Genomic DNA, 55998 nt, shown 5'->3' on the forward strand with positions numbered 1-55998 from the left:
GGAGAGCCCTTGTAGCGGAGCTACCAGGGCTTTTCGGCAACGCCGCGAGCGGGCGTGCCAGACGCCGCCGGGCAGACGGGAATGTGACGACAGGCCCTAAGGGAACCCTCAGCCTCCTCAGCCCATCTTCTCAGAATGCGCGCCTAGCGTCGGGCCGCATGAGTCTGCTGCGCAATCTGAACCGGGCGCTGACCGCCACCACCGGCCTCCAGGTCCGGCGGGTCGCCACCGCCGTGCCGCCCGTCGCACCCAGGACCCCGTCCGCCCCGGCCGTCAAACGCCCGTCGCCCGCGTACCGATGTCCCGACGACCTCACCCTGGACCGGCTGCTGCGCCGGCCGGTCTTCCTCATCTCACCGGTGCGCTCGGGCTCCACCCTGCTGCGCATGCTCCTCAACTCCCACTCGCGCCTGCACTCCCCCCACGAACTGCACATCCGCCGCCTGGAGGTCGGCTACGGAACACGTCTGTCCGAGCGCGCCATGGACGCACTCGATCTGTCGCGCGGCGACCTCGAGCATCTGCTGTGGGACCGGGTCATGCATCGCGAACTGACCGCGTCCGGCAAGGACTTCATCGTGGAGAAGACGCCGGGAAACGCGTTCGCGTACCGCAGGATCAGGGACTGCTGGCCGGACGCCCGGTTCGTGTTCCTGCTGCGGCACCCGGCGGCGATCGCCCGCTCCTGGCACGAGGCGGACCCCGAGAAGCGCACCGCGCAAGAGGCGGCGGTGGACGCGCTGCGCTACATGCGGGCCGTCGACAACGCCCGCAAGGGCCTCACCGGCGGACACACCGTGCGCTACGAGGAACTCACCGCGAACCCGGAGGGCACGCTGCGCGGCCTGTGCTCCTTCCTCGGCGTCGACTTCGAGCCGTCGATGCTGGAGTACGGCGAGCGCGACGGGACCCGGGTGACGCCCCAGGTACAGAAGGGACTCGGCGACTGGCGGGACAAGATCCGCTCGGGCAGCGTGCAGGCGGACCGGCCCCTGCCGACCGGCGACGAGATCCCCGAAGTCCTCCGTCCCATGTGCGCGGCCTGGGGGTACACCGCATGAAGCCGCACGCCGAGATCGAGCAGGTGTGGCCGCGCGACGGACGCATCCGCGTGATCGGTCGACTGCACGGCACGCACGGGCCTGCCGCCTCGGGTCCTTGGCGGCTGCTGCTCGTCCGCCGGGGGCGCCCCGACCATCAACTGCGGTACGAGGCGCACATGGACGGCGACCGGTTCGAGTGCGAGCTGCCGGTCGGTGATCTGACGGCGTACGAGGCCGGGAGCGCCGACCGCTGGGACCTGCACCTCACCGACGGCCGGCTGCGGCTGCGAGCGGGGCGCAGGCTCGACGACATCCGCGGCAAGAAGTCGGTCATGGTCTACCCCTGGCAGCCGGTGAGCGGCGCCTTCGGGGTGCGGCCCTACTTCACCGTCGAGGACAACCTCTCCCTGGAGTGCCGCGCATGAGCCGGCGCCCGAAGGTCCGCTACCTCCTGCTGCACGCGTACGGGCGCGGCGGCACGATCCGCACGGTCATGAACCAGGCCAACTCCCTGGTGGCGGCGGGCTGGGACGTCGAGCTGGTCAGCACTGTCCGCCGCCGCGACGGGGTGCAGTTCCCGCTCGATCCGCGCGTGCGCGTCACCACCCTGGTCGACCTGCGCGAGAGCGCCCACGAGGAGCCGCCGGCCGGTCCGCTCGCCCGGCTGCGCGACTGCCGCAGGCGCCGCCGGCTGGGGCGGCCCGCACGGGAGATACCGCGCGGCGAGTTCGGCTACCGCTACTTCAACCGGCACGTCGAGGACACCGTGGCGGCCTATCTGCGCACGCTGACCGACGGCGTCCTGGTGACCACCCGGCCCGCGCTCAACTTCCTCGCCTCCGCGCACGCCACCGGCGGCGTCGTCCGGGTCGCCCAGGAGCACATGAACCACGGCACGCACCGGCCCGACGTGCGCGCCCGCATCCTTCAGGCATATCCCCGGTTCGACGCGGTGGCCGTCCTGACGGAGCGCGACCGGGGCGAGTACGCGCGGCTGCTGCCCGGCACGCGGGTCGTGCGGATCCCGAACGCTGTGCACTCACTCGACCAGACACCCTCCGACCATCAGTCGCACATCGTGGCCGCGGCGGGCCGACTCTTCCCGCAAAAGGGCTTCGACCTGCTGATTCCGGCCTGGGCCAAGCTCGTCGAGTCCCACCCCGACTGGCAGTTGAGGATCTACGGCAGTGGTGAGAAGAAGGCCGAACTGCGGGCACTCATCGAGGAGCACCACCTCTACAACCACGTCCTCCTGATGGGGCACACCGAGCGCCTCGACGACGAACTGGCCAAGGCGTCCGTCTACGTGCTCAGTTCGCGCTTCGAGGGGCTGCCGATGGTGATGATCGAGGCGATGAGCCATGCGCTCCCAGTCGTCGCCTTCGACTGTCCTACCGGTCCGGCCGACGTGCTCACGCACGGCGTCGACGGGCTGCTCGTGGCGCCCGAGGACCCGGACGCCCTGGCGGACGCGCTCACCCGTCTCATCGGCGACCGGGCACTGCGCGCCGATATGGGCGCGGCGGCGCTGCTGACCGCCGCCGCGTACGGCCCCGACGCCGTCCACCCGCGCTGGGAAGCGCTGTTCACGGAACTTCACGAGGTACGGCGCTCCGGCGCCGCGGAAGGACAACACGCATGACCACGGCACGGACCGCACCGCACGGGTGCGGCGCCACCATCTGGCTGACCGGGCTGCCCAGCTCCGGCAAGACCACCGTCGCCCGCGCCCTCGCGGGCCGGCTGCGCTCGGCGGGACACCGGGTGGAGGTGCTCGACGGTGACGAGATCCGTCGCTTCCTCTCGGCGGGCCTCGGCTTCGGCCGAGCGGACCGCGACGCGAACGTGCGGCGCATCGGCATGGTCGCCGAGGTCCTCGCCCGCAACGGCGTCCTCACCGTCGTCCCCGTCATCGCGCCGTACGCGGACAGCCGCGTCGCGGTCCGCGAACGGCACGGCGCGAGCGGCACTCCGTACCTGGAGGTGCATGTGGCGACGCCGGTCGAAGTGTGCTCCGTACGCGATGTGAAGGGCCTGTACGCGCGGCAGGCGGCCGGTGCGCTCAAGGGGCTCACGGGCGTCGACGACCCGTACGAGGCGCCGCTCGACCCGGATCTCGTCCTGGAGACGCAGCATCAGACACCGGAGGAGTCCACGGATTCGGTGCACGCGGTGCTCGTGGCGAGGGGGCTGGCGTGAGCGCGTTCGCCCTGTCGCACCTGGACGCCCTCGAATCCGAGGCCGTGCACATCTTCCGTGAGGTCGCGGGCGAGTTCGAGCGGCCGGTGATCCTCTTCTCCGGCGGCAAGGACTCCATCGTGATGCTGCACCTGGCGCTCAAGGCGTTCGCGCCGGCGCCGGTGCCGTTCACGCTGCTGCACGTCGACACCGGGCACAACTTCCCCGAGGTCCTCGACTACCGCGACCGCGTCGTGGCCCAGCACGGACTGCGGCTGCACGTCGCGTCCGTGCAGGAGTACATCGACCGCGGCGCCCTCAAGGAACGCCCCGACGGGACGCGCAACCCGCTGCAGACGGTGCCCCTGACGGAGAAGATCCAGGCGGAGCGCTTCGACGCCGTCTTCGGCGGCGGACGCCGCGACGAGGAGAAGGCCCGCGCCAAGGAGCGCGTGTTCTCCCTGCGCGACGAATTCTCCCAGTGGGACCCCCGCCGCCAGCGCCCCGAGCTGTGGCAGCTCTACAACGGCCGCCACGCCCCCGGCGAGCACGTACGCATCTTCCCGCTGTCCAACTGGACCGAGCTCGACGTGTGGCAGTACATCGCCCGCGAGGGCATCGAGCTGCCGCAGATCTACTTCGCGCACCACCGCGAGGTGTTCGGCCGCGGCGGCATGTGGCTGACCGCCGGCGACTGGGGCGGGCCGCGCGACGACGAGCCGGTGGAGAAGCGCCAGGTCCGGTACCGCACCGTCGGCGACATGTCCTGCACCGGCGCCGTCGACTCCGACGCCACCACCCTCGGCCAGGTCATTGCCGAGATCACCGCGTCGCGGCTCACCGAGCGGGGCGCGACCCGCGCCGACGACAAGCTCTCCGAGGCCGCGATGGAAGACCGCAAGCGCGAAGGGTACTTCTAGACATGACCACCGGCGTAGTGCTGGACACGACCAGCGCCACCACCCCCGACCCCGTCGACACCCTTCGGTTCGCCACCGCCGGGTCCGTCGACGACGGCAAGTCCACCCTCGTGGGCCGCCTGCTGCACGACTCCAAGTCGGTCCTGGCCGACCAGCTGGAGGCCGTCGCACGGGCCTCGTCCGGCGACTCCCCCGACCTGGCGCTGCTCACCGACGGCCTGCGCGCCGAGCGCGAGCAGGGCATCACCATCGACGTCGCCTACCGCTACTTCGCCACGCCCCGGCGCCGGTTCATCCTGGCCGACACCCCGGGCCATGTGCAGTACACCCGCAACATGGTCACCGGCGCGTCCACCGCCGACCTCGCCGTCGTCCTCGTCGACGCCCGCAACGGCGTCATCGAGCAGACCCGCCGGCACGCCGCCGTCGCCGCGCTCCTGCGCGTCCCGCACGTCGTGCTCGCGGTGAACAAGATGGACCTCGTCGACTACGGCGAGGCTCACTTCGCCTGCATTGTCGAGGAGTTCGCGGGCCACGCCGCCGAGCTGGGGCTGCCCGGTTTCACGGCGATCCCGGTGTCGGCCCTGCGCGGCGACAACGTCGTCACCCGCTCCCCCGCCATGGGCTGGTACGAGGGCCCCTCGCTCCTGGAGCACCTGGAGTCCGTCCCGGTGACGCAGGACGCGGCCTCCGCCCCGCCCCGTTTCCCGGTCCAGTACGTCATCCGGCACGGCCCGTCCCGTCACTACGCGGGCCAGTTGGTGTCCGGCACGCTGAGCGTGGGCGACCCCGTGGTCGTACACCCTTCGGGACGCACCTCCACGATCGCGGCGATCGACATCCTGGGCCGCGAGGCCGCAACGGCGCACGCGGGGACCTCGCTCACCCTGCGGCTGACCGACCAGCTCGACGTCGCGCGCGGTGATCTGGTCACGAGCGGGGCGCTGCCGCCTGCGGTCACCCGAGACGTACAGGGTGCCGTCTGTCATCTCGCCGACCGGCCGCTGGCCGTGGGCCGGCGGGTGCTCGTGCGGCACACGACGCGGACCGTGCGGGCCGTGGTGCGGGACCTGACCGTGCGGGACCGGGCGGGGGCGGACTCACTTGCCGCCAACGACCTGGGCCGGATCACGCTGCGCACCGCCGAACCGCTCGCGCTCGACGACTATGCGGACGTGCGCCGCACCGGGGCGTTCCTGCTGATCGACCCGGAGGACGGCGCGACCCTGACGGCGGGGATGGCCGACCTGTCGGGACACTCATGACGTTTGCCGTCTCACTGTCCGGGGCCGGCCTGGCCGTCGACGGGCACAGCATTCTGCGGGACGTCGAACTGCACCTCGCGCCAGGCGAGTTCGTGTGTGTCGTCGGTGGTTCCGGATGCGGGAAGTCGTCGCTCCTGAATGTGGTGTCCGGCCTGGACGCGCCCACCGCGGGCCGTGTCCGGGTGCCGGGCGGACGGCCCGCCCTGATGTTCCAGGAACACGCCCTGTTCCCGTGGCTGACGGCGGGCGGGAACATCGAGTTCGCGCTCGGACTGCGCGGGGTTCCCAGGCCCGAGCGGCGAGCCGAGGCCGAGGAACTGCTACGGCTCGTGCGCCTCCCGGACGCGTACGGCCGCCGTGTCCACGAGATGTCCGGCGGCATGAGACAACGGGTCGCTCTCGCCCGGGCGCTGGCCCAGGGCAGTGACGTACTCCTGATGGACGAGCCGTTCGCCGCGCTCGACGCCATCACCCGGGATGTGCTCCACGAGGAGCTGACCCGGGTCTGGGGCGAGCGCAAACTGACCGTCCTGTTCGTCACGCACAACGTGCGCGAAGCGGTGCGGCTCGGGCAGCGCGTCGTTCTGATGGCCGGGAGCCCGGGCCGGATCGTCCGCGCCTGGGATGTCGGCATCCCCTACCCGCGCCCCGCCGACGACGCCGAGGTGTCGGCTCTCGCCGGCGAGATCACACGGCGGCTGCGCGAGGAGATAGGTGAGTGATGAGTTTCTGGAACACGCTCGGCGGGCTCTGGTCGGACGGCACCCTGCTGCCCGCGATCGGCCACAGCCTACTGCGCTGCCTGTACGGGTTCGGGGCGTCGGTCGCCTTGGGAGTGCCGCTCGGGGTGCTGCTCACACTCCGGACACCCCTGCGTCGCGTGGTGCGGCCGGCGCTCTCGGCCGTGCAGTCGCTGCCCGCCGCGGCGCTCGTGCCGGTCGCCGTCGTCGCGCTCGGCGAGAGCGAGTGGGCGGTGTACGCGGTGGTGCTGCTCGGCGCGGTGCCGTCGATCGCGCTGGGTGTGGCGAGCGCGCTCGACCAAGTGCCGCCGCTGCTCACACGCGCGGGGTGGTCGCTCGGCTCGGGCGTTCTGCACGGGATCCTCAAGGTGCGGGTGCCGGCCGCGATGCCGGGGCTCGTGGCGGCGGCCCGGCAGGGCTGGACGTTCGGATGGCGGGCCCTGATGACGGCCGAGCTGATCACGAGCGTGCCGCTGCCCGGCGTCGGCCGCATTTTGGACGAGGGCAGGAGGCACGACGACCTCGCCCTCGTCCTGGCCGCCGTGGCGGTCGTCCTCACCATCGGAGTGGCGGTCGAGTGGCTGCTGTTCGCGCCCGTCGAGCGGCGCGTCCTCGCGGCCCGCGGGCTGCTCAACTCAGCGTGAGACGTGGTTTCGGGGCGTCCAGCCGTCCGGTCTGGGGCGGTCGGCTGCCCGCCTCGTAGGGCTTCGGCCAGGCGACACCGGGACCCGCGTAGCCCTGTTCGGCCGCCGCGTGCAGGGTCCAGTGCGGGTCGTAGAGGTGGGGGCGGGCCAGGGCGCACAGGTCGGTGCGCCCGGCCAGGATCAGCGAGTTGACGTCGTCCCAGGAGGAGATCGCGCCGACCGAGATCACCGGGATGCCGGTCTCGTTGCGGATCCGGTCCGCGAACGGCGCCTGGTAGGAGCGCCCGTACGCGGGTTTCTCGTCGGCGACGACCTGTCCCGTCGACACGTCGATCGCGTCGGCGCCGTGCGCGGCGAACGCGCGGGCGATCTCCACGGCGTCGGTCGCGTCCGTGCCGCCGTCCGCCCAGTCGGTGGCGGAGATCCGGACGGTCATGGGCCGGTCGCCGGGCCACACGTCGCGTACGGCGTCGAAGACTTCGAGGGGGAAGCGCAGCCGGTTCGTGAGCGATCCGCCGTACGCGTCCGTCCGTCGGTTGGTCAGCGGCGAGAGGAAGCCGGACAGCAGATAGCCGTGGGCACAGTGCAGTTCGAGGAGGTCGAATCCGGCGTCGGCGGCGCGCCGGGCGGCGGACGTGAACTGCTCGCGCACATCGGCGAGTTCGCCGGCCGTCAGCTCGTGCGGAGTCTGGCTGCCGGGCCTGTACGGCAGGGGGGACGCGGCGACCAGCGGCCAGTTCCCGTCGGGGAGCGGTTCGTCGATGCCTTCCCACATCAGCTTCGTGGAGCCCTTGCGTCCGGAGTGCCCGAGCTGGACGCCGATCGCCGTGCCGGGGGCCTGGGTGTGCGCGAACTCGGTGACGCGGCGCCAGGCCGTGGCCTGTTCCGGCGTGTAGAGACCGGCGCAGCCCGGGGTGATGCGGCCCTCGGGGCTGACGCACACCATCTCGGTCATGACGAGTCCGGCGCCGCCCAGGGCCCGCGCGCCGAGGTGGACGAGGTGGAAGTCGCCGGGGACGCCGTCCTGGGCCGAGTACATGTCCATGGGTGAGACGACGACGCGGTTGCGCAGGGTCAGATCGCGCAGGCGCAGCGGCGTGAACATGGGGGGTGTGCGGGGCGGGCAGCCGAAGTCGCGTTCGACGGCCTCGGTGAAGTGGGGGTCGCGCAGGCGCAGGTTGTCGTGCGTGACACGGCGGCTGCGAGTGAGGAGGTTGAACGCGAACTGGCGGGCGGGCTGGTCGAGATAGAGGCCGAGGTTCTCGAACCACTCCAGGCTGGCGCGGGCCGCGCGCTGGGTGGAGGCGACGACGGGCCGCCGCTCCGCCTCGTACGCGGCGAGCGCCTCTGCCGTGGTGGGCTGCTCCTGGAGGCAGGCGGCGAGCGCGAGGGCGTCCTCGACGGCGAGCTTGGTGCCGGAGCCGATGGAGAAGTGCGCGGTGTGCGCGCTGTCGCCGACGAGGACGATGTTCCCGTACGACCACTGCTCGTTGACGACCGTGCGGAAGGCGGTCCAGGCGGAGTTGTTCGACCTGAGGCCACGGCCGCCCAGGGCGTCGGCGAAGATCTTGGCGCAGCGTTCGACGGACTCGCGCACGTCGAGCTCGTCGAACCCGGCCGCCCGCCAGACCTCCTCGCGCATCTCGACGATGACGGTGCTGGCGCCGGCCGGGAGGTGCGGCCCGGAGGGTCCCGCTGAGGGGCGGTCGTCGGGAGACGGGCGGGCGTACGGGTATCCGTGCAGCTGCATGACGCCGTGCTCGGTCTCGGCGGTCTCGAAGCGGAACGCGTCGAAGGCGAAGTCGGCGGCGAGCCAGATGTAGCGGCAGCGGTGCTCCTCGACGCGCGGCCGGAACGCGTCGGCGTGGGCCTCGCGGGTCGCGCTGTGCACTCCGTCGGCGGCCACGACCAGGTCGTGGTCGTGGGCGAGGTCCGCCGCCGGTGGCGCCTCGGAGCGGAAGCGGAGGTTCACACCGAGCTCCCGGCAGCGCTCGTGGAGGATTTCGAGGAGCCTGCGGCGGCCGAGCGCGGCGAAGCCGTGGCCTCCCGAGGTGTGGCGGGTGCCGCGGTGCACGACGTCGATGTCGTCCCAGCGCACGAACTCCGCCTGGAGCGCGGCGTGGACGACGGGGTCGGCGTGCTCGATGCCGCCGAGCGTCTCGTCGGAGAGGACGACGCCGAAGCCGAAGGTGTCGTCGGGGGCGTTGCGCTCCCAGACCGTGATGTCGCGGCGCGGGTCGAGCCGCTTGAGCAGGGCGGCGGCGTACAGGCCGCCGGGTCCGCCGCCGATGACCGCCACGCGCAGGGGTCCCATGGTCACCGCCCCTGCCACTTGGGCGCGCGTTTCTCCGTGAAGGCCGCGTGGAACTCGGCGTAGTCCTCGCCGTTCATGAGGAGGGCCTGGGTCGCTGCGTCCATTTCGACGGCGGCGGCCAGCGGCATGTCGAGTTCAGCGGTGAGCAGCGCCTTGGTCTGGGCGTACGCGAGGGCGGGCCCCTCGGCGAGCCGGCGGGCCAGGGCCTGCGCGGCCTCGTCGACCTGGCCTTCGTCGGTCATCTCACTGATCAGGCCGATGCGCTCGGCCTCGGGTGCGCGCACCGGCTCGCCCAGCATGAGCAGGCGCGTCGCGTGGCCGAGGCCGACGACACGGGGCAGCAGATACGCGGCGCCCATGTCACCGCCGGACAGGCCGACACGGGTGAACAGGAACGCGAAGCGGGCGCTCGGGTCGGCGACGCGGAAGTCGGCGGCGAGCGCGAGGACGGCGCCGGCGCCCGCGGCGACGCCGTGCACGGCGGCGATCACCGGGAAGGGGCACTCGCGCACGGCCCGTACGACCTGGCCGGTCATCCGGTTGAAGTCGAGGAGCTGGGCGGTGTCCATGGCGAGGGTGGCGCCGATGATCTCGTCCACGTCACCGCCGGAGCAGAATCCGCGGCCCTCTCCGGCCAGGACGAGGGCGCGTACGGAGCGCTCGCGGGACAGTTCGGCGAGCAGGTCGCGCAGGTCGGCATAGGCGCCGAAGGTGAGCGCGTTGAGCTTGTCGGGGCGGGCCAGGGTGACGGTGGCGACCCCGTCGTCGACGGCGTACCTCAGATGCCGCCAGTCGTCGGTGCGGGGCGCGGAGCCGGTGAAGGGACTCATGGCGGTGCGGCCTCCTCGGGCGGGGGCGGCGGACGGTTCGGCGCGCCTGCCTCGGCACGTCGCTCCATGAAGTTATCACCGCTTCGTGACTTCCGTCACGACTACGCGATACGCGATCCTGGGGGCAGGCTTTCGGCCCAGGTGGGGGACGCGTACGAGACAAGTGACGGACGTCCCGGAGAAAGAGCGCCGGGAGGCCCTGTCCAGCGACGCATTACCCTTCGTATGGTTGAAAGCAGGACAGCCCCTCAGCTGTCAGCCCCTGTCACCCCCTGTCAGGACACCTGCACCCTGAACGGACCCGCCGTGCCCACACCGCCCGCCCCCACCTCCTGGCGTATCGCGCTCCCGCACACCGCGGCCGCGGTGCCGGTCGCGCGTGCCCTGGTGCGCACGGCCCTGGCCGAGATCGAGTCACCCTCCCTCGACAGCGACACGGCGGAGCTGCTCACGGCCGAGCTGGTGGCGAACGCCGTCGAGCACACGGCGGGGGCGGGCCCCATCGAGCTGGTGGTGGAGCTGCTGGCGTCGGGCTGTCAGGTCGAGGTGCACGACGGGGACCCGGCGCCGCCCGGCGATCTGACCCTGCCCGGTCCGGCCGACGAGCCGGACCCGTGGCAGGAGCACGGGCGCGGGCTGCTGCTCATCCGCACCCTGAGCTCGTCCTGCGGACATCGCCCCACCGCGTCCGGCAAGGCGGTCTGGTTCACCCTTCCCGCGGTGCCGGCGCAGCGCAGGAGCCCGGAGTAGTACGCGCCTCCCCCGCCGGGGCGGGCGTCAGGCCAGCGTGGCGACCATGATCGCCTTGATGGTGTGCAGCCGGTTCTCGGCCTCGTCGAACACGACCGAGTGCGCCGACTCGAAGACCTCGTCCGTGACCTCCAGCGAGTCCAGGCCGTACGTCTCGTGGATCTCGCGCCCGACCTTGGTGCCCAGGTCGTGGAAGGCGGGCAGGCAGTGCAGGAACTTGACGTCCGCGTTCCCCGTGGCACGCAGGACGTCCATCGTCACGGCGTACGGCGCCAGAGCGGCTATGCGCTCGGCCCACACCTCCTTGGGCTCCCCCATCGAGACCCAGACGTCGGTGACCACGAAGTCGGCCCCGACGACACCCTCGGGGATGTCCTCGGTGAGCGTGATGCGGGCGCCGCTCGTCTCGGCGAGCTTGCGGGCCTGCGCGACGATCTCGTCGGCCGGCCAGTACTCGCGCGGCGCCACGATGCGGACGTCCATGCCGAGCAGGGCGCCGGTGACCAGGTACGAGTTGCCCATGTTGAAGCGGGCGTCACCGAGGTAGGCGAAGGCGATCCGGTCCAGCGGCTTGCTGCAGTGCTCGACCATCGTGAGCACGTCGGCCAGCATCTGCGTGGGGTGCCAGTCGTCGGTCAGGCCGTTGTAGACGGGCACGCCCGCGTACGCGGCGAGCTCCTCGACGCCGGACTGGCTGTCGCCGCGGTACTCGATGGCATCGAACATCCGGCCGAGGACGCGCGCGGTGTCCCGCACGGACTCCTTGTGGCCGATCTGCGAGCCGGACGGGTCCAGGTAGGTCGTGGAAGCGCCCTGGTCGGCCGCGGCGACCTCGAAGGCGCAGCGCGTACGGGTGGAGGTCTTCTCGAAGATCAGCGCGATGTTCCGGCCCGCGAGGTGCCGCGTCTCCGTCCCCGCCTTCTTGGCCGCCTTCAGCTCGGCGGCGAGGTCGATCAGGCCGCGGAACTCCTCGGCGGTGAAGTCCACCTCCTTGAGGAAGTGGCGGCCGGTGAGGTCGGGACGGACTGTCGCCATGGGGCGCTCCTGGGGTACGCGTTGAAGGGCTGGGGCATCAGAGACGCTGGAAGTCTATACGATGCTCCACATTTCTATACAGTGCCAGACATCGGAAGCCACGGCTCCATCTGTTGCGCGGACCGTTCCGCCGACCACCACGCTCCGCGGACCACCGCTCTCTACAGGGTCCCTCTATACGGAGTCCCTCTCGACCGGGCAGCTCATGCAGCGCGGGCCACCCCTCCCCCGCCCCAGCTCACTTCCCAGGATCTCTATGACCTCGATGCCCTGCTTGCGCAGATAGGTGTTCGTCGTCGCGTTGCGCTCGTAGGCGACGACCACGCCCGGCTCCACGGCCAGCACGTTGCACCCGTCGTCCCACTGCTCCCGCTCGGCCGCGTGCACGTCCTGCGTGGCGGTCAGCACCCGGATCTCACTGAGGCCGAGCGCGGCCGCGATGGCCCGGTGCATGTGCTCCGGCGGGTGGTCGGTGACCTTCAACTCCCGCTCCCCCACGCCCGGTTCGATGGTGTACGAGCGCAGCATGCCGAGCCCCGCATACTGCGTGAACGTGTCGCCGTCGACCATCGTCATCACGGTGTCCAGGTGCATGAACGCCCGCCGCTTCGGCATGTCGAGGGCCACGATCGTCTGCGCGGAACCCGCTGCGAACAGCTTGTGCGCCAGCATCTCGACGGCCTGCGGGGTCGTGCGCTCACTCATCCCGATGAGGACGGCCCCCTGCCCGATCACCAGGACGTCGCCGCCCTCGATCGTGGACGGATAGTCGGCCTGCCCCTCCGACCACAGATGGAATCCCGCGTCCCGGAACAGCGGATGGTGCCGGTAGATCGCCTCGAAGTGGACGGTCTCGCGCTGCCGGGCGGGCCAGCGCATCGCGTTGATGGAGACGCCGTCGTAGATCCACGCCGAGGTGTCGCGGGTGAACAGGTGGTTGGGCAGCGGGCCGAGCAGGAAGTCGTCGAGGTCCATCGCGTGGAAGCGCACCGACGTCGGCTCGGGGTGCCGGTCGAGGAACTCCCGCTTGGTCATGCCGCCGACCAGCGCCTCGGCCAGGTCCGTGGCCGGCATCGTGTCGAAGGCGGCCCTGAGGTGGTCGGTGGCGAGCGGCCCGTACTCCTTCTCGTCGAAGACCCGGTCGAGGACGAGGGACCTGGCGTCCCCGATGGCGAGCGCCTCGGTGAGCAGGTCTCCGAAGAGGTGCACCGTCACGCCGCGGTCGCGCAGGACGTCGGCGAACCCGTCGTGCTCCTGCCGCGCGCGGCGCACCCACAGCACGTCGTCGAAGAGCAACGCGTCCTTGTTGCTCGGTGTGAGCCGCTTGAGCTCCAGATCGGGGCGGTGCAGGATGACGCGGCGCAGGCGCCCGGCCTCGGAGTCGACGTGGAATCCCATGGATCCATCTTTCCCCGGCCGGACAGCCCGCGCCCGTGCAATCAGGGAGCTGGGTGGCGGCTCACACCGGTGCCCTCACAGCCTCGGGTCGACCGGCTCCGACTCGAGTGCGAGGACCGCGAACACCGCCTCGTGGACCCGCCACAGCGGCTCCCCGTCCGCGAGGCGGTCCAGCGCTTCGAGACCGAGCGCGTACTCGCGGATCGCGAGCGAGCGCTTGTGTCCGAGGGAACGGCCGCGCAGGCGTTCCAGGTGGTCGGGGCGCGTGTACTCGGGACCGTAGATGATCCGCAGGTACTCGCGGCCACGGCACTTGATGCCGGGCTGGACGAGCCGGCCCCTGCCGTCACGGGTCAGCGCCTCGACCGGCTTGACGACCATGCCCTCGCCGCCGCGCCCGGTCATCTCCAGCCACCAGTCGACACCGGCGCTCACGGACGCCTCGTCCCCGGTGTCCACGAAGAGCCGCCGGGTGGTCTGCAGGAGCCCCGAACCGTCGTTCTCGACCATCCGGTCGATGAGGGCGAGCTGCTCGTCGTGCGGCAGCGCGGCCAGCGACCTGCCCTGCACGGCCAGGATCTGGAACGGCGCGAGCCGCACCCCGTCGAGCCCGTCCGTCGTCCAGCAGTAGCGCCGGTAGGCGTCCGTGAACGCGGCCGCGTCGGCGGCCCGTTCACGCTGCCTGCCGAGCAGCTCGCCCACGTCGACACCGCGCGCCGCCGCCGCTTCCAGACCGGCGACGGCGTCCGGGAACACGGCACCGGACGCGGCGCCCACGGCCGCGTACTGCGAGCGCAGCAGGCCCGACGCCTTGAGCGACCAGGGCATCAGCTCCGTGTCGAGCAGCAGCCAGTCCGTGTCGAGCTCGTCCCACAGCCCCGCCTCCGTGACGGCGGCGCGCACCCGGCCGAGGATCTCCTCGGTGACCTGCTCGTCGGCGAAGAAGGGCCGTCCGGTACGGGTGTAGAGCGCGCCCGTGGGCCCCTGAGGGACGCCGAAGCGCTCGCGCGCCACACCCGCGTCCCGGCACACCAGGGCCACGGCCCGCGAGCCCATGTGCTTCTCCTCGCACACGACGCGCCCGACTCCGTCGGCGGCGTACTGGGCGAAGGCCTCGGCGGGGTGCTCCAGGAAGTGTTCAGCGGCGGCTCCGCCACGCGCTCCCGCGCCGGCGGTCGCCGTGGGCGCCATGGTCGGCGGCAGGTACGGGACCAGGCGCGGGTCGACGGCGAAGCGGCTCATGACTTCGAGGGCCGCCGCCGCGTTCTCCTCGCGCACGGCGACACGGCCGGCGTGCCGCGTCTCGACGGACCGTCGTCCGTGCACGTCGGCGAGGTCGAGCGGCCGCCCGTCCTGCCCGCCGGGCGCCTCGGTCCGCAGCGGCCTCGACGGCGCGTACCAGACCTTCTCGGCGGGTACGTCGACCAGTTCGCGCTCCGGCCAGCGCAGCGCGGTCAGCTTGCCGCCGAACACGGCGCCGGTGTCGAGGCAGATGGTGTTGTTGAGCCAGGTGGCCTGCGGGACCGGTGTGTGGCCGTAGACGACGGCCGCACTGCCGCGGTACTCCTCGGCCCACGGGTAGCGCACCGGCAGGCCGAACTCGTCGGTCTCGCCGGTCGTGTCCCCGTACAGCGCGTGCGAGCGCACCCGCCCGGACGTGCGCCCGTGGTACTTCTCGGGCAGGCCCGCGTGGCACACCACGAGCTTGCCCCCGTCGAGGACGTAGTGGCTGACGAGGCCGTCGACGAACGCGGCGACCTCCTGGGTGAACTCCTCGCTCTCGCCCGCGAACTGCTCGACGGTCTCGGCGAGACCGTGGGTGTGCTGGACCTGTCTGCCCTTGAGGTAACGGCCGAACTTGTTCTCGTGGTTCCCGGGCACGCACAGCGCGTGCCCCGACGAGACCATCCCCATGACGCGCCGCAGGACGCTCGGGGAGTCGGGCCCCCGGTCGACGAGGTCGCCGACGAAGACCGCAGTACGGCCTTCGGGGTGCACACCGTCGACGTAGCCGAGCCGGGTGAGCAGCGTCTCCAGCTCCGCGGCGCAGCCGTGGATGTCGCCGATGATGTCGAAGGGACCCGTGAGGTGCGTGAGGTCGTTGTAGCGCTTCTCGCGTACGACCTCGGCGCTGTCGGCCTCCTCGGCGCCGCGCAGGATGTGCACCTTGCGGAAGCCCTCGCGCTCCAAGTGGCGCAGGGAACGGCGCAGTTCGCGGGTGTGCCGGGAGATGACACGGCGCGCCATGCCGGCTCGGTCGGCGCGCTGCGCGTTGCGCGCGGCGCAGACCTCCTCGGGGATGTCGAGGACGATGGCGATGGGCAGCACGTCGTACTGCCGGGCCAGGTCGACCAGCTGCTTGCGGCTCTCCTGCTGGACGTTGGTCGCGTCGACGACGGTGAGCCGCCCGGCCGCGAGGCGCTTGCCCGCGATGTAGTGGAGCACGTCGAAGGCGTCGCGGCTGGCGCTCTGGTCGTTCTCGTCGTCGGCGACGAGGCCTCGGCAGAAGTCGCTGGAGATGATCTCGGTGGGCTTGAAGTGCCGCCGCGCGAATGTCGACTTGCCGGACCCCGAGGCGCCGACGAGGACGACGAGGGACAGGTCGGTGACGGGGAGCGTACGAGCGTGGGTGGTGGTCATGCGGCCTTCGCCTCCTTCGGGCTCGGGTCGGCCGGGGTCTGTTCGGTGAGGGTGAAGACGGCCATCTGCGTGGGCGGTCCGACCTCCGGGTCGTCGGGCCCCACGGGCTCGAACTCCACGCCGTAGCCGTGTCGTTCGGCGACCGCGCGCGACCAGGCGCGGAACTCCTCACGGGTCCACTCGAAGCGGTGGTCGCCGTGCCGGACGCGTCCGGCGGGCAGGGTCTCCCAGCGGACGTTGTACTCGACGTTCGGCGTCGTCACGAGAATTGTCCTCGGCCGCGCGGAGCCGAAGACCGCGTACTCCAGTGCGGGCAGCCGCGGCAGGTCGAGATGCTCGATGACCTCGCTGAGTACCGCCGCGTCGTACCCCTTGAGCCGCTTGTCGGTGTACGCGAGCGAGCCCTGGAGGAGGGTGACGCGGGAGGCCTGGCGCTCTCCCATCCGGTCGATCGCGAGACGACGGGCGGCGATCGTCAGGGCCCGCATCGACACGTCGACTCCGACGACCTCGGTGAACCGGGTGTCCTTGAGCAGCTCGCGCACCAACTGGCCCTGTCCGCAGCCCAGGTCGAGCACGCGCCCGGCCCCGGCGGCCCTGAGCGCGGCGGTGATCGCGTCGCGCCGCTGAACGGCCAGCGGTACGGGCCGCTCCTCGGTGTCCGTCGCCTCGTCGACCGCGTTGTCGATGTCCTCGACGTCGGCGTCGTCCGCGTCGGCGAGCCGCACCAGCTCCAGGCGCTCCATGGCGCTGCGGGTGAGCGCCCGGCGCCGCGAGAGGTAGCGGCTGGTGATCAGCGTCTGCTCGGGGTGGGTGGGCAGCCATCCCTCACCCGCCCGGAGCAGCTTGTCGACCTCGTCGGCCGAGACCCAGTAGTGCTTGGCGTCGTCGAGCACGGGCAGCAGCACATACAGATGCCGCAGCGCCTCGGCCAGACGCAGCTCGCCCTCCAGGACGAGACGCACATAGCGCGAGTCGCCCCACTCGGGGAACTGCTCGTCGAGCGCCACCGGGTCGGCCGTCACCGTGGCCCAGCCGAGCGGCTCGAAGAGCCGGCGCACCAGCGCCGCCCCGCCGCGCGCGGGTACCGCGGGCACCTCGACACGCAGCGGCATCGGCTGCTCGGCCCGCTCGGGCATGGCCTTGCACTGTCCGCGCAGGGCGCTGGAGAACACATGGCCGATCGCCACCGCGAGCAGCGACGAGGCGGCGTACGGCCGGTCGTTCACGTACTGCGCGAGCGCCGCGTCGGGGGCGCCGCCACGGCCCTTGCCCTTGCCGCGGCGCACGAGCGCGACCGGATCCACCTCCAGGAGCAGCGCCGCGGTGCAGCGCTCCGCCGACGCCTCCGGGTAGAAGACATGCGCGGTTCCGTGCGAGGTGGAGAACGCCTGCGCGTTGCCGGGATGCTTGTGGAGCAGAAATCCGAGGTCGGTCGCGGGGCGTTCAGGGGTGCCGGTCGTGCTGATCGTCAGGAACACGCGTCCGAGTATGGTCCGCCAGTACCGCCCCCGACCACGCATTTCTCCCCGGGGACGCTGCGGTTCTAAAAGGTCACCAGAAGTGACCGGTGCATGATGGCTGAATGGATCTTCGAGTATTCACAGAACCGCAGCAAGGCGCCACCTACGAGACGCTGCTCCGCGTGGCGAAGGCCGCTGAAGACCTCAATTATGGAGCGTTCTTCCGCTCCGACCATTACCTGCACATGGGCTCCGCCGACGGGCTCCCCGGCCCCACCGATGCCTGGATCACGCTGGCCGGTCTCGCCCGCGAGACCAAGCGGATCCGCCTGGGCACACTGATGACCGCCGGCACCTTCCGCCTCCCGGGCGTCCTCGCGATCCAGGTCGCGCAGGTCGACCAGATGTCGGGCGGACGCGTGGAATTGGGCCTCGGCTCCGGCTGGTACGGGGCCGAGCACGAGGCTTACGGCATCCCCTTCCCGAAGGAGAAGTTCGGCCGCCTCGAGGAGCAACTCGCCATCGTCACGGGCCTGTGGAACACGCCCGTCGGCGACCGCTTCAACTTCAACGGGACGTACTACCAGCTGAAGGACTCCCCCGCGCTGCCCAAGCCGGCGCAGAACAAGGTGCCGGTCCTGATCGGCGGGCACGGGGCCAAGCGGACCCCGGCGCTCGCCGCGCAGTACGCCGACGAGTTCAACATCCCGTTCGCGTCGCTCACCGACACCGAGCAGCAGTTCAAGCGGGTCCGTGCGGTGGCGGAGGAGCACGGCCGGAGCGCCGGCAGCCTCGTCTACTCCAACGCCCTGGTCGCGTGCGTCGGCAAGACCGACGCCGACGTCAGGCGCCGCGCGGCCACCATCGGCCGCGATGTGGACGAGCTGAAGGCGAACGGGCTCGCCGGCTCGCCCGCCGAGGTCGTACAGCGGATCGCCGCTTATCAGGCCGTCGGCTCGCAGCGCATGTACCTCCAGATGCTCGACCTGGACGACCTGGACCACTTGGAGCTGATCGCCACCGAGGTGATGCCCCAGCTCTCCTAGGCTCCTTGCTTCCTGAGCCGCCGAACGGCTTCATGGCTTCACGGCCGACCATCGGCTCCGCTGGTCCCACCGCTCCGGCCGCGCCCCTGTCGGGTGAATGTCCGTCAACCCGCCACGTGGCCGGGGCGCGCACCAGTGACCCGTCACGCGAGTGATCGTTGGCTCGGGCGGAGCCGGACCTCCCGGCACCCGTACCGGCGGCGGCTGCCGCTGCCGGGCGACGCTTGCGTCACCTGCTCTCCCCCGCGGGGAGGGTGAGGGCCGAGGAGGCCGTCATGTCCCAGGAAGCCGTGTCAGAGCAGGTCGTGCACGAACCGGCCGTGCCGGATCAGAAGGGCGCACCCAAGGGTCTGCTCCAGCAGATGGAAGAGCTGATGGCCGCCCTCAACGCGGATCTGTCGCAACTCGACGCCGACCTTCAGCAGTCCCCCGGACCCGGCGCCCCGTCCGCCCACAAGGGCCACCGCCCCTGACCCCGCCGGGGGCGCGTCGCACCGATGCCGGTGCGCCCCCGAAGCCCGCCGCTACAGCCGCAGCAACTGGTGGCCCTACGCCGCCGAGTCCGGCTCCGACATGGTGTCGCGGCGCAGCCCGAGCCGACGGATTATCTCGAGGACCCTGTCCCGTGATTCGTCGGCGGCGTCGATGGCGTCCATGCAGTGCCAGTACGCTCCCTCCTCCTCGGCTTCGCTGGCTATGCCCACCAGGGCGATCCCCACCTCGCCGAGCAGCGCGGCCAGACCGATCAGGGCCTTGTGCGCCTCCGGAAGTTCCGTGAGCTGCGCCGCCCGTATCCCGCCCGACCCGATGACCGGGATCGCCGAACCCGAGCAGCCTCTGCCGCCCGCCTCGCTCAGCCCGAGCGCCTCGCCCCTCAGCTCCGGCGGGCCCTCTCTCGCCAGCCTGTTCCCCATGGCCTGCGCGAGGGCCTGGGCCTGCCATGCCTCCCGCGTGATGGCCGGCGCGTCCTGGCTCTCCGCCAGGGCCCGTCGGCTCGCCCTGATGAGTCGCACCGCGTCCATGCGCAGCCCCCGTCCCGAACTCCCTTGTCCACTACCCAGAGTGAGGGCCAGAGAGACGAAAAGCCAGAGGACGACCGAAATCTGTGGACACGGAATCCAATGTTGATAATTTCGTGACTCCATAGAGTGACAAGAGCGGTCGTGGGGCGCTTCCGCAGCCGGTCTCAGCCCTCCCCAGGCACCGGAAACCGGTCCTCGTTGCGGTCGATCTTCGCCGACAGGGCCGCCAGCGCGTCGATCCCGAGCACCTCGCACAGTTGCAGCAGATACGCGAGGACGTCCGCGACCTCGTCGCGCACCCGGTGCGCCGTGTCCGGGTCCGTCATCACGCCGGCCGACTCCTCCGGGGTCAACCACTGGAAGATCTCGACCAGTTCGGACGCCTCCACGCTCAGCGCGGCCACCAGGTTCTTCGGCGTGTGGTACTGCTCCCAGTTCCTGGCCGCCGCGAATCGGGCCAGCCGGCGCTGCAGCCCCGCCACATCAAGTTCTGTCACGGTCCCAGGTCTACCACCGCGGCGCCGTGCTCCCGTGCCGCCCACGTCCCGTCGCCGACCGCCCCCGCGAGCCGGATGTGCCCGCGCCCGCACATCCGCACCGCGAGCGCCGTCAGCTCCCGAAGCTGCCGCGGGTCGAGGCTGCGGTCGAGGCCGTCGGCGAGGACGGTGAGCGTCTGGTACGCCTCGGGGACCTCCGCCGCGGGGTCGACCGCCAGCACCCGGGGGCCGGTGAGCAGGACCAGGGCGAGCGCCAGGTACCTCAACTCTCCGTCCCCCAGCCGGTCGACGGGGGTGCGCAGCCCGTCGCCCCGGTCGAGCACGGCCCGCACCGTGCCGTTGCCGAGGTCCTCCGACAGGACGTCGACGACGGGTCCCGCGCAGCCGGCGCGGGCCGCGGCGACGAGCAGCGCGTGCCGGGTGCCGCACTCGGAGCGTGTGCGCCACAGGACGGCGGCGAGGTTGTCGCAGCCGCTCAGCAGGCGGTCGGCGGCGGCCGGGGCGGGGCGGCGCATGCGGTCGGGCCGGGGGTCGCAGGAGAAGACGGAGCGCAGGGCGACCACGACCTGTTCGGCGGCGGCGATGACGAGCCGCTGGCCTTCCGTCCTGCCCGCGACGCGCAGCGGCAGGAGCGCCGTGCCGAGCAGGTCGTCCGGCAGGGGCGCGCGGGTCACGGGGGTTGCCCCCGCCGTGTGCCAGGCGGCCTGGACGACGCGGCGTCCGGGGTCGCGCAGGGCTGTCTCCAGGAGAGTGCGCCCGTCGTGGGTCAACCGCTCGCCGACGATGCGCAGTTCGGGCTCCGCCTGGATCGCGAGGTCGAGGCGGACCGGGCCGACGGGCCCGGTGACGGTGCAGCCCAGGCGGAAGCCGCGGCGTCCTTGCGCGTCGGGGCGGGACCGGTCCGGCACGCAGGCCGACGGGTCGGGGAACACCTCGTCGAGGGCCGCGCCGCCGCCGAGCCGGGCCAGACCCTCGTAGGCCTTCAGGGCGCAGGACTTGCCGCTGCCGCTCGGCCCGGCGAAGAGGGTCAGCGGGCCGAGAGGGAAGCCGGCGCCTCGGTGCGCGGCGAAGGCGGAGAGCCGCAGTTCGGTGAGGCTCGGCCGGTCCTGGGGGGCCGAGGGTGCGCCGCCGCCCCGCGCGAGCAAGGTCATGTCCCGGACGGTAGGCGGCGCTCCGCCCGGAGAACCGTTATTCCGGGTGGATCTTCCTACGATCGAGGGACCGCAGGGCCTGGGCCGGGTGACCAGGCCCTCCCGTTCGGTGCCGGGCTCGCGGGCCCCGGTCCGGCCCGAGGCGATCCGGCCGAAGGGCCCTAGGGCCTGTCGTCACATTCCCGTCGTCCGCCCGAGGGGCGGGCCCGGCGGCGTCCGGTGCGTGCGATCGCAAGGCGCCGGAGAGCCCTTGTAGCGGAGCTACCAGGGCTTTTCGGCAACGCCGCATGGGGGTCCCCCTTGCTCGAGCAAAGCCGAGAGCCAGGGGGAGTGCGTGCCAGACGCCGCCGGGCAGACGGGAATGTGACGACAGGCCCTAGGCCCGGGGTACGGCCCCCGCCACGAAGTCCTGCACCTCGGTGCCGGGAGGGGCGAGCAGGAAGACGTTGCGGTCCACGCGGTGCATGCCGCAGCCGAGGCCGAGGACCACGCCGCTGCTGAAGTCCAGGACGCGCTTCGCGACTTCGGACTCGGCGCCGCTCAGGTCGAGCAGCACGGGGATGCCCGTCATCACGGTCTCGGCGACCTCGCGGGCGTCCGCGAACACGTTGACCCGCAGCACGACGAACCGTCGCCGCGCCTCGGTCTCCGCTTCGGGAACGGCCCTGTGATCGACCGCCGACGGCCATGCGTTACGGCCGCGCAGAGGTACGACCTGGGCGAGCCCTTCCCACTGTTCGTCAGTGACGTCGTGGCTGTTCACTGCCCCCACCCCGTCCGGGCTCGTACTGTTGTCTGCACCCGCCATTCTTACGCCAAGTCACCCGTTCAGCCCAACAGCGACACGGTCCGCATCCGCCGTGGTGGCGGGCGCGGACCGTGCCGGGCGGGCGGATCCGGTGTCAGGAGGCGATCGCGACGGCGTCCACGGCCTCGACGCGCAGGGCCCTGCGGGCCGTTCCCAGGCTGGTCACGAACGTCGCCGTGGCCGCCGACGCCACGACCGAGAGCCAGATCCCGAGGCCCTGGCCGGGCAGGGTCGAGTCGGTGCGGACGGTGGTGAAGGGCAGGATGCCCGCGAGGCCCGCGACCGTGCCGAAGAACACACCCGTCACCGTGAGTACGAGGCTCTCGACCGTGACCGTCCCGAGGACCTGGCCCGGCGTGGCCCCGGCGAGGCGCTGCTGCCCGAACTCACGGACTCGGTAGGAGGTCGCCGCGTACAGCGTGTTGACGAGCATCACGCAGGCGAAGACGACGATGATGCCGACGACCACAAAGTGAGGGTCTCCAGATTCCTGTCCTCGACGGACCTGTCGAGACCGGACGCCTCGATCGCGTCGTTCTCCACGGCCTGCACGTAAAGGGTGGCCGTGGCCATGCCGGTGAAGAGGACGAGCGGCATCAGGACGCCGGAGAGCTGCTCGGCGCGCCGTCGCATGTTCCGTGCCGTCAGACAGCCGCTCGCGCCGGTGAGTGCGGTGAGCAGGGGTTCGGCGCGGCCTGGCAGGACGCGCAGCAGGGCCGGGGACAGGAGGGCGAAGCCCACGGAGAGCAGGATCGCGCCGTAGTCGTCGTCACGGCGGCGTCTGCGCCATGTCCACGACGTCAGGGACGGCGGCTCTCCGGCACATGGGGCGTACGGCCCGGACCTCGGGTGTCGCTACGTACACCCCCCGCATCCGGGCGCCCGTGGACCGGGTCAGGTGAGGTCGATGTGGACGTTGGTCGACTTCACGCGGGCGACGGCCCGCATGCCCACTTCCAGGCCGAGCTCCTCGACGGCCTCGCGGGTCAGGAGCGAGACGAGCCGGTGCGGGCCCGCCTGGATCTCGACCTGGGCCGCCACGTCGCCGAGCTGCACGCCGGTGACGATGCCGGGGAAGGCGTTGCGCGCGGAGGTGTACGAGGCGTCCTCTCCGTCGGGTCCCGACTGGCCGACCTCGACGGAGAAGGCGGCCAGGTCCTGGCCGCGGATCAGACGGCGGCCGCCCTCGTCGCGGTGGGTGGCGACGCGGCCCGCGTCGGCCCAGCGGCGTGCCGTGTCGGGGCTGACGCCGAGCAGACGCGCCGCCTGCCCGATGGTGTAGGACTGCATGCGCCGAACAGTAGACGGAGGCCGACGCCCCGTCACCTTGCCCTGTCACCTCGCGAAAAGGCGCGCCTTCGACGTCACACCCGCTCAGGGCGAGCGCGGACGTCACACCCCCGAAGGCACCACGCTGCGTCCCGTCTCATGGGCGTACAGCGTCGTCCGGTCGCGCAGGGCGGCGTGCACCGCCATCTGTGCGTCGCGGCGGCGCTGGGCCGGGCCGTCGGGCAGATGCAGCACCCCGGCGTTGCCGCGGGAGCCGCGCTGGATCTCGGCCGTGCGCGGGATGCGCAGGGACTCGTAACGGGCGAGGCGGGTGCCGGTGGGCTCGTCGGTCGGGGCGGCGAGGCAGGCCGCCAGGTCCATCGCGTCCTCGACGGCCTGGTTGGCGCCCTGTGCCATGAACGGCAGCATCGGGTGCGCCGCGTCGCCGAGGAGCGTGATGTGGCGGCTCGACCACTGCCGCAGCGGCGGCCGGTCGTGGAGCGCCCACTGGTGGGTCACCTCGACGGCCTCGACGATGTCGGAGACGAGGCCCGTCCAGGAGCCGAACGCGCGGCGCAGCTCCTCCGGGTCGCCGGGCGCCGACCACGACTCGGGCGGCGCGTCCGTCATGGGGACGGTCGCGGCGAAGCTGAGGAGGCGGCCGCCGGACACCGGATAGCAGACGAAGTGCCCGCCGGGACCGAGCCAGAGCCGCACGAGCGCGGCGCGCGCCTCGTCGGGAAGCCGGTCGACGGGGACCAGTCCCCGGTAGATGCCGAGCCCCGCGAAGACCGGCTCGTCGCTCAGGAACGTCTCGCGGACGGTGGAGTGGATGCCGTCGGCGCCGACGACGACCTCCGCGTCGCGGACGGTGCCGTCCTCGAAGGTGAGCCGGGCGCCGCCGTCACCCGCCTCGGCCGCGCCGCGCAGGCGTTGGCCGAGCCGGAGGCTGTCCCGGTCGACCAGCGACAGCAGCGCCTCGTGCAGATGCGCGCGGTGGATCGCGTAGTACGGCGCCCCGAACATCCGCTCGCAGTCCTCGCCGAGCGGTGTGCGGGCGATGGGGCGGCCGGTCCAGCCGCGTACCTCCATCGCCTCGATGCGCACGGCGTGCTCGCGCAGCGCCGGGCCGAGGCCGAGGCGCAGCAGCGGCCTGATCGCGTTCGGCGAGAGCTGGACGCCCGCCCCCACCTCCGCGAGGCGCCGGGTCTGTTCGAAGACCACGTACGGCATGTCGTGCGCGGCCAGCGCGCCGGCCAGTGCCAGGCCTCCGATGCCCGCGCCGACCACAGTGATCCGCGGCCGTTCCCCTTCGCCCACTTCCCCGAACCGCACGTCTGGGACCGCCTTCCGCGTCGCTGTCTACCGGCCAGGTGCGCGGCGGTGCGAGGAGCCCGTCGTGCCGGGGTCCCGCCCTTCGCCGCTCCCAGAGCATCGGCGGCTCCCGGCCCGCGCGGCAACGGCCGTCACCCCTGACCTGACAACTGTCGCCGCTTGCGTGACGTCCGTCATCGGAACCGGGCCAGGGCCGCTCAAGGGCCCCTGACCGGACCTAACTTCCAGGTGACAGCGATATCTGACGACGCCGGGAGGCACACAGTGACGGAAGCGGAGGGACCGCGGTGACCGCGGTGGCCGTGGAGGGCCTGCGCAAGCGCTACGGGGACCACGAGGCCGTACGCGGCGTCGACTTCACCGTCTCGGACGGGGAGATCTTCGCCCTGCTCGGACCGAACGGCGCGGGCAAGACCACCACACTGGAGATCCTCGAGGGCTTCCGCGGCCGGGACGGCGGGAGCGTCGAGGTGCTCGGGCGCGACCCGGGCAAGAAGGCGGACGGCAAGTGGCTGCGCGGGCAGATCGGGCTCGTGCTCCAGGACATCGCCGTCGAGCCGTATCTGTCCGTGCGCGAGACGATCGCGCGCAACGCCGGCTACTACCCCGCGCCCCGCGGCATCGACGAGGTCATCGACCTGGTCGGGCTCGACGAGAAGCGCGGCGCGAAGGTGAAGGACCTGTCCGGCGGGCAGAAGCGGCGGCTCGACCTGGCGCTCGGCGTCGTCGGCAACCCGCAGCTCCTCTTCCTCGACGAGCCGACGACGGGCTTCGATCCGAACGCGCGGCGCGGGGCCTGGGAGGTCGTCAAGAACCTGCGGGACGCGGGCACCACCATCGTCCTGACCACGCACTACATGGACGAGGCGCAGGCGCTCGCCGACTCGGTCGCCGTGATCGCGGGCGGCGAGATCGTCGCCGCGGGCACCCCCGACACGCTGGGCGGCCGGGACAGCGCGCTGGCCCGGATCCGTTTCCTGCTCCCGCACGGCGCGGCCCTCACCGACGTGCCGCTGCAGGTCAGCGATGTGCAGGAGGGCCTGGTCACGGCGGAGTCGGACGAGCCGACGGCCGCGCTGCACCGGCTCACCGAGTGGGCGCTGCGGCGCGGCACCCCGCTGGAGCGCCTGACCGTGGAGCAGCCCACGCTCGAGGACATCTATCTGGGCCTGACCAGCAAGTACGCGGAACAGGAAGCATCCTCACCGTCCTCCGAACGCGGGCGCGGGCCGTCCTCGCGGCGAGGGCGCCGACCCGGACGGAGCCGCTCATGACCACCTTGACCCCGACCACGGCCGCCGGCGCCGGGCGCACCGCGCGCACCGAGCGGAGCCCGCTGGCGCTGCTCGGCCACCAGATCCGTTACGAGCAGCTGTCGTTCTGGCGCAACCCGCAGTCGATGGTGTTCACGTTCGTGCTGCCGATCGTCATCATCGCGATCTTCGGCGCGGTGTTCAGCGGAAGCGCCGACGACAAGTTCTTCTTCGGCCTGTCCGGCATGCAGTACTACACGCCGACCATCGCCGCGGTGTCCGTACTGGGCGCCTGCTACGGGCAGTTGGCGATCGTCCTCGCGATGCGCCGGCAGACCGGGGTGCTCAAGCGGCTGCACGCGACGCCGCTGCCGGCCTGGGTCTACTTCACGGGTCTGCTCGTGCACTGCATCGTCGTGAGCGTCGTCGACGTCGCGCTCGTCATCGGCATCGGCTCGCTGTACGACGTGCCGCTGCCGACGCACTGGGGCGCGATCGTGCTCACCCTCGTGCTCGGCGCGGCGAGCTTCTGCGCGCTGGGCGTGGGCGTCGCCTCGCTCATCAAGAACTCGGAAGCGGCGCCCGCCGTGGTGCAGTTCATCCAGTTCCCGCTGGTGTTCATCTCGGGCAGCTACTTCCCGATCCACTCCGAGGTCCTCAACAACATCGCCGGGCTGCTCCCGGTGAAGCCGTTCAACGACGCGATGCTGGCGCCGTTCGCGCAGAACTCCGGCTACCAGTGGCGCGACCTCGCCGTCCTCGCGGCCTGGGGTGTCGTCGGCGCCCTGATCGCGGTGCGCAGCTTCCGCTGGGACCCGCGGCCGGAGTAGGCCACGCGCCGTACCCCGCGCACTTCTCGGGGGCCTCCTCGGAGGCCCCCTCGGCACCTCGCCCCCCACTTCCCGAAGGGAACCCCTCGCATGTCGCTCACCGAACCGCACACGCGCCCCGGACCGGCCGATCTCGCCGGCGCCTGGACCCTCGAGCCTTCCGCCAGTTCCGTCGAGTTCACCGGCCGGCACTTTCTCCTCCTCCCGGTGACCGGGTCGATGCCGGTGCGCTCCGGCGCCGCGGAACTCGACGGGGACGGCAGGCTCGGGCACCTCGACGTCGCGCTCGACGCGGCCGGCTTCACGACCGGGAACCCGCGCAGGGACGACGCCGTGTGTGGCCCCGCCTTCCTCGACACCGAGCGCCACCCGCTCCTGCGCTTCGACGGTGAGAGCCTCGCCACGGGCGAGCCCTGGACCGTTTCGGGCCTGCTGTCCGTCAAGGGCCGCGCGGTGCCACTGGTCCTCACGGTCGACGAGGTCGTTCCGGAGGGCGCCCGTACGGTCGTCCGCGCGTCGGCGGCGGTCGACCGGCACGCGTGCGGCGTGAGCGCGATGCGGGCGATGGTGGGTCCCGTGCTGCGGGTGCGGGTGACGGCGGTGTTCGTACGCGCCTGATCCGCGCGCGGCGCCACACGAAGGCCCGGCCGGTGATTCACCGGCCGGGCCTCGTCGTGCGTGTCCCTGTTCAGGCGAGCACGCTCTGCGCGACCGGGAAGACATGCGCCAGCCAGGCGTAGTTGCGCAGCTCCTCCAGGAGGCTCAGGCCCAGGCGGTTGTGGAGCATGTGGGCGTGGGAGAAGAGGATCATTCCGGGGTGGGTCGGGGACTTCTCCCGGATGTCGCCCGTGAGGGCGGCGAGTCCGTCGTGCCAGCGGGCGAACGGGCCGTGGGCGAGCGGGTCCACGGGCTTGGCCCCGGCGTCCCGGGTGATCGTGGTCAGCGAGTCGAGAAGCTCGTCCGGGTAGCCGGCCTCCCCGGCCCAGGCCCGCCAGGCGCCGAGCCCGTGCGCGTAGAAGTAGCCGCGTTCGGCGCTGTCACCGAGGGCCGCGGCGGCTGCCATGGTCCCGCGCAGGGCGAGCAGGGATCGCTGGGTCTGCGCGGGAGCCTTCGGCGCGAGGCGCAGGACGAGTTCGCTGGAGAGCCGGAACAGGTCCTCGGTCGCGGGCATCAGGGCGGGGCCGCCGTAGCGGTCGAACTCCGGGTCGTAGTCGGCGCGGTGGACGCCGGGCGCCAGCATGGCCCGCACGTGCCGGTCGTCGCCCTGCTCGCCCGCGGAGGCGAGCGCCCCCGCGCCTTCGAGGTAGGCGTCGGGGTCGAGCGGCTCCTCGCCGGGCCCGAGCCTGCCGGCGTCGGCGAGCCGGACGCGCAGCACCTCCTCGACACGGTCGTACGTGTCCGGGTCCAAGTCCCTGATCCGCAGCCGCAGATGGGGTCCGGCCTGCCAGTAACGGATGAAGAACCAGGGTGTGCCGGGGGCGAGTTCGCCGATCGTGGGGCCGATCACGTCGGTCAGGACGCGGTCGTGCGCGGACCGGGCGGTGGTGGCGAGGTGGAGGTGCCACGAGCTCCATGTCATGAGGTCTCCCTGAGTGGTCGGGGCGTGGGCGGTCACAGCCGCAGGTCCAGGAGTGCGCCGCCGAGGTCCTGCGGGGCGCCGACGACGACGGAGAGGACGATCGTCTCGTCCGGGTCGAGGCCGAGGACGCGCTGCGTGGGGATCTCCTTGAACGCGCGGACGGGCCGGGCGAAGAGGCCGGAGGCGGCCGCCGAGAGGCACAGGCCGTGGGCGGCCCAGCCGACCGCGTGCTGTGCGGCGCCCCACCCGGCCGGGCCCGAACGGGCGAACAGGTCGCGGGGGCGCACGGAGAAGAACACGGTCATGGGCGCGTGCCGGATGCGGCAGCCGTTGACGGGCGAGACGCCGTACCCGTAGTGCTCCTCCAGGCGGGCGGGCGCTTGCGGGTCGGCGCGCAGCAGGCGGGCGCCGCCCGGTACCGCGCGGTGGACCCCGTCCTCGTGGCCGTCGACGCCCTGGACGACGGCGGTGATGTTCACCGCGTCGAAGGCCGCCGCGAGGTCGGGCCCCGGGGGCGGGACGGCGAGCCACCGCAGGGCGCTGTCGAAGGCCTCGGCGGGGAGCCGGGCGCGGCGCCCGCTCATGCCGTGCAGGGCGCGGGGCATGCGCCCGGAGTGCCGCTGCCACAGAAGCTCCGCCCAGTTCGGGACGGTGCGCGACAGGGGCAGGCTCCGCGGGATCGCGCGCCCGACAGGGACGGGTGAACTGTCGTACGTCTGCTGCCGGTTGACGCGCACGAGGTCGGCGAGGGACGGGTCGCGCAGGTCGGGGACGGCGGCGCGGCGCCGTACGGGCAGGACCGGGGCCGGGTCGCCGACGTCGAGGGTGAGCGGCAGCGACCACTCCCACGCCGGGTCGAGCCCGAGGTCCCCGAGGAGGGCGTGCCCGTCGGGCCCGGGCAGCGAGAGCCGCGCGGGTACGTCGAACAGCTCGAACCCCACGCCCAACGCCCGCAGCACGATGCCGAGTTCGAGCGCGACCAGCGAGCCCCTGAACCACTTGTAGGCGGCGGGGATCGATGTGTAGCGGCCGGTGAGGGCGATCCGGCGCGGCGCGCCCCCTCCCGGCTCACCGGTCAGCGCGTGCCGGCCGGGATCGAGGACACGCCAGGGCGCCCCGCCACCGCCCCCGGTCACGAAGGCGTGCACAGGGAAGAGGCAGCGCGGGGAGGCGTAGGGGCGGTGGTCGTTGTACGGGTTCTCCGGCTCGCGGCGCTGCGGGCCGAACGCGGTGATCAGCGCGCGGGCCAGCCGGTCCGGCACGTCGCGCGGCGGCGGGAGCGCCGGGTACGGAAGGGCCTCCAGCAGGTCGACGGTGCCGAGCGGGAGGGTCTCGCGCGGGGCGCCCGCGCGCGGGGGCGCCGGCGGGACGTGGGTGTCCGGGGGCGGTTCCGGGGTCCAGGTCCACGGGGGCGGCTCGGGCCGGTCGGCGCCGGCGCCGTACGCGTACCAGAGGGGTTCGCGCGCGATGCTGTTGTCGCCTTCGGGGCCCGGCAGTTCCACGGGGGAACGCCGGGCGGGCGCGGGCGCGGTCACGGGAACGGGTGGGGGTCGTAGGGGGACGTCCGGTGCTCCTGGGCCGTGCCGCGCAGGGCCGTCTCCAGGCGGGGCAGGCCCGCCAGGCGCTGCTGTGCGTGGCCGAAGCACATCGGCAGGATGCCGGGGACGACCGCGCGCGCGACGTGGATGCCCGCGTCGGCGTGCTCGCGGCTCGTCTGGTCGACGAGGACGATCCGGTCGAGGCCCGCGTCGGCGAACAGGGAGCGCACGAAGTCCAGGGCGCCGCGCACGTCGCCGCCCGACGCGTCGGCGAGGCGCCGCGGCCAGTCGGGGAAGGCCTCGTCCAGGGTGACGCTCGGGCCGCCGAGCGCGGCCGTGGCCCGCTCGCGCGTCTCGGGGATCGAGGAGAACCGGACGTGGTCCTCCAGCTCCTGGACCAGCCAGGGGTCTTCGGCCATCGCCTCGACCTGTTCCCGGGTCCAGTCGACCGGGTTGGTGACGAGCTGGGCGACCTCGCGCAGGGCGCCGCGGATCGCGGACCGCGGGTCCGCCCCGGATCCGGCCGAGGAGAACGTCGCGGGGAACGGGTCGAGCCGGTTGACGGCGAGGACCCAGACCACGGGCAGCGCGATGTCCCGCGTGGCGACCAGGAGATGGACGTCGAAGCCGCGTGCCTGGATCAGCTCGATCATGGCGCGGCTCGTCGGGTCGGTAATCGAGCTCTCCGGGATGTGGGGCAGCGGCGCGGCCCGGTACCAGGAGGTCAGGAACGCGTCGCGCTCGGCCAGTTCGAACAGCGAGTGCAGTGCCGCCTCTTCGAGGTTCGCGCCGACGGCGCAGCCGCTGGACGACTCGTAGAAGTAGTGCTTGCGCTCGTGCGGCCCGACGGCCCTCGCGGCGCGCCGGTCCCTGCGGAACGCGTACTCGTACTGGTAGAAGGCGTGGTCGGCGGGGACGAGCAGGGCCCGCCCGTCGTCGAGGTCGTGGCCCCACACCCAGTCCATCGGGGTGTCGGCCGTGTGCGGGGTCACCCGGCTCGTCGGGTGGGCCAGCTGCTCGTCCGTGTACCGGCCGAGGGTCGCCGGGTCCACGGCGTGTTCGGCGACGTCCGTGTACGCGCGGTCCGTGAGGACCGGGATGTCGTACGGGAATCCGCCGAGCCGCTCGTACGCCTCCAGGACGGCGACCGGCTCGGTCTCGGCGAACGTCCTGGCGCGGCCGTGGCCCATCGCCGGGGCGTCCGGCACGACGGCCATGCTCATCGCGAACGGGGTGCGGGACTCGCGCAGGACGGCGCGGACCGGGCCGTAGCGGTCGTCGACGAGGCGCTCGCGCAGCAGGCCGCGCTCGACGAGACGGCTGTCGCCGGATCGGGTCGGGTCGGCCGGGGAGGCCGGCCGGTTCCGCAGCGCGAGTGGCAACGGCGCTTCCGCGGCGGTGAGTTCGCCCTTCTCCGGGCCGCACACCGGGCAGTGGAAACTGCGGGCGACGCGGTGCCGGCGCAGGCCGCGCGCCGAGACGGCGTAGAGCTCGCCGGGGCCGAGGGGCCGCCGCGCCAGATGCTCCAGGGACGCCCGGAGCAGTTCGGGCAGCAGCGCCTCGGACGGCGCGGGGCCGGCGGCCGCGTGGGTGAGGTCGCCGACCAGGGGGTGGTCGACGACGGTGCGCTCGCGCACCTCGGCGCAGCCCGCGCACCCGGCATCGGTGCCCGGCGCCCACAGCGGTCCGACGAGGACCTCGTCGCCGTGGACGCGCACGGACAGATGCGGGCGGCCCGACGTGCGTGCCGCGTCGAGGTGTCGGCGTTCCCAGCCGAGGTCCCAGCCGCGCCGGACGGAGACGCTCGCGCCGTCCGAGGCGGCCGGGGCCGTCAGCCCGGCCAGGACGTCCCGCCAGGTGTCGTCGCCGTACGCGTCGGGAGCGCGCCCCGTACGGATCACGTCAGCCGTGTCACTGTGCATCGTGGGTCTCCCGCGTGCGTTCTGCGGCCTCGACCGGCCCGTACCAGAAGGGGATCTCGCCGAGCACCGGGTCCGCGGCGGCGGCGTGGCCGACGAAGGCGGCGCCGAGGGTGTCGGCGTGGGCGACGAGCTGTGCGCGCAGAGCGCCGACGACGGCCGGATCGGCGAACAGCAGTGCGTCCGTGGAGAGTTGGCCACGTCGGCCGGTCTGCGCGTGGGCGACGGCCTCGCACACGGCGGCGCGCAGCGCGTCTTGGGGAGTGGATCCCCAGCCTGCGCCGAGGAGTTCACCGGCCGCCGTGGTGGCCTCGGCGAGACGCCAGTCGACGCCGGGGACGTGACGCAGCGCGAGCCGGGGCTCGCCCTCCACGAGCTGCCGGAGGGCGGACAGGATGCGCCGCCCTTCGGCGTCGGGCGTCGCGTCGGCCCCGGCGAGCGCCACCGCGCGCGGGGCCAGCAGCCGCAGCGCGCCGTCGAGCAGCCAGTGTTCCTCGGTCAGCCCGGCGGCAGCCCCCGGGACACGGTCCCGCAGGGCGAGCAGCGCGGCGGCGACGGTCGCGGCCTCCTGGTGCGGCCCCGAGGCGACGACCGTGCCCGCGCGCTCCCCGCGCTGTTCCACGGCGCGCAGCGCGAGCGGCATCTGCGGCAGGTCCTCGTCGGAGGTGTAGGCGAACAGGCCGGTCCAGCGTCCGGCGAGGGCCACGGCCGACTCGCGCGCGTCCTCGAGTTCGGGCGTCGGTGTCGGGGGGACGTCGGCGAGGAGGGAGCCCGGCCGGCCGGTCGCGGCCGCCGTGCGGGCTCCCTCGACGGTGACCCGGTCGGATACCAGGTCCGCCCCGTGCACGACGTGGGCCTCGCCCGCGTCCGCCGTCCCCGTCAGCGTGTCGATGAGCAGCTGCCCCGCGAGGGCCCCGGCGACGGCGTCGGCGGCCGGGCGCGGTACGGGCCCGTCGCCGTCGTCCGTCCAGGACAGGACCCGCTCGCGGAAGGCGCCGGCTCCCTCGGGACCACCCGCGAGAACGGGGCCCACGACGTGCACCGCGTCGCCGAGGAGAACGGTCAAGTGGTGGGCCGCGGAGGGGATTTCGAGGGCCGTGGCATCGGCTGCGGTCCGGATCTCCAGTACGGCGTCAGCACCTTCGTACAGGTGGTCGGACGAGCCGGGCGCCTCGACGACCGTCACCTCCCCCACCCCGGCCCGGCGCATCCCGCGCGCCGCCGGGCCCGTCGCCTCGGGCGGGCCCGTGACCAGGACCCGGGCGGCGCGCAGGCGGGCGTACGCGGCGTACGGGTCGTCGAGCCGGGCTTCGAGGCGGGCCACGGACTCGGCGTGCGCAGCGCGCTCCTCGGCGGACGGCTCGGGCGCGGTGAACGCGTCGGCGTCGAGCAGGAGCCCCGCGTCGCGCAGCTTGCCGACGAGGTGGCGCACGGCGGGCCGGGAGCGCTCGGTGCCGAGTCCGGCGACGAGTTCGTCCTCGGTCGCGCCGTTCTCCAGAAGGGGGACGCAGCCCTCGGCGACGGCGTGCAGGACGTCGGAGCCGCGCAGGACGACCTGGCCACGCGTGCCGCTGAGGTACACACCGCCGGGCACGGGCGCGAAGTGCAGGTCCGGGCGGGCCTTGAGCCTGGTGTGCGTCATGCCTGTCCCCCTCGGTAGGTGAAGCGGCCGCCGGCGTCGCGGCCGACCTCGACGACCCACTCGGTGGCGTGCGTGCCGTCGACGACGGACGGCAGCGCCTCCTCCAGGTAGCAGCCGTCGGCGCCGCGCCGGTCGAGCATGCGCGGCAGGACGCGGGCGCTCAGGGCGCTGGTCAGGTCGACGTACTGCGGCTTCTGCTGGAGCCGCTTGGACTGCACGTCGGGGGCGCCCACCGAGAGGGGTCCCTCGTCCTCGGGCGCGTTCTTGATGACGACCTCCTCGGCGACGCCGTGCCGGGCTCGCCACGCGTTGAGCGCGAGGAGCCGGTCGTGCTCGTCGGGTCCCGCGGCGACCGCGGTGGTGAGTTCGTCGCCGCCGTACCAGCGGCGGCGCCCGATGAGAACGTCGCCGACGGCCATGCGGGGCGCGGTCCTGGTGGTGGCGCGGTCCCACGGCGTCGCCGCGTGCCAGCTGTTGGGCAGGCTGTTGAAGAGGCGGCCGCTGATGGCGAGGCCCGAGGCGACGGACAGCGGCGGCGGGAACAGGCCGGGGTGGCCCGTGCCGAGCGGGAGTACGCGCAGGGGCGCGCCGTCGGCGTCCTCGACGCGCAGCGTGTCGGTGTCCGGGTCGTGCGCGAGGCGCAGCGTGAACCAGTCCTCGGGGGTGAGGCCGCCGGGCAGGATCGGCGCGTGCGCGTTGACGTTGAGGCGGTGCAGGCCGAGGTCCTCGGTGACGCGGGCGCCGTCGAAGCCGTACTCCCGCTGGAGGTGTCCGGCGAGGCGGGGCAGGGCGTGGCCGCCCATGCGGCGGTCGGCGTCGAGGAAGCGGGCGTAGAGCATGCCGTGGCCCGGCAGTCCGTCGTTGAGGACGAGCCTGCCGTCGCCCTCCTGGAGGAGGACGCCGTAGATGAGGGGGTCCTGGCGGAAGCGGTCGGGCAGGGACGCGGTCAGGCCCGCCACGTCGTCGGGGGTGAGGACGAGGGTGTCGTCGCCGGCGTCGACGGTCTTGGACAGGCGCGCGTGGACGGCCTCGGTGAGCTCGCGGCGCAGCAGGTACATGCGCTCCAGAGAGCCGTCGGCGGGGCCGATGCCGGCGAGTGCGGACGGGTCGCCGGTGCCGTGCGGCCCGTACACGGCGTCCATGGCGGCGGCGCGCCGGGACACCTCGCCCACGACGAACGCGGCGTTCGCGGCGAGCGGGACGTTGGCCCCGGCGCCGAACCGTTCGACGAACGCGGCCGTCATCAGGACGCGCACGTCGTGCAGCCAGTCGAAGACGGACAGGAGCTCGACGGCCGGGCCGAGGTCGGCGAGCGGCTTGTGCCACTGCCGGGTCGCCACCTTCAGCGGCGGCATGACGTAGTCCTCCTCGACGGTGATCTGGGCGGGCCGCCCGGCCATGTGGCTCAGCTTGCCGAGGTCGCCGCGCAACTCGGCGAGCACACCGCCTCGTTCGGGCGCCGGGGCGTCGGCGAGGCGGGGCAGTCCGGCGCGGACCTTGGCGGCGAGGGCCGTGGCACGCGGGTCGTCGGGGGTGAGGAGGTCGTCGTAGTCGGCGGAGCCGTCCTCGGCCTCGTGGAAGGTGCACAGCAGGCCCTGTCCCACGGCCTGCCGTACGCGCCTGTCGGCGGCCTCGGCCGGGATGCCGGCGCGTTCGGCGACGTGGGCGACGACGGCGGGGAAGAGCCGCGGCCCCATGGACACCGCGTCGAGCAGGTCACCGACGGGCCCGTCCAGGGGTACGGCGAGGCGACGCATGCCCGCGTCGGTGAGCCGCAGGAAGAACAGTTTGCCGGACTCGGGGTCGGGCGCCGAGGTGGGCGGGATGCCCACCCACAGGTTCGTGAGGTCGGCGGTGTCGGCGGCGGGGAGCCCGCCGAGCACGTAGCCGAGCATGACGCGGTCGAGCCCGGGGAAGGCGGTGGCGCCCTCGAAGGGGACGTCGCCGGGGTCGACCCCGGCCGGGTCGGGCTCCGCGATGCCGACGGCGGTGAACCGGGACAGCGGGCTGGTGCGCACCATGGCCCGGGTGACGTACTGGATGAGGCCGCGCTCGGACTTGCGGGTGCGGGCGGAGACCTTGCCGGCGCCGAGGACGGCGGCGCGGTAGCGCTCGGCCTCCTGGTGGACCTCGGGCGCCACCAGGGCGAGCGAGCGCAGCAGGTCGTCGTCGCCCAACAGGGCTGCGAGGCCCTCCCGTTCGCGGTCGGCGGCCTCGGCGTAGCCCTCGACGACGGCGTCGCGCAGCCGCTCCCTGGCGTCCCGCGCGGCCAGCCACTCGGTGACGGCGGGCGTGGGGGCCGGCGGCTTCTTGGGCGCGCGGCCGTTGTGGATGGAGCGGCGCAGCGCGATGAGGTCGCGGCGCTCGGCGTCGTCGGCGGCGGCGCCGATGCGGTGGTACAGCTCGTCGGAGCACGCGTCGGCGGCCTTCCTCAGCACCTCCTCCGCGGCGGCGAGTTCGGCGAGGGTGCGGCGCTGGGCCGGGTCGGCGAGGCGGGTGCGGCGCAGCGGGTTGACCCGCAGGAACCAGAGGGACTCGGGTGGGGTCGGGCCGGTCATCGCGTGACTCCCGTCGGGTCGGCCGCCGCGCCGGCCATCCGGTCCCGGCGGTCGTTGAGGCGGTCCTGCCAGGACACGCCGAGGACGTCGTCGACCGTCTCGGCGATGGCGAAGCACATGTAGTAGCGCTGCATCGGCGAGACGGTCAGGAGCGGCAGCTGCTCGTAGAAGAGGTTCGTCAGGAGTCGGAAGGCGGCGAACCAGCGGGAGGGGTCGGCGACCACTCCGGACTCGCCGACGGCGCGGTGGAAGTCGCTGTCGGGCTGGTCGCCCTGCGGGACGACGCGGGTCGCTCCGGGCGGGCCCATCTCGCTGCGGTCCACGCCGTCGGTGACGGAGTCGAGCAGGTCGAGGGTGAGTGTCCCGGCGGCGACGGCGCTCTCCAGGGCGCCGGAGCTGTACGCGAACGCGGTCCGCCACTCGGCTGCGCCGGCCGACACCTCGCCGGACAGGCGCTGTTCGACGACGGTACGCAGCCGGGGCGCGTCCTTGGCGAGCCGTTCCTGGAAGACGGGCCTGACGTCCTTGGTGGGCGCGGCCCAGGCGAGGAACGCCTCCACGTGGGAGCGGGGCGAGAACACTCCGTAGGCGGGGCCGAGGAAGTGGGTGTCGACGAGGGCGGCGAACGCCTCGGCGAGCCGCACGGTGGCGGTGGCGGGCTCGGCCGCGATGCCGTCGATCATGCGCAGCAGGGGCTTGTTGAGAGCGCCGAGCACGACGGTGCGGAACTGGTCGAGGCGCGGCTCACGGGACGCCGTGCCGGCGGGGCTCACCCGCGAGACGGCACCGTGCTCGTGCAGCGGGAGGTAGGGCGGCTGCACCGCTTCGAGCCGGCCGAACTCGCGGGCCTGCTCCAGGTACGCCTCCTCGGTCAGGGCGCGCGGCGGGTCGAGCGGACCGGCGTCGAGGAGGTCCGCGATCTCGGTCCAGTCGGGGCCGCCCGGCACCGCGAGGGCGAGGACGTCGACGTGCGGGCCGTGCAGCCAGCCGCGCCTCAACTGGACGGCGGGAGCGCCCCGTTCGCTCAGGGCGCGGGCGACCGGCACGACGTGCCGGGCGAGCCACGCCGGTGTCACCGGCATCCGTGTGTGGAGCCGCACTCCCGTCAGGCCGGCGGAGTCCGGCTTCACGGCAGTGCGCTCCGGCGCTTCAACCCCCATGTTTTTCGCACCTTCCAGGAAATCTTCAACAGATCTTGCGGAATGTTTTGACTGGAATTCTGTGGCGGCGACTTGCGCCCGGAAAGGGAATGCGGGGCGGCCGCTTACATACGTCACCGCTTTCGTGACACGGACGCCCGCCGAGTCACGGACGGGTTGGCCGAAAACTGCCGGGCGGGCGCCAAGATCGCTGTACCCTCCGGCCATGACTACGGACACGGAGTGCCTTGCACTCACGCAGAATCTGCGCCGCCGCGGGGCCATCGTCCTCGCGGTTTTTGCCCTGGTGTGGGCTTTTGCGGGCGGCTCCGGCATAAGTGCCGTGGGGGTGTCGGTGACGGTCGGCGTGCTCGCCGCCGCGGTGACCGTCGTGGCGGTGGTCCTGGCCTTCCGCGGCGGGGCGGGGCCGGCCTCGCGCATGGTGCGGCTCCCGGAGAAGTGGAACCGCGGGGTCGGCATGGTGAACATGGCCGAGCTGGTGGCGATCTTCGTGGTGATCGCGGCGTCGAACGCGAGCGGTCACCCGGAGCTGATTCCGCCGGGCATCTGCCTGGTCGTGGGCCTGCACTTCTTCCCGCTCGCCCGCCTCTTCGACCAGTGGCAGTACAAGTGGACGGCGGTCTTCCTGACCGCGGTCGCGGTGGCCGGCCTGGTGGTCGCCGCGGCCGGCACGACGATGGAGACCGTGCGTGTCGTGGTCGGCCTGGGCGCCGCGCTGGTGCTGTGGGCCTCGTCGTTCCACGTCGCCGTGCGGGGCTGACGCGCGAACGCCGGCGGCCCGACGAGGGCCCTCGCAACGGCCCCACAAAAGGATGTACCCATCCAGCTCCCGGCTGGATGGGCGCATCCTTTGGAACGGTGGATCAGCAGGCGGAGCAGGTGCTGGACGAGGACGACGAGGTGCCGATCGAACCGCTGGAGGCGCCCATCTCGGGGAGGGCGACACCCTGCGCGACCTCAAGGGTCTCCAGCTCGTCGACGTCGAAGCTGTCGAACGCCTTCTCCGCGTCGTCGCCGTTCTTGATGTCGTTGATGCTCATGTGATGAATTCCTTCCGGTGTTCCGCGAAGTGGCTTCGCGGGGTGGATGAGCGGTGGGTGAGGGGACGTCAGCAGGCGGAGCAGGTGCTGGACGAGGACGACGAGGTGCCGATCGAACCGCTGGAGGCACCCATCTCCGGGAGGGCCACACCCTGCGCGACCTCAAGGGTCTCCAGCTCGTCGACGTCGAAGCTGTCGAACGCCTTCTCCGCGTCGTCGCCGTTCTTGATGTCGTTGATGCTCATGCGATGAATTCCTTTCAGGAGTTCCCGGGGATTCCCCGGAGGGACCTTCCCGGAGATTTCCGGGGGGTCTTTCTTCTTTCCGCAACCGGTGGCTGCGCAATTAATAATGCTCGGCCGGTCATTCGGTGGCCAGCCTTTGCGCCCCCTCGCTGACATTTATCACGGGGGAATTAACCGGCAGCGACCATTCCGGGCTGTTGAGCATGGCCCAGCCCGCCTCGGGATCGCCGGCCACGGAGTCGTCGGGGCTGCGGCTGCCCAGCAGGAAGTCGCCCACGGACGACTCCTTCAGATAGTCGAGGCCGAGAACACGGGCCGACATGTCGGCGTCACCGTTGCCCAGGCCGCACGGGGCCAGACCGAGGGCCGTCGCCACCAGGTACATGGTCTGGTAGAGCACACCGGTGTGCCGCAGCGTCGTGGCGTAGGCGATGGCGCGGTACTTCCACGCCATGCGCTGGAAGCGCGCCGTGACGGTGAGGAGCACGTCGGGACGCGCCTCCATCCCGGTGGCGCGCGAGGCCACATGGAAGAGGGACTCCCGGTCCGTCTCCGCGTCGTTGACGAGGACGAGGCGGTGCGCGACGGGGTCGTAGTAGTAGATGCCTGCGTCGAGCCCCGCGCAGCGCCGCACGGTCACGTACAGCTCCAGTTCGTAGCCCTGGCCACCGCTGGGATAGGGGCGGGAGACGACCTCGTCGCGGCCGCTGCCGACCTCGGGGGTGTAGTGGGCGCGGACGCGGGCGACCCGGTAGAGGAACTCGCCCAGCTGCTCGGCCGTCAACTCCCCCTGCCCGTAGGAGCGGATGGAGCGGCGCGTCTCCAGAGCGGTGGTGAGGGACGGGTCGCGCCCGGCGATCTCCTCGCGCGTGGGCCGGTACAGGTCCACGGCCGGCCCGTGCGGGGCGGGCTTCACCGCGGGCTGAGGGTCGATCTCGCCGCGGTACGGGTAGACAGCGCCGAACACGTCGTCGTAGCGCCCGGAGCGGATGCGGGAGTGGAACAGCAGGTCGTGGAAGTCCCACTGGCGCAGCGTCGGTTCCGTGTCGGAGGCGAACGTGCCGTCCTCGTCGGCGGGTTCGACGAAACCGGCGCCCACGAGGTGGGCGAGCGCGTCGAGGGCGTCGTCCTCGCGCAGGCCGGTGCCCAGCGCGCCGGCCGCGACGGGTTCGCCCAGGGCGGCGACCAGTTCGCGGGCCGCTCGGTCCACGAGCACCGCGCGGAACTTCACGAGCGGCGACTCCAGGACCAGGACGCCCTCGCGGGTTCGGCAGAACGCGAACCGGGAGAGGCGCACGGTCGTGCCCGGCGCCACCGCGGCGATCCGGTGCTCGACCTCACGCGCGGTGGGTTCGATGCGCAGGAGCTCCCTGCGCTCGGCGGGTCCGCCCCGGGTGAGGACGCTGCGCGCGACGAGATGACCGGCGCGGTCGAGGAGCCGTTCCACCTGGACGGCCTCGGCGTCCCGCAGCCCGTCCAGCAACTCGGCCATGGGGCGGGGCCCTTCGGCGAGCCGGCCGAGCGCGGTGCGGATGCCGCCGCGCACCGGTCGCAGGGTGAGCGAGGTGGCGGGGCCCGCGAGGGTCGCCGACTCCCCGTCGAAGAGGACCCGGACGTCGGCGCGGAACGCGGGCGCGGTGCGCGGCGGTGATTTCGCCGTCTTCTCGGTCTGCATGCTGATCTCCGGTTCCTTTGAGGCGACTTGCCCAGTCCGCGTGCGGTCGAGGGCGTACTCCGGAAATCACTGTCACGCCGAACGGGAACCCCTCCCCCTGTCTCACGTGAAATCGGTGACGTACACCATCGGCGGCCATGACACCCGTCACCGCGGCGCGTCGATCGCTCGGAATTCCGCGCCCTTGTCCGCATGCTCGGAAGACGAATTCACCATCCGGCCGGGCACGTCGGCCGAGCGACCTCAGTTAAGGAATCCCCGCCGTGCTTACACGTCGTCATGCAATACGCCTCGGGCTCACCACCGGTGCCGTCGGCGCAGTGGGCGCCGCGGGAGGGCTCTTCCAGACACTGACGTCGGGCGGTTCCGCGAACGCGGCAACGGCGGCCGGCGCCCCGGCCGTCACGCCGTTCGCGGTCCCGCTGCCCGTGCCCAAGGTCCTCGCCCCGTACCGGAGAACGAGCACCGCCGACTACTACGCGGTCACGATGAGCCGCACCAGCCACCGGATCCTGCCCGGCACCCGCACGGACGTGCTGACCTACAACGGCACGTTCCCCGGCCCCACCATCCGCGCCCGCAAGGGCCGCACCGCGGTGGTCCGACAGATCAACGCCCTGGACATGCCGACCTCCGTCCACCTGCACGGCGGCAGCAACCCCGTGGAGCACGACGGCGGCATGATGGACACGATCGCGCCGGGCCGCTCCAGGACGTACGTCTACGCCAACGACCAGGTCGGGGCCACGCTGTGGACCCACGACCACGCCCACCACATGGAGTCCGAGCACGTCTACCGGGGCCTTTCCGGTCTCTATCTGCTCGGCGACAAGGCGGAGGACGCGCTCGGCCTGCCGTCCGGCCGCTACGAGGTGCCGCTGATCCTGCGCGACGCCCAGTTCGACGCTGCGGGCCAGATGGTCTACACGATGGACGACGCGGAGAACCGGACGACCATCCTGGTCAACGGCGCACCATGGCCGTACATGAAGGTCGAGGCGCGCAAGTACCGCTTCCGGATGCTCAATTCATGCAACCTGCGCATCTTCATCCTCTGCCTGAACGACGGCAGCCAGGTCACCCAGATCGGCTCGGACGGCGGCCTGCTCCCGGCGCCCGCCCCCACCCCGGTCCTCGTCCTCTCCCCCGGCGAACGCGCCGACTTCGTCGTCGACTTCTCCAAGTACGCGCCCGGCACCCGGCTCACGCTCCAGAACATGCTGGGCCCGGGACCGACCGAACTCGTCGGCCAGATCATGCGGTTCGACGTCGGTGAGAAGACGCCCGACACCAGCCGCGTGCCCGACGTCCTCACCATCCTGCCGGCCCTGCCGAAGCCGACCGTCGAGCGCAGCTTCGAGCTGCGGATGGACGAGCCCGGCACCGGCGACAAGGCCTACATCAACGGAAAGACATTCGATGCCGGCCGCATCGACACGGACGTCAAATGGGGAGACACCGAGGTCTGGACGGTCACGAACACCAGCACCACGATTCCGCACAACTTCCATACACACCTGGTGCAGTTCCGCATTCTCGAACGCGACGGGCAGCCGGTCTATCCGGCGGAGGCCGGCCTCAAGGACACCGTGCTGCTCTTTCCGGGGCAGACGGCCAGACTCCAGCTCACCTTCGACACGCACAAGGGCGTCTATCCCTATCACTGCCACATGATCGACCACAGCGCCATGGGAATGATGGCGCAAATGAAGATCTCTTGAACTGCCCGTTCCGCACGTCGAATTGCTGAAGAAAGGGGGGAACATGACCGCACGCTCGAGCCCGTACGTCCGCCGCATTCTCGACGCGCTCGAACGGGATCCGTCCCGCGCGGTCCTGCACCGGCCGGACGGCACCGTCGCCGCCGGTGAGCTGAGCGACTCCGTCCACGGCACCGCGGCCCTGCTGTACGGCCACGGGGTCGGCCGGGGCGACACCGTGGCCGTCCTGACCGGGCCGAACCATCCGCTGATGCTCAGCGCCCGGTACGCCGTACACCTCCTGGGGGCCACCTCCGTCTACGTACGGTCGATGAACCCGAGGACCGACACGGAGACGTTCTCGCTCGGCACGCAGACCCGACTCCTGCGCGACCTGCGCGCGTTGCTCCTGCTGGTGGACGAGGAGAGTGCCGAGCGGGGGCGCTGGCTGTCCCACCGTCTGCCGGGGCTCACCGTGCTGCCGATCCCGCGCGGGGCTCCCGCCCGGGCCCTCGACCCGGACCGGCTGCCGCCGCCGCGGCCCGACGCGCTCGCCGTCGTCGACTTCACCAGCGGCAGCACGGGCCGGCCCAAGATGGTCGCCCAGCGGTTCGGCACCCGTGAGGAGCTCGTCGACCGCCTCGCCCATGGCCTCGATCCCCGGGGACCCGCGACGCTCCTGTCCGTCACACCCATCAGTCACACGACGGCGCCGATGGCCGACGCCGTCCTGTCGGGCGGCGGAACGGTGGTGCTCCACGACGGCTTCGACCCAGACGAGGTACTGCGCGCCTTCGCCCGACAGCGCGTCACCGACGTGTACCTGGCGGTACCCCACCTGTACCGGCTGCTCGACCATCCGGGCGTCGACACGACCGATCTGTCCTCGCTGCGCCGCATCACCTACAGCGGCACCCCGGCGGCCCCGGGCCGCGTGGAGCGGGCCGTCCGCCTCTTCGGGGACGTCCTCATCCAGGTGTACGGCACCACGGAGGCGGGCGGCATCAGCAGCCTCAACCCGCTCGACCACCGGGAGCCCGAACTGCTCGGCTCGGTCGGCCGGCCCTTCCCCTGGGTGCGCCTGGAGATCAGGGCGCCCGGCGGCGGACCACAGGTCGAGCGGGGCGTCACGGGCGAGCTGTGGGTCAACTCGCCCACGGTGACGGCCGGTTACCTGGACGACGACGAGCTCACCGGCGCCACCCTCAGGGACGGCTGGCTGCGCACCGGTGACCTCGGGCACTGGGACCGCTACGGCTATCTGCGGCTCGACGGACGCGTCGGCGACGTGATCAAGCACGGCGGTCTGAAGCTGGACCCCACGGCGATCGAGGACGCGCTCCTCCAGCATCCGCAGGTGCGCCAGGCCACGGTCTTCGGCGTGCGGGACGACGACTACGTGGAGCAGGTGCACGCCGCCGTCGAACTGCACTCGGGCGCCGCCCGCACCTCGTGCGACCTGCGTGGATACGTGGCCGCGACGCTGACCCCGGAGCACACCCCGGTCCGGATCTCCGTCTGGCCGCAGCTGCCGCTGACCCCGTCGGGCAAGCCGGACCGCGCCTATCTGCGCCGGGTGTCGTCCACGCCCGAGCGCTCGGGGACGGCGCCTGCGCCCGCCACCAGCTCCCCGCGCGGAGCCACCGCGCGGGACGGCCCCGTCCGCGTACGCGGCACGGGTGCCCCGCCCGATCACGCCATCCCGCGAACCAGAAAGGGCGTCTCATGACCGCATACGGCCACTTCGCCCGGTCGCTGCGGCTGCGGCGGCTCTACCGCCACAGCACGGCCGGCCTGATGATCACCCCTCTCGACCATTCGATCAGTGACGGTCCCGTGGTGTCCAAGGGCATGTCACTCGACCATCTCGCGGGCCGCCTCGCGGCCGGCGGTTCGGACGCCGTCGTCGTGCACAAGGGCAGTGTGCGGCACATCAGTCCGGAGCGGTTCGCCGCGATGTCGCTGATCATCCACCTCAACGCGAGCACCAGCCAGGCGCTCGACCCCAACGCCAAGTACGTCGTCGCCGGCGTCGAGGAGGCCCTGCGCCTGGGCGCCGACGCCGTCAGCGTCCACGTCAACCTCGGCTCCGACGACGAGCGGCAGCAGATCGGCGACCTCGGCCGGATCGCCGACGCCTGCGACCGCTGGAACCTGCCGCTGCTCGCCATGGTGTACCCGCGCGGCCCGCGGATCACCGACCCACGGGACCCGGAGCTCGTCGCGCACGCCGTGACGATCGCCGCCGACCTGGGCGCCGACCTGGTCAAGACCGTCTTCCTCGGCTCCACCGCGGAGATGCTCGACCTGACGGCGGCGTGTCCGGTGCCGGTACTCGTCGCGGGCGGCCCCGCCCTCGCCGACGAGGAGGACGTCCTCGCGTACGTGCGGGACGCCCTGGCCGGCGGCGCGGGCGGCGTGGCGATGGGCCGCAACATCTTCCAGGCCGCCGACCCCAGGCGGCTCGCCGCCAAGGTCGCCCGGCTCGTCCACCACTTCCCCGAACAGCACTTCGGGCCGGGCCCCTTCACCGCGTCCGCCGACACGGACAGCGACGCCCGGCTCACCCCGGACCACCTCGACGCACCGACCACCGCCCCGCTCTCCCACGATCTGACAGGAGGTCCGCATCATGACGGACGCAAAACTGTGCTGGCTTGACATCCGCGACGCCGGCACCGCCACCGCCGCCATCCTCGAAGAGGCCGTCCACCAGCGGATCGACGGCGTCGTCGCCGCCGACCCGGCCGCCTTCACCGGCCTGCCCCCGACCGTCCGCAAGATCCTCCTGTTCGAGGACGGGGCGGCCTCGGTCCCCGCCGACCTCGGTGAGGCCGACCTGGTGATCGTGCCCGGCGGCCAGGACGAGCGGGCCCCGCTCGTGGAGGCGCACCCCGACGTCGAGTTCGGCCGCTACGTCGAGATCGTCGACGCCGACACGCTGGAGGACGCCTGCCTGGCGGCGCGCCTGGAGGCGTGGAGCGTCCTCGACTTCCGCGACCCGACGAAGATCCCGCTGGAGATCGTCATCGCGGCGGCCACCGGCGCCCCGGGCTCCATCGTCACGACCGCGGCCAACAACGAGGAGGCCGAGATCGTCTACGGCGTGCTCGAACTGGGCTCGGACGGCGTCCTGATGCGCGGCCGCACCGTGGGCGACGCCACCGCCCTGCGCACGGCGGCGACCTCGCGCGGCGGGGAGATCCCGCTGGTGGAGCTGACGGTCACCGGCGCCACGCACATCGGGATGGGCGAGCGTGCCTGCGTCGACACGACGACCCACTTCCGCAAGGACGAGGGGATCCTCGTCGGCTCGCACTCCAAGGGCATGGTGCTGTGCGTCAGCGAGACCCACCCGCTGCCGTACATGCCGACGCGCCCCTTCCGGGTCAACGCCGGCGCGCTCCACTCGTACACCGTGGCGCAGCACGGGCGCACCCACTACCTGAGCGAACTGCACGCCGGCAGCTCGGTCCTCGCGGTCGACGTGAAGGGCCGCACGCGTCCCGTCAGCGTCGGCCGGGTGAAGATCGAGACACGTCCGCTGATCTCCATCGACGCGGTCGCGCCCAACGGCCAGACGGTCAACCTGATCCTCCAGGACGACTGGCACGTCCGTGTCCTCGGCCCCGGCGCCTCGGTCCTCAACAGCACCGAACTCAAGCCGGGCGACACGATCCTGGGCCATCTGCCCACGGCCGACCGCCATGTCGGCTACCCGATCAACGAGTTCTGCCTGGAGAAGTAGCAGCGCCCGTACGCGCGTGAGCAGCGCCCGTACGCCGCGCACCAGGACGCCCCGCCCCGGCACACCCCGTGCCGGGGCCGGCGCGCGTGTGGCCCCGGGCCGCCCCGCTCTCACAGCCATCCGTGCTCGCTCGCGATGCGCGCCGCGTCGAACCGGTTGCGGCCGCCGAGCTTCTTGATGGCCGCCGAGGTGAGGTTCCGTACGGTCCCCGCGGCGAGATACAGCTCGCCGGCGATCTCCTTCACCGTGGCGCCGCCTGCGGTGAGGCGCAGCACGTCCATCTCTCGTACGCTGAGCGCCGATTCACCGGCCGTGGGCGGCCGCAGCAGCGCCGGGTCGACGGTGAGACAGCCGCCCGCGACGCCCATGAGAGTGGTGATCAGCTGCGGCAGGCGCGCGTTCTTGGGGACGATGCCGAGCGCGCCCGCGGCGACGGCCCGGTCGACCACCGCGGGGGTGGCCGCGCCGACCATGAGGGCGACGCCGCACTTGGGATGCCGCGCCCGCACATCGGTCGCGGCCCGCAGCGCCTTGCCGCCCATGGTGGGCTCCCCGAGGAGCAGCACGGTCGGCCGGTGCCGTTCGACGGCGGGCAGCACGGCCTCGTAGGTCGTGGCGAGCCCCACGACGTCCAGGCCGTCGGTGCCGTTGAGCGTCTCGGCGAACGCTTCGAGGACCAGCTGGTGATCACCTGCTACGACCACGCGTACGGACATCTCTCTACCCCCGTATCGATGTGCTGGACTCAGGATCGGACGCGTTCTCGGAACCGGGACCGGACGTGCCGAGCAGTCGGTCGACCACCGACCTGGCCAGTTCCTCGGCCCGGGCCTCCTGGTCGATCTCGATGTGCACGGCGTGGACGGGCAGGCCCGCCACGACGGCGGCCGACACCGCGCGGAACGTGTCCGCGAGGCCGTACGGAGCGGCCTCGGCGGGGACGATCACGACCGCGGCCGTGAGCGGACCGATGTCGGCGGCTATCTGCGCCGGCAGCGCGAGAACCGCCTCCGTGTCCTCGGCGTCCACCTGGTACGGCAGCGCCACGAGACCGATGTCGGCCAGTTCCTTGCACAGGAAGGCGGCGTTGGTGGCCGCGTCGTCCCCGCGTCCCCGATGGCCCGCGCCGACGACGGCGACGGCGGCCCCGGCGGCACACAGCCGCGCGGTGACGACCCGTCCGGTGCCGGTGGTGGCGTCGACGACGAGGACGACGCAGCCGTCGAGCGGCGGGGGTGCGTAGGACGCTGCGTGGGACACGAGGACTCCCTGTTCGCGGAATACGATGAGCAGGTAACGTGCGGAATCTGTGGACGACTTGAAACGTGCGCGTCGCCGGGAATGCGGCGCGCCTTGATGAAGTGGAGTTCAGGCGCCTTCGCCTGGCGCTGAATAAACGTTCAACCGTGGTTCAAGGGGGAAACACCACGTGGACGAAGTCTCGTCACTGGATCAGCAGACGCTCGGCGTCTACCGCGCGATTCTGTTCCACAAGGAACACGATCCGAAGCGCCTCGCCTCTTTACTCGACTGCACGACGGAGGCGGTGGAGGCGGCCCTGGACAGGCTGTCCGAACTCTCCCTCCTCGCGCCTTCGAAGGACTCACCCGGCCGGCTGCGGGCGGTGAACCCGTCGCTCGGCCTGAAGGTCCTCCTCCAGCGGGAGCAGAACGAACTGGCCTGGCGGCAGCAGCGCATCGAGCAGAACCGCGCCGCGCTGGCCGCGCTCGCCGCCGAGTACACGGCGTCCGGCTGGTCGAACACCCTCGACGGCACGGAACATCTCGACAACGTCGACGACATCCGTATCCGTCTGGAGGCGCTCGCCGAGTCCTGCGTGCGCGAGTCCCTCGCGTTCCATCCTGTCAACGCGCTGACCCAGGAGTCGATCGAGGCCGGCCGGCCCCTCAACGAGCGGGCGCTCGCGCGGGGGGTGCGCTTCCGGTCGATCTACCTCGACAGCGTCGCCAACGACCGTGTCACCAAGGCGCACGCGCAGTGGATGGCGGAGCGGCACAGCGAGATCCGGACCTCGCCCACGCTGCCGATGCGGCTGCTCATCGTCGACAACACCGCCGCGATCGTGGCCGGTCTGCCGGGTCAGGCCCAGCCGTCCGCGCTGCTGTTCAGCAGCCAGCCGGTGGTCCTCGCGATGCGGGCCCTGTTCGAGGCGTACTGGGAGCACTCCTGCCCCCTCGACCGGCCCGGCGACGCCCTGCCCGGTGGGCTGACACCGCAGGAGCGCAAGCTCCTCCAGCTCCTCGCGACGGGTCTCACCGACGAGGCCGTGGCCCGTGCGCTCGGTATCGGGGTGCGCACCGAGCGCCGCATCATGGCGGAGCTGATGGAGCGCCTCGGCGCGTCGAGCCGCTTCGAGGCCGGCGTGCAGGCCACGCGCAGGGAATGGATCTGACGGGGCGTCGTCGTCCGCATCGCGCTCACCGCTGAGGGGTGACGGGCCAGACGAAGTCGTCGGGCGCGACGGGTATGCCGGGAAGGTTGGGCAGGTCCTTCGGCTGGCTCGGCCACACGAAGTCGAAGGGCCGGGCCGGCGGGGTCGGCCACACGAAGTCGTCGGCGGAGGAGGGGGCCGCCGTCGGGGCGCCGCCTCCCTGCCCGGTGTCCCCGGAGGAAAGGGCCTGCGCGGGCACGGCCCACAGGATCCCGCCGAGTACGGCGGCGGCGAGGACGGTACAGCGGGTGGTGGCACGGGACATGAGAGGTCTCCATTCGCGAGTACGGTGCGGCGTACGTTCGATGCGTTGACCTGCGCCGGTCCGGTCCGTCTCGGCCGTTCCGACTGCGTGCCTAGAGATAATCACCGCGCCACCCCCACTGTCCGCATCCGGCCACGCCAGGAAGCTGCATGGCAGGGAGTTGCCTGAGGGGCCGGGTCTTCGGGTGGGGCCTGTCGGCCCACGGCCCCGGCGTCCGGTCCGGCCGCCGGAAGGACTTCAGTCTCCCACCGTCGTTTTCTGCACGCACCGGAACAGATGTCACTCACTGTCCGGAGGCCGACCCCCAGGCCAGGAGCCGTTCGCGGCCCCGGTCGACCAGGAGCGCGGTCATCGCCACGACGGTCAGGACCTGCGAGATCACCACGATGTCCTTCTGCGCGTACCAGAGGGGTTCGTACATGTCGGGCAGCGGTCCGAACGCGCCGACGTCGACGTAGCGGTAGACGAGCAGGGCGGCGAGTCCGCCGGCCGCGGTGAACCAGGCGAAGACGTCGCCGAGGGACCGGCGCCAGAAGAGGACGAGCGCGGCGGCGAGCGCGGCGAGCGCGCTCTCGATCCTGAAGAGGGAGCCCTGGCCGATCGCGGCGCTGACGGGGTCGTAGCGGGACGCGAGGTCCGCGTGCACGTACGCGTTGACGGCGAGTCCGGCGGCGGCGAGGACGCGGGCCGCCGCGCGCCACGGCCGGCGCGCGGAGCGGGGCGACCGGGGGTCGGTCGGTTCGTGGGACATGGCGGGGGCCTCCCGGTGACGAGGGCGTGCGGGGTGCGCCGACGTCAGCGGACCGTGAGGGTGCCCTTCATGTTCGGGTGGATGGTGCAGATGTAGGAGTACGAACCCGGCTTGGCCGGCGCGGTGATGGTGACCGACTTCCCCTGCGCGAGGTCGCCGGTGCCGAAGGACTTGTCGTCGGCGGTCAGCGTGTGCGTGGCCGAGTCCTCGTTCGTGACGGTGATCTTCGTGCCGGGGCTGACCTCGAACGCGGCCGGGTGGAAGGCGAAGTCCTTGATGGTGACCTTCACTTCGCCCTTGGCGCTCTCGGAGGACGAGGGGGACGCCGAGGCCGGGGCGGAGATGCTCGCGCCGGCGGACGGGGTGCCGCTGGAGGAGGACCCGCCGCCCCGGTCGGAACATCCGGTGAGGGCGGTGACCAGACACAGGGCGGCGGCGATCAGGGACGCGTGCGGTCGGCGGTGACGCATGGACATCGTGTCTCCCAGTGGCGTGCGGGGCACGCCGGTGTCCGGCAGGAACCCGGCCCGTGCGCGGATCCGTCCGTCGGACGGTGAGCACGGGCACCGCTAAGAGATGTCGGCAGGAGGCGGCCGTCGCAGGAGTGACAGCGCCTGAACGGCCTACAACGGCCCGCATACGGTCGTCCGAGGTCGAGGAGGGGATCCCGGTCGGCCGCCGGACCCGTGCGCACCTCGGTCCGGTTCACCTGCGAGCCGGAACCCGTACGGGCCGCGCCACCCGCCGCGACGGCGAGGAGCCGGGCCCCCGGACACACCCCGAGCACGGGCACCTCGGCGCCCAACGCCGCGCGCAGCAGGTCCAGTTCGGCACGACGCGCAGGGAACCCGGCATCGCCGTGAGCGGCCATGGGCCCGCCCGTCACCACCAGTGCCTCGACGCCGGCCAGGCTCTCCGCCAGCGGATCCCCCGCCCACACCCGGCACACCCGCAGCCGCAGCACGGCCGTCACCAGCGCCTCACCGGTCGCGTGGGGCCCCTCGGCCCGCACATGCTGCACCACGGGTACGCCCACAGCCTCGCCCCGATCCGCCATGCAGCCCGGAACAGCCTGATCACACCCTACGTGCGAGGCAATAAGGCCATTGAGCCGCACAAGCGGATCAACTCCAGCTCCGTCAGTAGACGTCGCGGACGTAGCGCTTGTCGGCGGCGAGCTGCTTGACGTACTGGGCGGCCGCGTCGGGGTCGAGGCCGCCATGGGCGACGGCGATGTCGCGCAGTGCGCCGTCGACGTCCTTGGCCATGCGGGCGGCATCGCCGCAGACGTAGAAGTGCGCGCCCTGCCGGAGCCAGGACCACAGCTGGGCGCCGTGTTCGCGCATGCGGTCCTGGACGTAGATCTTGGCACGCTGGTCGCGGGAGAAGGCCGTGTCGAGCCGGGTCAGGGTGCCGTCCGCGAGGAAGGCGGACAGCTCGTCCTCGTAGTAGAAGTCGGTGGCGCGGTGCTGTTCGCCGAAGAAGAGCCAGTTCGGGCCGCCGTGTCCGCGGGCCCGGCGCTCGTCGAGGAATCCGATGAACGGGGCGACGCCGGTGCCGGGGCCGACCATGACCATCGCGGCCGCGGGGTCCTCCGGGGGCCGGAAGTCCGGTGAGCGCTGGACGAAGACGGGCACCGGGGCATCGGGGGCGGCATCTGCGAGGAAGGCCGAGCAGACGCCCTTGCGGGGGCGTCCGCGGACGTTCTCGTAGCGGACGACGGAGACCGTCAGCGACACCTGACGGGGGTCGAGCAGAGGGCTCGACGATATGGAGTACAGGCGGGGTTGCAGCCGCTTGAGGACGCCGGCCCAGTCCTGGGCGTCGGCGCGGACCGCGTACTCGGCGACGACATCGACCGCCTGGCGGCCCCAGGACCACTGGGCGAGCTCGCCCTTGTTGTCGGGGCGCAGCAGCTTCCTCAGGTCGCGGTCACCGGTGCGCTCGGTGAGGAAGGCGAGCAGGGCGGGAGTGAGCCGGGTGATGTCGAGGTGCCGGTGCAGGGCCTCGCCGAGGGGGACGTCGCCCACGCCCGGGACCTGCACGGCGGCGCCGGGGGCGAGGCCGGTGACGGCCAGCCATTCGGCCACCAGATCCGGGCAGTTGACGGGATGCACGCCGAGCGCGTCACCGGCTTCGTAGACGAGCGGCGCCTCGCTGTCGCGGCTGTCGAAGGTGAACCGCCGGACCTCCTTCCCGGCACCGGGAAGGCTCAGGAGCCGATTGCCGGCCAGTCGGGCGACGGCGGGTGCGGGCTTGGCGCTGCGGAGCGGCCTCACGGCCGGGGCGGGCGCCGGTGCGGGCGCCGGTGCCACGTCCCGGGCCGGTGTCGGAGCGGTGCTCAGGTGGGTGAAGACCTGGTCGAGCCAGGCGTGGGCGGAGGGCTCGTAGTCCGGTTCGCAGTCGGTGCGCGGCGCGAGGCGCACGGCTCCCAGTTCGTCCAGGCGCTGGTCGAGGCGGCGCCCGTGACCGCAGAAGTCGTCGTACGAGGAGTCCCCGAAGGCGAGTACGGCATAGCGCCTGCCCTCCAGCCGCGAGCTGTCGGGGGCGGTGAGGGCCTCCCAGAATCCGGCGCCGTTGTCGGGTGCGTCCCCGTCGCCGAAGGTGCTGGTGATCAGCAGGAGATCAGCGGTGGCCGGGAGGGTTCCGGGGTCGGTGGCGTCCATGCCCATCAGGGCCGTGCGGTGCCCGGCCGCGGTGAGCCGGTCGGCGGTGATCGCCGCGAACTCCTCGGCGTTCCCGGTCTGTGAGGCCCACAGCACGACCACCTCACGACCTCCGCTGCCGGTCGGCGCCACGGGCTCCGTGTCCGGCTGCTGCGGGGCGCGCGAGTACAGGCCGGCGAGTACGCCGTTCACCCAGCGGGCGTGCTCCTCGGTGAAGGGCGCGCCGGGCGGCAGGACGGGAACCCCCGAAGCGCCCGACTCCAGCCCCGCCAGGAAGCCCACCAGGTACTGGCGTTCGTGCTCGGCCAGCACGGGCGGCGGGGCGCCCGTCAGCCCGAACACGGCCGCGGCGCCGGGCTCAGGGGTGGCCGCGGCGACGAGCTCCGGCCCGGGCTCCGCGGCGGGGACCGGGGACGGCCGGGGAGCGACCGCGACCGGCGTGACGACCTTGGCCAGCGTCACCGCGCACACCTTGAACTCGGGCTGGAACGAGATCGGGTCGACGGCGTCGCTGGTCACCGCGTTGACGCTCAGATACTCACCGAAGAGGTCGTTCCAGTGGAACGGCGCGAAGCAGCACCCCGGCCGCACCCGGTCCGCCACCACGGCGGGCAGCACGGCCCGGCCTCGCCGGGAGGCGACTTCCACGCAGTCGCCCTCGCCGATGCCCAGGCGGTCGGCGTCCTCGGGGTGCAGCTCGACGAAGGGCGCCGGGTCGAGCTTGTTGAGTCTGGCGACCTTGCCGGTCTTGGTGAGGGTGTGCCACTGGTGCTGGAGGCGACCGGTGTTGAGGACGAACGGGTAGTCGTCGTCGGGCATTTCCGCCGCGGGGATGTGCGGGCGGGCGAAGAACACGGCCCGGCCGCTCGCCGTCGGGAACACCGGACCGGCGCCGTCCTCGCTCACGTACCGGATCGGGTTGCGGTCCGGACCCTCGGTGTCCGGGGCGGGCCACTGGACGGGCGTGGCGCGCAGCCGCTCGTACGTCACGCCCCGCAGGTCGTACCCGGTCCTCGGGTTCCAGGCGCGCTTGATCTCCTCGAACACCTCCTCGGCGGTGTCGTACGAGAACGCCTTCTCGTATCCCATCTCGCAGGCGACGCGCGCGATGAGGCGCCAGTCGGCCATGGCCTCGCCGGGCGGGTCGACGGCCGGGCGGGCGAGGGTGAGGTTGCGTTCGCTGTTGACCAGTACGCCTTCGGTCTCGCTCCACAGTGCGCCGGGCAGGACGACATCGGCGTAGGCGTTGGTCTCCGTGTCGGTGAACACGTCCTGTGTGACGACGAGTTCGGCGGCTTCGAGCCCCTCGATCACGGTTCTGCGGTTGGCCACCGAGGCGACGGGGTTGGTGCAGATGATCCAGCAGGCCTTGATCTCCCCCTCGGCCATCCGCCGGAACATGTCGACGGTCCCCTGACCGGAGCCGTCCGCGCGCACGGCGCCCGGTTCCAGTCCCCACAGGTCCTCGGCGAAGGCACGGTCCTCGTCCACCAGGACCGATCGCTGACCGGGCAGGCCGGGGCCCATGTAGCCCATCTCGCGTCCGCCCATGGCGTTGGGCTGGCCGGTGAGCGAGAACGGTCCGCTGCCGGGGCGGCATATCGCCCCGGTGGCCAGGTGCAGATTGATCAGGGCGTTGGTGTTCCACGTGCCGTGCGTGGACTGGTTGAGTCCCATGGTCCAGCAGCTCGTCCACTCCCCCGCCGCACCGATCCACTGCGCGGCCTTGCGGATGTCCTCCTCCGGGATGCCGGTGATCTCGCAGACCGCGGCGGGCGCGTAGTCGGCGAGGAACTCCGGCATCGCCTCCCAGCCCTCGGTACGGTCCGCGATGAAGTCGGCGTCCAGGTCCCCGTTCTCCTGGAGCAGGTGCAACAGGCCGTTGAGCAGGGCGAGATCGGTTCCGGGCCGGATCTGCAGGAACAGATCCGCCTTGTCGGCGGTGGCGCTGCGCCGCGGGTCCACGACGATCAGCTTCGCGCCCGCCTTGACGCGCTCCATCAGCCGCAGGAAGAGGACCGGGTGGCAGTCGGCCATGTTGGACCCGATGACGAAGAAGACATCGGCGCGCTCGAAGTCCTGGTACGAGCCGGGCGGCCCGTCGGCGCCGAGGGACAACTTGTAGCCGCTGCCCGCGCTGGCCATGCACAGCCGGGAGTTGGACTCGATCCGGTTGGTGCGCACGAAACCCTTGGCGAGTTTGTTGGCGAGGTACTGCGCCTCCAGGCTCATCTGCCCCGAGACGTAGAAGGCGACCGCGTCCGGGCCGTGTTCGTCGAGGATCGCCCGCAGCCGCCGCGCCGTGGACGTGATCGCCTCGTCCACGGCGACGGGCACCGGCGCGTCCCCGCGCTCCGCCCGCACCAGCGCGGAGGTCAGCCGCCCGGGGGCGGCCAGCATGTCGGCCGTGGTCGCGCCCTTGGTGCACAGCCGCCCGAAGTTGGCGGGATGGGCCTTGTCACCCGACGCCTTGAGAACCTTCCGGCGCCCGTCGGCCCCGGTGGCGACGTCGAGCACCATCCCGCAGCCCACTCCGCAGTACGAGCACACGGTCCGCACCTGCTCGGCGCGGCCCCGCGGATCCTGAGTGGCCACCGTGTGCCCTCTTTCGTACGGTCGGACGGGACCAGCCGACCGTACGAAATGCCCGTTACCCCGACGTCAACCCAAGTGATCACGAGCGGTTACGCCCGCCACACACTCGCCGGCCCGCGGCTGTGAGGAGCGGGGCGCCCGGCACGCTGCCGTCCCTGTTCAGGAAGCCTGCCCGGGCTGTTCCGGGTGCAGGCGCAGCTGCCTTCGCCGACGCTGCTCGGCCACGTGCGCCACGGGCGCCGACAGGAGCAGGGTTCGGGTGTAGGGGTGGTCGGGGGTGCGTGTGATGTGGTCGGCTTCGCCCGTCTCCACGATCTCGCCGCGGTGGATCACGGCGACCCGGTGGCTCATGCAGCGGACCACCGACAGGTCGTGGGAGACGAAGAGGTACGACACCCCGGTCTCCTGCTGGATCTCCAGGAGGAGGTCGAGCACGGTCCGTTGCGTGGTGAGGTCGAGCGCGGACACCGGTTCGTCGCAGACGACGAGGCGCGGGCGGAGCGCGAGGGCACGGGCGATGGCGACGCGCTGGCGCTGGCCGCCGGAGAACTCGCGCGGCAGGCGTCGCGCCGCGTCGGACGGCAGGTGGACCCGGTCGAGCAGGCCACCGACCCGGCCGCGCGCCTCGCGGGCGTCGACCCCTTGCGCGAGGAGCGGTTCGGCGAGGGTGTCGCCGATGGTGAGGGACGGGTTCAGCGACGTGTACGGGTCCTGGAAGATGACCTGGAGGTCACGGCTGAGGGCGCGGCGGCGTGCCGCGGTCGCCGTGTCGATGCGTTCGCCGTCGAGGGTGACGGTGCCCGAGGCGAGGGGCACCAGACCGAGGACGGCGCGGCCGATGGTCGTCTTGCCCGAGCCCGACTCGCCGACCAGGCCGAGGGTTTCACCGGGCCGGATGTCGAGGTCCACCCCCTTGAGCACCTCGGTGCGGGGCGCGCGCCACCCCTTGCCGGGGAACGACACCCGCACGTCCTCGACGGTCAGCAGGGCTTCGGACGCCGATGCGCTGGTCATACGGTGGTGCTCCTTGCCTCGCGGGGCTGCCAGGGCTCCCGTGCGGGGACGGTGTCGAGAACGGCGTCGAGCAGGGTGCGGGTGTAGTCGTCCTGCGGGTCGTGGAGCACCTGCTCGGTGGTGCCGGTCTCCACGATGCGGCCCTTGTTCATGACGGCGACCCGGTCGCAGAGGTCCGCGACGACGCCGAGGTTGTGGGTGACGAGCAGGACGCCCAGGTTCCGCTCCTGCTGGAGGCGGCGCAGCAGGTCGAGCACCTCGGCCTGGACGCGGACGTCGAGGGCGGTGGTGGGTTCGTCGGCGATGAGCAGCGCGGGGTCGCAGGACATGGCGCCGGCGATGAGCACGCGTTGGGCCATGCCGCCGGATATCTCGTGCGGGTAGCGGCGCACGACCTGCTCGGGGTGCGGGATCTCCACCGTGCGGAGCAGGTCGACGGCGCGCTCGGCGGCCTCTTTGCGGGACAGGCCGAGGACGTGGCGCATCGGTTCGACGAGCTGGCTGCCGATGGTGAAGGCCGGGTCGAGGTTGCTCATCGGTTCCTGCGGGATGTACGCGACGGTCGCGCCGCGCAGGGCGCGGTGGTCCCGCTCGGACATCCCCACGACTTCCCGGCCGGTGACGAGGACGCTGCCGCGGGAGACCCGGCCGCCCTCGGGGAAGATGCCGAGTACGGAGAACGCGGTCTGCGTCTTGCCGGATCCGGACTCCCCGACCAGGCCGACGATCTCGCCGGGCCGCACATCGAGGTCGACCTCGTGCACAACCTCCTCGTCGCCTCCCTCGGGTCCGGGGTAGGAGACGGCGAGCGAGCGGATCGACAGAAGCCCGGCCCGCTCCTCGCCGAAGTCCGCGGGGGCCACGGAATCGGCTGTACGAGCGGGAGTTCGCGTACGACGGGACGCTTGTCCCGCGCGGTTCTCCAAGGAGTCCCTCAGGGCCGTGGCGATCAGGACGAGCGCGGCGTTGGTCAGGCCGAGGGCGAGTCCGGGCCACAGCAGCAGGATCGGCCGGCGCTGG

General features: G+C 72.4%; 50 protein-coding genes and 1 pseudogene (1 of these 51 only partly in view). 20 read left to right on the forward strand and 31 right to left on the reverse strand.

From position 1 onward, the window contains the following. Window positions 1-158: 158 nt before the first annotated feature. The 8 genes from ACFC96_RS33405 to ACFC96_RS33440 are packed head-to-tail and all read left to right on the forward strand — an operon-like array spanning window position 159 to window position 6790. Window positions 159-1061, forward strand: a complete 903-nt coding sequence (locus tag ACFC96_RS33405; protein WP_376615682.1) for a sulfotransferase — start codon at window positions 159-161, stop codon at window positions 1059-1061. Further along, a complete protein-coding gene (locus tag ACFC96_RS33410) occupies window positions 1058-1468 on the forward strand; it encodes a hypothetical protein (RefSeq protein WP_376615684.1) in 411 nt (136 codons plus the stop codon). The genes ACFC96_RS33405 and ACFC96_RS33410 overlap by 4 nt, the downstream gene beginning before the upstream one ends. Continuing rightward, entirely contained in the window at window positions 1465-2685 is a 1221-nt protein-coding gene (locus tag ACFC96_RS33415; protein WP_376615686.1) for a glycosyltransferase family 4 protein, read from the forward strand. The genes ACFC96_RS33410 and ACFC96_RS33415 overlap by 4 nt, the downstream gene beginning before the upstream one ends. Continuing rightward, the gene (gene cysC, locus ACFC96_RS33420; protein WP_376615687.1) at window positions 2682-3242 is read left to right on the forward strand and encodes an adenylyl-sulfate kinase; all 561 of its coding nucleotides are present in this window, start codon (window positions 2682-2684) and stop codon (window positions 3240-3242) included. Before ACFC96_RS33415 ends, cysC begins: the two co-directional genes overlap by 4 nt. After that, on the forward strand, window positions 3239-4141 hold the full coding sequence (gene cysD, locus ACFC96_RS33425) for a sulfate adenylyltransferase subunit CysD (RefSeq protein ID WP_376615689.1): 903 nt from the start codon (window positions 3239-3241) through the stop codon (window positions 4139-4141). Before cysC ends, cysD begins: the two co-directional genes overlap by 4 nt. Before the next feature lie 2 nt (window positions 4142-4143). Then, the gene (locus ACFC96_RS33430) at window positions 4144-5406 is read left to right on the forward strand and encodes a sulfate adenylyltransferase subunit 1 (RefSeq protein ID WP_376615691.1); all 1263 of its coding nucleotides are present in this window, start codon (window positions 4144-4146) and stop codon (window positions 5404-5406) included. Then, window positions 5403-6128, forward strand: coding sequence for an ABC transporter ATP-binding protein (locus ACFC96_RS33435; RefSeq protein ID WP_376615693.1), 726 nt, complete (start codon window positions 5403-5405; stop codon window positions 6126-6128). Before ACFC96_RS33430 ends, ACFC96_RS33435 begins: the two co-directional genes overlap by 4 nt. Then, window positions 6128-6790, forward strand: a complete 663-nt coding sequence (locus tag ACFC96_RS33440) for an ABC transporter permease (protein WP_376227285.1) — start codon at window positions 6128-6130, stop codon at window positions 6788-6790. The genes ACFC96_RS33435 and ACFC96_RS33440 overlap by 1 nt, the downstream gene beginning before the upstream one ends. Here ACFC96_RS33440 and ACFC96_RS33445 read toward each other — a convergent pair. Together ACFC96_RS33445 and ACFC96_RS33450 are read right to left on the reverse strand one after the other, a co-directional pair. Then, window positions 6777-9104, reverse strand: coding sequence for a bifunctional salicylyl-CoA 5-hydroxylase/oxidoreductase (locus ACFC96_RS33445; protein ID WP_376615695.1), 2328 nt, complete (start codon window positions 9102-9104; stop codon window positions 6777-6779). The genes ACFC96_RS33440 and ACFC96_RS33445 overlap by 14 nt on opposite strands. 2 nt (window positions 9105-9106) lie before the next feature. Next, complete coding sequence (locus tag ACFC96_RS33450) at window positions 9107-9934, reverse strand: enoyl-CoA hydratase family protein (protein WP_376250956.1); 828 nt, start codon at window positions 9932-9934, stop codon at window positions 9107-9109. Window positions 9935-10159: 225 nt separating this feature from the next. On the opposite strand from ACFC96_RS33450, the gene ACFC96_RS33455 reads away from it, so the two are divergent. Then, window positions 10160-10684 carry an ATP-binding protein gene (locus ACFC96_RS33455; RefSeq protein WP_376250954.1) on the forward strand — a complete coding sequence of 175 codons (525 nt, stop codon included), beginning with the start codon at window positions 10160-10162 and terminating at the stop codon, window positions 10682-10684. 27 nt (window positions 10685-10711) lie between these two features. Here ACFC96_RS33455 and argF read toward each other — a convergent pair whose 3' ends face one another. From argF to ACFC96_RS33475, 4 genes are all read right to left on the reverse strand, one after another. Next, window positions 10712-11719: an ornithine carbamoyltransferase gene (gene argF / locus ACFC96_RS33460; protein WP_376250952.1), complete on the reverse strand. Its 1008-nt coding sequence runs from the start codon at window positions 11717-11719 to the stop codon at window positions 10712-10714. Between the two features lie 174 nt (window positions 11720-11893). Then, complete coding sequence (locus ACFC96_RS33465) at window positions 11894-13117, reverse strand: arginine deiminase (protein ID WP_376250950.1); 1224 nt, start codon at window positions 13115-13117, stop codon at window positions 11894-11896. 75 nt (window positions 13118-13192) lie between these two features. Next, on the reverse strand, window positions 13193-15757 hold the full coding sequence (locus ACFC96_RS33470; protein WP_376615697.1) for a polynucleotide kinase-phosphatase: 2565 nt from the start codon (window positions 15755-15757) through the stop codon (window positions 13193-13195). After that, a complete protein-coding gene (locus ACFC96_RS33475; RefSeq protein WP_376615699.1) occupies window positions 15754-17238 on the reverse strand; it encodes a 3' terminal RNA ribose 2'-O-methyltransferase Hen1 in 1485 nt (494 codons plus the stop codon). Before ACFC96_RS33475 ends, ACFC96_RS33470 begins: the two co-directional genes overlap by 4 nt. Window positions 17239-17342: 104 nt before the next feature. Here ACFC96_RS33475 and ACFC96_RS33480 point away from each other — a divergent pair, with 104 nt between their 5' ends. Beyond that, window positions 17343-18266, forward strand: a complete 924-nt coding sequence (locus ACFC96_RS33480) for an LLM class F420-dependent oxidoreductase (protein WP_376250945.1) — start codon at window positions 17343-17345, stop codon at window positions 18264-18266. A 275-nt stretch (window positions 18267-18541) separates the two neighbouring features. Beyond that, window positions 18542-18739, forward strand: a complete 198-nt coding sequence (locus ACFC96_RS33485) for a hypothetical protein (RefSeq protein ID WP_376615701.1) — start codon at window positions 18542-18544, stop codon at window positions 18737-18739. A 75-nt stretch (window positions 18740-18814) separates the two neighbouring features. Here ACFC96_RS33485 and ACFC96_RS33490 read toward each other — a convergent pair whose 3' ends face one another. The 7 genes and pseudogenes from ACFC96_RS33490 to ACFC96_RS33520 all read right to left on the reverse strand — a co-directional run bounded on the left by ACFC96_RS33490 (window position 18815) and on the right by ACFC96_RS33520 (window position 24348). Then, on the reverse strand, window positions 18815-19288 hold the full coding sequence (locus tag ACFC96_RS33490; RefSeq protein ID WP_116508799.1) for a DUF6099 family protein: 474 nt from the start codon (window positions 19286-19288) through the stop codon (window positions 18815-18817). A gap of 164 nt (window positions 19289-19452) precedes the next feature. Next, window positions 19453-19785, reverse strand: a complete 333-nt coding sequence (locus ACFC96_RS33495; RefSeq protein WP_227297874.1) for a nucleotide pyrophosphohydrolase — start codon at window positions 19783-19785, stop codon at window positions 19453-19455. Next, window positions 19782-20936 carry an AAA family ATPase gene (locus ACFC96_RS33500; RefSeq protein ID WP_376615702.1) on the reverse strand — a complete coding sequence of 385 codons (1155 nt, stop codon included), beginning with the start codon at window positions 20934-20936 and terminating at the stop codon, window positions 19782-19784. Before ACFC96_RS33500 ends, ACFC96_RS33495 begins: the two co-directional genes overlap by 4 nt. Before the next feature lie 376 nt (window positions 20937-21312). After that, complete coding sequence (locus ACFC96_RS33505; protein WP_340460405.1) at window positions 21313-21699, reverse strand: cell division protein SepF; 387 nt, start codon at window positions 21697-21699, stop codon at window positions 21313-21315. Between the two features lie 139 nt (window positions 21700-21838). Next, a pseudogene (locus ACFC96_RS33510) lies at window positions 21839-22506 on the reverse strand (FtsX-like permease family protein); the annotation flags it as partial. Between the two features lie 132 nt (window positions 22507-22638). Next, window positions 22639-23034: a molybdopterin-binding protein gene (locus ACFC96_RS33515; RefSeq protein ID WP_376250942.1), complete on the reverse strand. Its 396-nt coding sequence runs from the start codon at window positions 23032-23034 to the stop codon at window positions 22639-22641. 102 nt (window positions 23035-23136) lie between these two features. Beyond that, window positions 23137-24348 (reverse strand): FAD-dependent monooxygenase, encoded by a 1212-nt coding sequence (locus ACFC96_RS33520; RefSeq protein WP_376615704.1) that lies wholly within the window; start codon window positions 24346-24348, stop codon window positions 23137-23139. Window positions 24349-24635: 287 nt separating this feature from the next. On the opposite strand from ACFC96_RS33520, the gene ACFC96_RS33525 reads away from it, so the two are divergent. The 3 genes from ACFC96_RS33525 (at window position 24636) to ACFC96_RS33535 (ending at window position 27049) form a co-directional block, all read left to right on the forward strand. Further along, window positions 24636-25622 (forward strand): ABC transporter ATP-binding protein, encoded by a 987-nt coding sequence (locus tag ACFC96_RS33525; RefSeq protein ID WP_266674995.1) that lies wholly within the window; start codon window positions 24636-24638, stop codon window positions 25620-25622. Then, window positions 25619-26431 carry an ABC transporter permease gene (locus ACFC96_RS33530; RefSeq protein WP_376250938.1) on the forward strand — a complete coding sequence of 271 codons (813 nt, stop codon included), beginning with the start codon at window positions 25619-25621 and terminating at the stop codon, window positions 26429-26431. The genes ACFC96_RS33525 and ACFC96_RS33530 overlap by 4 nt, the downstream gene beginning before the upstream one ends. Before the next feature lie 90 nt (window positions 26432-26521). Beyond that, window positions 26522-27049, forward strand: coding sequence for a YceI family protein (locus ACFC96_RS33535; RefSeq protein WP_376615706.1), 528 nt, complete (start codon window positions 26522-26524; stop codon window positions 27047-27049). A 70-nt stretch (window positions 27050-27119) separates the two neighbouring features. On the opposite strand, the gene ACFC96_RS33540 is transcribed toward ACFC96_RS33535, so the two are convergent. The 6 genes from ACFC96_RS33540 to ACFC96_RS33565 are packed head-to-tail and all read right to left on the reverse strand — an operon-like array spanning window position 27120 to window position 36827. After that, complete coding sequence (locus ACFC96_RS33540) at window positions 27120-28010, reverse strand: thiopeptide-type bacteriocin biosynthesis protein (RefSeq protein WP_376250934.1); 891 nt, start codon at window positions 28008-28010, stop codon at window positions 27120-27122. Between the two features lie 32 nt (window positions 28011-28042). Beyond that, window positions 28043-29545: a nitroreductase family protein gene (locus tag ACFC96_RS33545; RefSeq protein ID WP_376615708.1), complete on the reverse strand. Its 1503-nt coding sequence runs from the start codon at window positions 29543-29545 to the stop codon at window positions 28043-28045. Beyond that, window positions 29542-31470 carry a TOMM precursor leader peptide-binding protein gene (locus ACFC96_RS33550; RefSeq protein WP_376615710.1) on the reverse strand — a complete coding sequence of 643 codons (1929 nt, stop codon included), beginning with the start codon at window positions 31468-31470 and terminating at the stop codon, window positions 29542-29544. The genes ACFC96_RS33545 and ACFC96_RS33550 overlap by 4 nt, the downstream gene beginning before the upstream one ends. Continuing rightward, a complete protein-coding gene (locus ACFC96_RS33555; protein WP_376615712.1) occupies window positions 31460-33109 on the reverse strand; it encodes a hypothetical protein in 1650 nt (549 codons plus the stop codon). Before ACFC96_RS33555 ends, ACFC96_RS33550 begins: the two co-directional genes overlap by 11 nt. Continuing rightward, window positions 33106-35667, reverse strand: coding sequence for a hypothetical protein (locus ACFC96_RS33560; RefSeq protein WP_376615714.1), 2562 nt, complete (start codon window positions 35665-35667; stop codon window positions 33106-33108). The genes ACFC96_RS33555 and ACFC96_RS33560 overlap by 4 nt, the downstream gene beginning before the upstream one ends. Next, complete coding sequence (locus ACFC96_RS33565; RefSeq protein ID WP_376250926.1) at window positions 35664-36827, reverse strand: hypothetical protein; 1164 nt, start codon at window positions 36825-36827, stop codon at window positions 35664-35666. The genes ACFC96_RS33560 and ACFC96_RS33565 overlap by 4 nt, the downstream gene beginning before the upstream one ends. A gap of 205 nt (window positions 36828-37032) precedes the next feature. Between ACFC96_RS33565 and ACFC96_RS33570 the strand changes: the two genes are divergently transcribed. Beyond that, the gene (locus ACFC96_RS33570; protein WP_326773697.1) at window positions 37033-37587 is read left to right on the forward strand and encodes a DUF7010 family protein; all 555 of its coding nucleotides are present in this window, start codon (window positions 37033-37035) and stop codon (window positions 37585-37587) included. Window positions 37588-37690: 103 nt separating this feature from the next. Here ACFC96_RS33570 and ACFC96_RS33575 read toward each other — a convergent pair whose 3' ends face one another. The 3 genes from ACFC96_RS33575 to ACFC96_RS33585 all read right to left on the reverse strand — a co-directional run bounded on the left by ACFC96_RS33575 (window position 37691) and on the right by ACFC96_RS33585 (window position 39787). Next, a complete protein-coding gene (locus ACFC96_RS33575; RefSeq protein ID WP_100591202.1) occupies window positions 37691-37867 on the reverse strand; it encodes a thiazolylpeptide-type bacteriocin in 177 nt (58 codons plus the stop codon). 68 nt (window positions 37868-37935) lie between these two features. Next, complete coding sequence (locus ACFC96_RS33580; RefSeq protein WP_100591202.1) at window positions 37936-38112, reverse strand: thiazolylpeptide-type bacteriocin; 177 nt, start codon at window positions 38110-38112, stop codon at window positions 37936-37938. Between the two features lie 118 nt (window positions 38113-38230). Then, window positions 38231-39787, reverse strand: coding sequence for a SagB family peptide dehydrogenase (locus tag ACFC96_RS33585; RefSeq protein ID WP_376615715.1), 1557 nt, complete (start codon window positions 39785-39787; stop codon window positions 38231-38233). A 263-nt stretch (window positions 39788-40050) separates the two neighbouring features. Here ACFC96_RS33585 and ACFC96_RS33590 point away from each other — a divergent pair, with 263 nt between their 5' ends. Genes ACFC96_RS33590 through ACFC96_RS33605 form a run of 4 tightly spaced genes read left to right on the forward strand, consistent with a single transcriptional unit; the run spans window position 40051 to window position 45235 of the window. Beyond that, window positions 40051-41508 carry a multicopper oxidase family protein gene (locus ACFC96_RS33590; RefSeq protein WP_376615717.1) on the forward strand — a complete coding sequence of 486 codons (1458 nt, stop codon included), beginning with the start codon at window positions 40051-40053 and terminating at the stop codon, window positions 41506-41508. Between the two features lie 43 nt (window positions 41509-41551). Next, window positions 41552-43216, forward strand: coding sequence for a class I adenylate-forming enzyme family protein (locus ACFC96_RS33595; protein ID WP_376250921.1), 1665 nt, complete (start codon window positions 41552-41554; stop codon window positions 43214-43216). Beyond that, on the forward strand, window positions 43213-44148 hold the full coding sequence (locus ACFC96_RS33600) for a 2-amino-3,7-dideoxy-D-threo-hept-6-ulosonate synthase (protein ID WP_266674982.1): 936 nt from the start codon (window positions 43213-43215) through the stop codon (window positions 44146-44148). Before ACFC96_RS33595 ends, ACFC96_RS33600 begins: the two co-directional genes overlap by 4 nt. Continuing rightward, window positions 44120-45235: a 3-dehydroquinate synthase II family protein gene (locus ACFC96_RS33605; protein ID WP_376250919.1), complete on the forward strand. Its 1116-nt coding sequence runs from the start codon at window positions 44120-44122 to the stop codon at window positions 45233-45235. The genes ACFC96_RS33600 and ACFC96_RS33605 overlap by 29 nt, the downstream gene beginning before the upstream one ends. A gap of 110 nt (window positions 45236-45345) precedes the next feature. Here the strand turns inward: ACFC96_RS33605 and ACFC96_RS33610 are convergent, their stop codons facing one another. Together ACFC96_RS33610 and ACFC96_RS33615 are read right to left on the reverse strand one after the other, a co-directional pair. After that, window positions 45346-45951 carry a response regulator transcription factor gene (locus ACFC96_RS33610; protein ID WP_376615719.1) on the reverse strand — a complete coding sequence of 202 codons (606 nt, stop codon included), beginning with the start codon at window positions 45949-45951 and terminating at the stop codon, window positions 45346-45348. Window positions 45952-45955: 4 nt separating this feature from the next. After that, on the reverse strand, window positions 45956-46495 hold the full coding sequence (locus tag ACFC96_RS33615; protein ID WP_376250917.1) for a hypothetical protein: 540 nt from the start codon (window positions 46493-46495) through the stop codon (window positions 45956-45958). A gap of 169 nt (window positions 46496-46664) precedes the next feature. On the opposite strand from ACFC96_RS33615, the gene ACFC96_RS33620 reads away from it, so the two are divergent. Beyond that, on the forward strand, window positions 46665-47648 hold the full coding sequence (locus tag ACFC96_RS33620) for a LuxR C-terminal-related transcriptional regulator (protein ID WP_376615721.1): 984 nt from the start codon (window positions 46665-46667) through the stop codon (window positions 47646-47648). A gap of 25 nt (window positions 47649-47673) precedes the next feature. On the opposite strand, the gene ACFC96_RS33625 is transcribed toward ACFC96_RS33620, so the two are convergent. From ACFC96_RS33625 to ACFC96_RS33655, 7 genes are all read right to left on the reverse strand, one after another. Continuing rightward, window positions 47674-47952, reverse strand: a complete 279-nt coding sequence (locus tag ACFC96_RS33625; RefSeq protein ID WP_376615723.1) for a hypothetical protein — start codon at window positions 47950-47952, stop codon at window positions 47674-47676. Window positions 47953-48235: 283 nt separating this feature from the next. Then, entirely contained in the window at window positions 48236-48703 is a 468-nt protein-coding gene (locus ACFC96_RS33630; protein WP_376250912.1) for a hypothetical protein, read from the reverse strand. 44 nt (window positions 48704-48747) lie between these two features. Next, on the reverse strand, window positions 48748-49173 hold the full coding sequence (locus ACFC96_RS33635) for a cupredoxin family copper-binding protein (protein ID WP_376615725.1): 426 nt from the start codon (window positions 49171-49173) through the stop codon (window positions 48748-48750). Further along, window positions 49143-49760 (reverse strand): gamma-glutamyl-gamma-aminobutyrate hydrolase family protein, encoded by a 618-nt coding sequence (locus ACFC96_RS33640; protein WP_376615727.1) that lies wholly within the window; start codon window positions 49758-49760, stop codon window positions 49143-49145. Before ACFC96_RS33640 ends, ACFC96_RS33635 begins: the two co-directional genes overlap by 31 nt. 82 nt (window positions 49761-49842) lie before the next feature. Beyond that, the gene (locus ACFC96_RS33645; RefSeq protein WP_376615828.1) at window positions 49843-53889 is read right to left on the reverse strand and encodes a molybdopterin-dependent oxidoreductase; all 4047 of its coding nucleotides are present in this window, start codon (window positions 53887-53889) and stop codon (window positions 49843-49845) included. Between the two features lie 234 nt (window positions 53890-54123). Then, a complete protein-coding gene (locus tag ACFC96_RS33650) occupies window positions 54124-54978 on the reverse strand; it encodes an ABC transporter ATP-binding protein (protein WP_376250908.1) in 855 nt (284 codons plus the stop codon). Next, on the reverse strand, window positions 54975-55998 hold the 3' portion of the coding sequence (locus ACFC96_RS33655; RefSeq protein WP_376250906.1) for a dipeptide/oligopeptide/nickel ABC transporter permease/ATP-binding protein. It continues 773 nt past the right edge of the window; the window shows 1024 of its 1797 coding nt (coding positions 774-1797); its start codon lies off the right edge, out of view; the stop codon is at window positions 54975-54977. The genes ACFC96_RS33650 and ACFC96_RS33655 overlap by 4 nt, the downstream gene beginning before the upstream one ends.

The organism is Streptomyces sp. NPDC055955 (genome assembly GCF_042270245.1).
GTDB lineage: Bacteria > Actinomycetota > Actinomycetes > Streptomycetales > Streptomycetaceae > Streptomyces.

Bases quoted from the DNA above. Each gene is read 5' to 3' on its own strand.
- ACFC96_RS33595 (WP_376250921.1), top strand. From the start codon at position 41,552: ATGACCGCACGCTCGAGCCCGTACGTCCGCCGCATTCTCGACGCGCTC.
- ACFC96_RS33430 (WP_376615691.1), top strand. From the start codon at position 4,144: ATGACCACCGGCGTAGTGCTGGACACGACCAGCGCCACCACCCCCGAC.
- ACFC96_RS33580 (WP_100591202.1), bottom strand. From the start codon at position 38,112: ATGAGCATCAACGACATCAAGAACGGCGACGACGCGGAGAAGGCGTTC.
- ACFC96_RS33530 (WP_376250938.1), top strand. From the start codon at position 25,619: ATGACCACCTTGACCCCGACCACGGCCGCCGGCGCCGGGCGCACCGCG.
- ACFC96_RS33610 (WP_376615719.1), bottom strand. From the start codon at position 45,951: ATGTCCGTACGCGTGGTCGTAGCAGGTGATCACCAGCTGGTCCTCGAA.
- ACFC96_RS33465 (WP_376250950.1), bottom strand. From the start codon at position 13,117: ATGGGATTCCACGTCGACTCCGAGGCCGGGCGCCTGCGCCGCGTCATC.
- ACFC96_RS33535 (WP_376615706.1), top strand. From the start codon at position 26,522: ATGTCGCTCACCGAACCGCACACGCGCCCCGGACCGGCCGATCTCGCC.
- ACFC96_RS33565 (WP_376250926.1), bottom strand. From the start codon at position 36,827: ATGGGGGTTGAAGCGCCGGAGCGCACTGCCGTGAAGCCGGACTCCGCC.
- ACFC96_RS33490 (WP_116508799.1), bottom strand. From the start codon at position 19,288: ATGGACGCGGTGCGACTCATCAGGGCGAGCCGACGGGCCCTGGCGGAG.
- ACFC96_RS33605 (WP_376250919.1), top strand. From the start codon at position 44,120: ATGACGGACGCAAAACTGTGCTGGCTTGACATCCGCGACGCCGGCACC.
- ACFC96_RS33410 (WP_376615684.1), top strand. From the start codon at position 1,058: ATGAAGCCGCACGCCGAGATCGAGCAGGTGTGGCCGCGCGACGGACGC.
- ACFC96_RS33445 (WP_376615695.1), bottom strand. From the start codon at position 9,104: ATGGGACCCCTGCGCGTGGCGGTCATCGGCGGCGGACCCGGCGGCCTG.
- ACFC96_RS33600 (WP_266674982.1), top strand. From the start codon at position 43,213: ATGACCGCATACGGCCACTTCGCCCGGTCGCTGCGGCTGCGGCGGCTC.
- ACFC96_RS33640 (WP_376615727.1), bottom strand. From the start codon at position 49,760: ATGGCGGATCGGGGCGAGGCTGTGGGCGTACCCGTGGTGCAGCATGTG.
- ACFC96_RS33450 (WP_376250956.1), bottom strand. From the start codon at position 9,934: ATGAGTCCCTTCACCGGCTCCGCGCCCCGCACCGACGACTGGCGGCAT.
- ACFC96_RS33650 (WP_376250908.1), bottom strand. From the start codon at position 54,978: ATGACCAGCGCATCGGCGTCCGAAGCCCTGCTGACCGTCGAGGACGTG.
- ACFC96_RS33435 (WP_376615693.1), top strand. From the start codon at position 5,403: ATGACGTTTGCCGTCTCACTGTCCGGGGCCGGCCTGGCCGTCGACGGG.
- cysC (WP_376615687.1), top strand. From the start codon at position 2,682: ATGACCACGGCACGGACCGCACCGCACGGGTGCGGCGCCACCATCTGG.
- ACFC96_RS33625 (WP_376615723.1), bottom strand. From the start codon at position 47,952: ATGTCCCGTGCCACCACCCGCTGTACCGTCCTCGCCGCCGCCGTACTC.
- ACFC96_RS33630 (WP_376250912.1), bottom strand. From the start codon at position 48,703: ATGTCCCACGAACCGACCGACCCCCGGTCGCCCCGCTCCGCGCGCCGG.
- ACFC96_RS33500 (WP_376615702.1), bottom strand. From the start codon at position 20,936: ATGACCTTGCTCGCGCGGGGCGGCGGCGCACCCTCGGCCCCCCAGGAC.
- ACFC96_RS33585 (WP_376615715.1), bottom strand. From the start codon at position 39,787: ATGCAGACCGAGAAGACGGCGAAATCACCGCCGCGCACCGCGCCCGCG.
- ACFC96_RS33635 (WP_376615725.1), bottom strand. From the start codon at position 49,173: ATGCGTCACCGCCGACCGCACGCGTCCCTGATCGCCGCCGCCCTGTGT.
- ACFC96_RS33440 (WP_376227285.1), top strand. From the start codon at position 6,128: ATGAGTTTCTGGAACACGCTCGGCGGGCTCTGGTCGGACGGCACCCTG.
- ACFC96_RS33515 (WP_376250942.1), bottom strand. From the start codon at position 23,034: ATGCAGTCCTACACCATCGGGCAGGCGGCGCGTCTGCTCGGCGTCAGC.
- ACFC96_RS33540 (WP_376250934.1), bottom strand. From the start codon at position 28,010: ATGACATGGAGCTCGTGGCACCTCCACCTCGCCACCACCGCCCGGTCC.
- ACFC96_RS33470 (WP_376615697.1), bottom strand. From the start codon at position 15,757: ATGACCACCACCCACGCTCGTACGCTCCCCGTCACCGACCTGTCCCTC.
- ACFC96_RS33645 (WP_376615828.1), bottom strand. From the start codon at position 53,889: ATGGTGCTCGACGTCGCCACCGGGGCCGACGGGCGCCGGAAGGTTCTC.
- argF (WP_376250952.1), bottom strand. From the start codon at position 11,719: ATGGCGACAGTCCGTCCCGACCTCACCGGCCGCCACTTCCTCAAGGAG.
- ACFC96_RS33415 (WP_376615686.1), top strand. From the start codon at position 1,465: ATGAGCCGGCGCCCGAAGGTCCGCTACCTCCTGCTGCACGCGTACGGG.
- ACFC96_RS33405 (WP_376615682.1), top strand. From the start codon at position 159: ATGAGTCTGCTGCGCAATCTGAACCGGGCGCTGACCGCCACCACCGGC.
- ACFC96_RS33455 (WP_376250954.1), top strand. From the start codon at position 10,160: ATGGTTGAAAGCAGGACAGCCCCTCAGCTGTCAGCCCCTGTCACCCCC.
- ACFC96_RS33570 (WP_326773697.1), top strand. From the start codon at position 37,033: ATGACTACGGACACGGAGTGCCTTGCACTCACGCAGAATCTGCGCCGC.
- ACFC96_RS33555 (WP_376615712.1), bottom strand. From the start codon at position 33,109: ATGACGCACACCAGGCTCAAGGCCCGCCCGGACCTGCACTTCGCGCCC.
- ACFC96_RS33550 (WP_376615710.1), bottom strand. From the start codon at position 31,470: ATGCACAGTGACACGGCTGACGTGATCCGTACGGGGCGCGCTCCCGAC.
- ACFC96_RS33480 (WP_376250945.1), top strand. From the start codon at position 17,343: ATGGATCTTCGAGTATTCACAGAACCGCAGCAAGGCGCCACCTACGAG.
- ACFC96_RS33575 (WP_100591202.1), bottom strand. From the start codon at position 37,867: ATGAGCATCAACGACATCAAGAACGGCGACGACGCGGAGAAGGCGTTC.
- ACFC96_RS33560 (WP_376615714.1), bottom strand. From the start codon at position 35,667: ATGACCGGCCCGACCCCACCCGAGTCCCTCTGGTTCCTGCGGGTCAAC.
- ACFC96_RS33485 (WP_376615701.1), top strand. From the start codon at position 18,542: ATGTCCCAGGAAGCCGTGTCAGAGCAGGTCGTGCACGAACCGGCCGTG.